Origin of the sequence: Paenibacillus albidus (assembly GCF_014644435.1) — a bacterium.
GTDB classification, from domain to species: domain Bacteria; phylum Bacillota; class Bacilli; order Paenibacillales; family Paenibacillaceae; genus Paenibacillus_AQ; species Paenibacillus_AQ albidus.
In genome coordinates this window covers 1-57671 of record NZ_BMKR01000044.1, presented here as the reverse complement: position 1 = coordinate 57671, position 57671 = coordinate 1, and the positions used below count along the sequence as shown (strand labels likewise).

The following is a 57671-nucleotide window of genomic DNA, read 5'->3' as shown; positions in this document are numbered from 1 at the left end:
ATTCAGAAGGGCGGAGAAGGATAAGTGGCACAAGAAGGGTTGTTTATCACACTGGAGGGAGGGGATGGCTCCGGCAAAACAACGGTAATGGGCAGAGTAGCGGCTTACTTGCAGAACCGCTCCATGCCCTACCGGATCACACGTGAACCAGGCGGAGTGGAGATCGCTGAGAAGATCCGTTCCATTATTCTCGATCCTGCGCATACTGCCATGGATGCACGAACAGAGGCGTTATTGTATGCGGCTGCCAGAAGCCAACATTTGGCCGAGGTTGTGGAACCCGCGCTGAAGGAGGGGCTGACGGTATTGTGTGACCGTTTTATCGACAGCAGCCTTGTCTATCAGGGGTATGCCAGAGGCCTGGGAATGGAGGAGGTCTATGCCATTAACCGTTTTGCAGTTGGAACACGGATGCCTGACCTTACTTTTTATCTGGATGTAGATCCGGAAGTCGGCCTGTCGCGGATAGCGGCCAATCAGAACCGGGAGATGAACCGGCTTGATATGGAAAGTCTGGACTTTCACCAGAAAGTCCGGGAGGGATACCAACAGGTCATACACGCTTATCCGGACCGCATTGTGGTTTTGGATGCCAACCGTCCCGTTCATATGGTGGAGCAAGATATCGTAAGAACGCTGGAAGAGAGAGTTTTAAAGGGTTTTTAGCTAGTTTTGTCTAATATACTAAGAGAAGACGTTAGACCATGCGTTAATGGCCTGAATATCAGGTAGATGCCAGGCTTCATATAATTTGAAGGAGGAATGCGAAGATGAAGTTGATCATTGCAATTATCCAGGATAAGGACAGCAACCGATTATCAAGTGAACTGGTCAAAGCCAATTTCCGTGCGACCAAGTTGGCGAGTACCGGCGGGTTCTTGCGGGCTGGAAATACCACGTTTATGATCGGGGTGGAAGACGGTCAGGTGGAAGCTGTATTAACTGTCATCCGCAACAGCTGTAAAGTACGTGAACAGCTGGTGACTCCAGTGACACCTATGAGTGGTACGACCGATTCCTATTTACCGCTACCTGTCGAAGTCCAAGTTGGCGGGGCAACGGTATTCGTTCTCCCTGTTGACCGTTTTGAGCATTATTAAGAAATATACTGGAATGTACAGAAACGGTTAGATATCAGCGGAAGCTGGAATAGCCGTTTCTGTTATAGGAAAGGTTATTTTATAACCTATAAAAGGCGGTAGAATTCCTTTGAAAATAAATCCGGGCTACAGGCCCCTAAAAAGCGAGTTGTCAACTGCGGAAGGTGCCAATAAGCCCATTCAGCCCAAAACGTTCTCTGATGTATTTCAGCAACAGGGTGAACAAAAAACGAGAGATGAACTGAACCGTCAGATCAAGGAGATTCATCTGCAGGGTGAACGGTTATCCAAATCCATGACCGTCCGCGAACTGACCATCTACCGGACGTTGATTAAAAGGTTCCTGGAGGAGACCGCCCGGAGAGGTGTAATCCTCAAGGAGACCCGCGGCTGGGATCGGCGGGGACGGGGAAAACGTTACAAGCTGCTGGAAGAAATAGATGAAGCTTTGCTGTCGATGGCCGATGAACTCCTGGAAAATGAACAGGGGCGGATTGATCTGCTCGGCCGGGTTGGAGAAATCCGCGGGATGCTGATCAACCTTTCTTTTTAACAGCGACCTATGGAGGGAATTATGCCTTTTCAGGATATAGTGGGCCAGGAGGATGCCAAACGGCTGCTCCAAAATGCCCTGCGCAAGGAAACCGTAAGCCATGCTTATTTATTCAGCGGACCGGCTGGCAGCGGACAGATGAAAACAGCCCTTACCTTTGCCCAAGCTATCTTTTGTACCCGATTGAAGGATGATGCTTGTGGTGAATGTCTGGAATGCCGCAAGGTGGAACATGGCAACCATCCCGACTTGACCTTAATGAAGCCGGAAGGGGCCAGCATCAAAATTGATCAGATCCGTGAACTGCAGCGTATCTTTTCATACAGATCCGAAGGAATCAATCCGAAGGTCTATATTATAGAGGGAGCGGACAAAATGACGGTACAAGCCGCCAACAGTCTGCTGAAATTTTTGGAAGAGCCCTCTGCCCCTGCAGTAGGAATCCTGATTTCGGAGAACAGCCGTTCCTTGCTGCCAACCATTCAGTCCCGGACCCAACGAATTCCATTCAGTCCTGTTCATCCCGAACTGATGCTGCAGGTATTGGCCGATGAGGGAGTCCCGCTTCCCATGGCACGCTGCGCAGTATCCCTGACATCCGGGATTGAGGGCTGTAGGGAACTTTTGGAGCAGAATTGGTTTGCAGAAATGAGAAATCTAGTGTTACAATTAGCTAAGGAGTCTTTGGGCAAAAGCAGCTCCGCGGTAGCAACCGCAGGGCAGAAGCTGTTCAAGACCGGCCTCGGTGAACATTTGGATACCCTTTTCAGCATGTTCCACCTCTGGTTCAAAGATATGCTTTACTTCCTGTACCGAAAGCACGAAAGTATCGTTTTTATAGATCAGTTAGATTTTATTTCCAGACATGCCCGGCAGCGAAATACGGAACAGTGGGTGTCTTATATGGAATATGCCGCAGAGAGCAAGCGGAAGCTGCGTTCCAATGCCAATGCCCAATTGTGTCTGGAGCAGTTTTTAATCCGTCTTGAAAATTAGCGGGCAATATATAATATATATCCTCCGGATGTCGCTTCTGGCCTGGAAGTATGGGTTAAATGGATGAGGAAGAACAAGTATGGATCATCAGGAGTGGACTTGCCCATAGGTTCCTTTTTTACCGGCAAACAAGGGGGTTAATTTTTGTACAGCGTAGTAGGTGTCCGCTTCAAAAAAGCGGGTAAAATATATTACTTCGATCCGCTTGATTTTCCGATTGAACGGGATCAATGCGTTATTGTGGAGACAGCGCGCGGGGTCGAATATGGTAAGGTTGTCGTTGGCAAAAAGGAAGTGCAGGAGTCTGATGTGGTCTTGCCTCTCAAGAAGGTCATGCGTATTGCGGGAGATACCGATGCACGTGTGGTTGAGGAGAACAAAGGTGCCGCTAAGGAAGCTTTCACGACCTGTTTAAATAAAATCCGCGATCACGGCCTCAAAATGAAGCTTGTGGATGTGGAGTTTACGTTTGACCGCAATAAGATTATCTTTTATTTCACGGCTGAAGGACGCGTTGACTTCCGTGAACTGGTAAAGGATTTGGCCAGCATCTTCCGTACGCGTATTGAGCTTCGGCAAATTGGTGTACGTGATGAGGCAAAAATGTTGGGCGGACTTGGACCTTGTGGACGAGTACTATGCTGCTCTTCATGGCTTGGCGATTTTGAGCCTGTATCCATAAAGATGGCCAAAGACCAGAATCTTTCACTAAATCCAACGAAGATCTCCGGATTATGCGGCCGGCTGATGTGTTGTCTGAAATTTGAGCATGATAATTATGAAAGCACAAAGGAAGAAATGCCAGCGGTAGGCAAAATTGTCGTAACCTCACTTGGTGACGGCAAGGTTGTAGGCATTAATGCCGGAATCCGTACGGTTCATGTGCAGCTGTTTGAAGTGGGCAAAGTTAAGGAACTTCCAATGGATGATGTTGTCGTCAAGTAAACCATATAAGGTTACTTTCGGGGTGGAAACTTGGAGAAGAAAAATATATTTGCACACATGCAGGATATGGAAGCGCAGATGGAAACGATGCGCGCCAATCTTGGCGATTGGAAACAGACGGTAAAAGAACTGATGGAAACCAATCAAAGGCTCAGTCTGGAGAATGAACAGCTGCGCAAAATACTAAAGAGGGAAGCCCCTCTAGACCCTAATGTAGATTCTGCAGAGGCAGAGGCTCTTTTAGCGGCCAGTGAGGGTACGGAAGAGGTTGTCGGGGAAGGTTATGACAATCTGGCCCGCCTGTATCATGAAGGCTTTCACATCTGCAATGTTTATTTCGGGCATTTGCGTACTGAGGGTGATTGTCTGTTCTGTCTTTCTTTTCTTAATAAATGAGGATATCCAGCCGTAGGAGCTTCACGCCTACGGTTTTTTTGAATTTAAGCATACATTTAGGAGAATATAATGACAAATCCATTAGACGAAATATCCGTACCATTGCTCCCCACGGAGAGGGTAGATGATTTATTAACTCATGAGTTGCGCATTATCCAAAGCGATGAGGTATTCAGCTTCTCGATGGATGCTGTATTGCTGGCCCGTTTTGCCAGTATTCCCCCGCGGGGCAGGGTGCTTGATCTGTGCACGGGGAACGGTGTTATTCCCATCCTGATGACTACCCGGACGAATGCTTCTCTAGAAGGTATCGAGATCCAGCCCCGGCTCGCCGACATGGCCCGCCGCAGCGTAGCTTTAAACGGCCTGGGAGAGCGTATTACCATTCATGAAGGTGATCTGCGTGAATTGTACACGGTGGCAGGACACGGCGTTTATGACGCTATAACGGTCAATCCGCCGTATATGCCGCTTAACGGCAGTGATTTGAAGCTGAACACCCATCAGGCCATGGCCCGCCACGAGCTTGGTTGTACACTGGAGGAGGTCATACAGGCTTGTGTCCGGCTTGTCCGCACCGGAGGAAAAGTGAGCATGGTGCATAAGCCGCAACGGCTTGTCGATATCATCAGTCTGATGAGGAAATATCGGCTGGAACCGAAGATCATCCGCTTTGTACATCCGCGGGCGCATCTCGAAGCCAATATGGTATTAATTGAAGCGGCACGGGACGGAAAGCCTGAGGTCCGCCTGCAACCGCCTCTTATCGTCTATAATGAAGACAATCAATATTGTCCGGAGATTATGGACATCTACTATGGAGCAAAAGAGGGTAAATTATGACCATATCATGTCAAAGCAGCTTTCAGCGCACAAATAAGGAAATTGGTTCATTATATTTGGTGGCAACGCCTATCGGGAATCTGGAGGATATGACGTATCGTGCGGTCAACACCTTGCGTGAATGCGATATTATCGCAGCTGAAGATACGAGACAGACCCGCAAGCTGCTCAGCCATTTTGAAATATCACCTTCGATGCTGTTCAGCTATCATGAGCATAATAAGGCTGCCAGTGGACCGGAACTGATCCGTTATATAATAGAAGGTAAAAATCTAGCGCTCGTTAGTGACGCCGGTCTGCCGGCCATTTCTGATCCTGGGGCTGACCTTGTGGCACTTGCCATCGCCCAAGGGATCCCGGTAATTCCTATCCCGGGTGCTAACGCGGCGTTGTCAGCTTTAATTGCATCGGGCCTGCCGACCACAACCTTCACCTTTGCAGGATTCCTGCCACGGGAACGTAAGGATATCCGGGTTGTGCTGGCTCCACTGCGGGCTGCTCAAGGAACATTGTTGTTCTATGAATCGCCGCATCGGGTGATTAAGACATTAGCGCATCTGCAGGAGAACTTCGGCAATCGCCGGATTGTGCTGGCTCGTGAGCTGACGAAGCGGTATGAAGAATTTCTGCGCGGAACAATTGAGGAGTGCAGCGCCTGGCTTGCGGAACACCCGCCGATTGGCGAATATGTCATAGTCCTTGAAGGGGAGAGCAGAGAGGAAGCAGAGGAAGCCAGTTCGGCTTGGTGGCGGGAGCTGACCATTGAACAGCATGTCGCTCATTACGAAGCAGCGGATCTCTCCCGCAAGGATGCGATGAAAAAAGCCGCAGCTGACCGCGGCGTGGCCAAGCGGGACATTTATAATGCCCTGCTCAGCCAGGATGAGGAATAAACAAAAGGTTAGGTGCCACGCCGCCGTCAAGCGTATCCCGAAGGGACAGCGATCTAATCTAATGCTCCATTCGTTGCTCCCAGGCCGCGCAGCCGCCATAATAGCGGAGCATGGCGCCCCCTTCGAATGACAAGGCCCTGAGGGCACCCAGAGGGAAGCCCGATCAGGGGCCGGTCCTGCGCCAAACCTCACACCCTTCCGCGCTCTCACCCAGCTAGACAAAATTCCGGGTGTCCAGAGGGCCGGGGCCCTTGGGGCCCTCCCTGTAGGGAGGGTTTGGGAGGGTGTCCCCGACAAAAAATACCCTCCGCATACGCGGAGGGTCAAGGAGATATTAAAAAGGTTAGAATTAACAATTAGATTAGTTCTTATTATAACTGATTTGTTCTAGTTTGTCACAGGGGTAGGAATAGAAGAAATACATTCATGACAAACAATTTTACCCTTGAAGTACGTTACGTTCTCGGCATTGCCACAGAAGATACAAGCAGGCTCATATTTCTTAAGCATGATCCGCTCACCGTCCACGTAGATTTCGAGCGCATCTTTTTCACCGATACCGAGGGTACGACGCAATTCAATAGGGATAACAACCCGTCCAAGTTCATCGACTTTTCTTACAATTCCTGTTGATTTCATCATTATAAATCGTTGCTCCTCTCAATTATCAAAAGTGTCATTATTCGACATTGTTCACTGTTTTATGATATTCATAATACCAACGATTCCCAAAACAGTCAACCTTTTTTCAGGCGAATTTTAAGGATTTTTTTTAAATTATCTCTATACAGCCTACGCTTAAAGGATGATCTCTCTAAACAGTCAAAATAAAATTTGTCGATTATAGCGGACTTAAAATGTCATTATTCGACAAAGTGCGACATAATTACTTATTATACCCTGTTGTTAGCGAAATGAATACAAAAATTGTATGAAGGAGCTGATATCATGAAACGTCCGCTTACGGAGGAAAAGGTATTCAAAGATCCGGTTCATAACTACATTCATGTACAGGACACCATTATCTGGCGATTAATCAATACAGAAGAATTTCAGCGTTTACGCAGAATTCGCCAGTTAGGAACATCCTATTTGACTTTTCACGGGGCAGAGCACAGCCGGTTCTCACACTCTCTTGGTGTCTATGAAATCACCCGCCGCATTATTTCACAGTTTGAAAGAAGCGGTTACAAGGACTGGATTTCGGAAGAAAGACTGCTCACGTTATGTGCTGCGCTGCTGCATGATTTGGGACATGGCCCGTTTTCCCATTCTATAGAAGAAGCTTTTGCGATGAACCATGAGGATTGGACCTGCCGGATCATATTGGAGAACACTGAAATCACCCGGATTCTGCAGGATGTAGAAGCGGATTTTCCGCGTAAGGTGGCTTCGGTCATTGCCAAAACCTACGAGCATGAAATTGTTGTCAATTTGGTCTCCAGTCCCCTGGATGCGGACCGCATGGATTATTTGCTCCGGGATGCCTACTATACCGGTGTGAATTATGGAACGATCGATATTGACCGCATTCTGAGAATGCTTCGTCCTTATAATGGACGGGTGGTTGTGAAAGAGTCCGGTATGCATGCTATTGAAGATTATCTGATGTCCCGGTATCAGATGTATTGGCAGGTGTATTTTCATCCCGTCACCCGCAGTTCGGAAATTATATTGCGCCAGATCTTCCGCAGGGCCAAAGAGCTGTTGCTGCAGGATTATCCTTTTCGCTTCATGATTGAACCCTTGCCGGATTTATTCCGGGGAGAAGTGACGGTTGAACAGTATTTGCTGCTTGATGAAGCGCTGGTGCAGACTGCTTTTATGCAGTGGACGCTGGAGGAGGATGAACTCCTCAGTGACTTGTGCAGTCGTTTTATTCATCGTAAACTGTATAAATATGTAGAGATAGAGAACCTGGATGCCGACACCATTGGCGAAATCCGCCGCAGCTTTGCAGCGGCCGGGCTGAATGCGGAATATGATCTGGAAATTGATTTTCCGAGCGATCTTCCTTACGATGTGTTTCGTCCGGGGGAAGGCTTTGACAACAAGCAAATATTACTTCTTGACCGGGAGGATAACCTGCGGGAAATCTCGGAAGTATCGGATATTGTCCGCTCGATCAGCGGCATACACCGTGGAAGATATCACCTCTATTTTCCACAGGACAAGCTCCAAAAGGCACTCCCGCAGCTCCCGCCTTCGATAGCCCGAATTTTTGCGAAATAATACAAAAAGGTTCGGCAAACATTCTAAAAATTGAGACTGGAAGTGAATATTGTATGCATCTATTCGACACCCATACCCATCTTGATGCTCCGCAATTCGACGAAGACCGCGAACAAGTGATTGCACGTGCTGTCGAAGGCGGGGTCAGCAAGATGATCAATATTGGATTTAACCGGGAGACCATTCCAACGACGATGAAGCTGGCGGAATCGTATGATTTTATCTATGCCGCTGTAGGCTGGCATCCCCAGGATGCCATCAACATGAAGGATGGAGATCTGGACTGGATCGCCTCTTTGTGCAGCCACAAGAAGGTGGTTGCCATCGGAGAGATCGGTCTGGATTATTACTGGGATACGTCTCCCAAAGATGTACAGCATGAAGTGTTCCGCAAACAAATTGGACTGGCCCGGGAGCTGAAGATGCCGATCTGCATCCATAACCGGGATGCCCATGAGGATGTGGTACGTATTTTGCGCGAGGAAAAAGCAAACGAAATTGGAGGCGTCATGCACTCCTTTTCAGGCAGCTGGGAGACGGCCAAAATGTGCCTCGATTTGGGATTCCATCTGTCCTTTGGAGGACCTGTCACGTTCAAGAACGCAAAGGTGCCCAAAGAGGTGCTGGCCCAGACTCCACTGGATCGTTTACTCATCGAGACGGACTCTCCATACCTTACTCCGCACCCCTTTCGCGGCAAGCGGAATGAGAGTGCCCATGTGAAGCTGGTGGCCGAGGCAGCGGCGGAAATTAAAGGGATTAAATGGGAAGAATTAGCTGAAATCACGTATGCGAACGCACTGGAACGATTTGGAATTGTGTGAAAACAGGAGAAATAAGCATGAAAGATTGAGTATGGCCGACATATTAAATCTTTTTAATGAGAAAACGGCCGAATATTACAATATTTTAACCATATTTTTGCGTAAACGTGGTTGAATCGTCCTTTACAACATGCATCAAAACAGGATATCATCTTTTCAGTGCAGTGAGCTGTTGTTACAGTGACAGCCACGCTATCATGAATCGTCTCGCTGAGTCTCCGTATGGAGAACGGGGGAACCAATATTGTTCTTGCCGCATGCACGTACATAGAGTACAGCATAGAAGTGCCGCAGACATTATTTGATTTCTTCACGTGGTCTTTGGGGTGAATTTGAGGGCAACCGCCGTGAGCGGGTGACCTGAGATAGGGCGTCTCTCTTTCGTCCGAACCCGACAGCTAACCCCGTAAGCGTAAGTAAGAGAGGAAACCTCGTGCATGAGCCGCGTATTCAGACATCCGGAGAAGCCACGAAAGAGTCCTCTGTGAACTCTTTTTAGGCTTTTTTTGTTTTGAATAAAGCGAAACTTCCCGGCATACTGTTATATAACAGGTGTGGGAGGTGCTGTGCCGGGCAGGCGATCCATGAGCAGGAGACGCTAAAGCAGTGTGAGCGAATCCTGTGATAATCTCAAACTAGTTTCGTCAAAGTGATTCAGTCATCTTGAAATTACGGGCAGACGACGGGGCTATGTAAGGAGGATGGAGAGAATGGGCGTATTCCAACCAGAAGTATCCCATGATTCGCAATCATCCAGCAGGTCATACTCATTACGGTGGGAACAGGTGAATTTCCGCGTACTTTCACTTGCAGGCGTGGTTTCTATTGCAATTGCGCTGCTTGTTCTGCTGTACGTACACGGTCAGAGCAGCAAACAAATCGTTTTGGTCATAGACGGGACAGTGCATACCTTTGAAACACGCGATTCACTTCTCAGTGATGTACTCACAAAAGAACAAATTTCGCTGCAGCCGAATGATGAAATATCCGCCGGTTTAAGTGATGAGATACAAGACGGGGACCGTGTTATAATTACCCGTGCGCGGCCATTGGTCCTGACTGCAGACGGAAAGACCCGGACACTGCACACGACTGAAAAAACAGTTGGTCAGGCAATCAGCAAACAGGGGATCACCCTGAAAGGTTCTGATAAAGTTTTCCCTTCGCTCAACACCCCGGTTTCTGCTAACATGGAGGTTAAAGTTGTCCGCATCAACAAACAGACAGTGCAGCGGACGCAAAACTTGCCCTTCCGGGTGATCAAGACAGCAGACCCCTCTCTTACCAAGGGAACAGTTAGAGTCGCACAAGCAGGCAAGCCAGGCGTAATGATACAGCATATTGAGAAGATCTACCAAGACGGTAAGCTTTCCTCTATGCGTATGATTGGGAAGGAAGTACAGAAGGTTACCAAAGACAAGATCATTGCCGTAGGTATCAAACCCAAACCCATTCCTAAGCCGGTTGCTGTTGTCGCAACAACGACTTCCAAATCCACAACAACCAAAACAACTGCCAAATCATCCAAAGTCAGTGCAAGCAGCAACAATGTTGCCAGCAAAGCGGGCGTAGACTTTGAATACAAAAAAGTAATTAAGAATGTTTCGATGACGGCCTATTCCTCGGAAGAGCCAGGTATTGGAACCCGTACGGCTTCCGGCACACGTGTAACGGAAGGGCGCACGATTGCTGTGGACCCGAATGTGATACCTATGGGCTGGTGGGTGTACATTGAAGGACTGGGATTCCGCCGTGCAGAGGATACAGGCGGTGCCATTAAAGGCAATAAGGTGGATATCTATTATGATTCACTGAGCCATGCCCGTAATTTCGGACGCAAGTCACGGACCATATATGTGATTGGACCTGTAAAGCCGGAGCTGAATTAATCGTTTCGTTTTTTGCAAAATAATTGTGAATAGGATATAGTGAGGGAAGCAGTTATGAAACGGCCCCGGTCAGCAATGATCGCAGAGCTACCGCTCATCACTTATACATTCTTTAGCCAATAAGAAGGGGAGCGAATCCTCTTCTTTTTGCGTTTTGCGAGAAGGAGTCAAGACCTATGATCAAGGAACTGATTGTCGTGGAGGGCAAAAGCGATACGGTTGCCGTGAAGCGAGCAGTAGAGGCAGATACCATTGAAACGGGTGGTTCCGCTGTGAACCGAATGGTGATTCAAAAGATTGCTCTGGCCATGGAGCGCAGAGGCGTCATTATCCTGACGGATCCCGACCATGCCGGTGAGCGCATACGCAAGATTGTCTCCTCCAAAGTACCGGGGTGCAAGCATGCGTTTATTCCGGAAAAGGAGGCGACCCGCAAGGGCGATATCGGTGTGGAGAATGCTTCGCCTGAGGCGATCCGCCATGCCCTGGAGCATGTACATACCTCGTTTGAAGGTGCACCAGCCCTTATCGGAATGGATGATCTGCTGGCTGCGGGGATGCTTGTACACTCCCGTGCGGCCGAGAGGCGAATGGCGCTTGGCAATCTGCTGGGTATCGGGTATTGCAACGGCAAACAGCTGTACAAGCGGCTGGCTATGTTTGGCATCACGCGGGAGGAGTTTGCCGGCGCTCTCGCCCAAATTGATCAGGGAGGCATTACGTCATGAGTGGCATGGAGAGTATTTCAACCCCAAAACGGACGAAGGAAATTATCCAGCGTTACGGGTTTTCGTTCAAGAAAAGTCTGGGACAGAATTTTCTGATTGATCAAAATATATTGGACAAGATCGTAGAGGCTGCGGAACTGGACAAGGCCGGAGGGGCGCTTGAGATCGGTCCGGGAATCGGAGCGTTGACTGAACGTTTGGCCATGGCTGCCGGAGCTGTGACCGCAGTGGAGATTGACCGGAGGCTGATTCCGATTCTCCGGGACGTGCTATCCCCGTATCCTCATGTGAAGGTTCGCAATGATGATGTGCTGAACGTGGATCTGAAGGCGTTGTTTGCCGATGATTTTGCGTCCGTGGATAAAGTCAGTGTGGTTGCCAATCTCCCGTATTATGTAACGACACCGATACTCATGAAGCTGCTTGAAGAGAAGCTGCCGCTCGACAACATCGTGGTGATGATCCAAAAGGAGGTTGCCGAGCGCATGGCAGCCTCCCCGGGAGGCAAGGAATACGGAAGCCTGAGTATCGCCGTGCAGTATTACAGCGAGCCTGAGCTGGTCTGTATTGTACCCCGTACTGTGTTCATTCCGCAGCCGAATGTGGAATCGGCTGTCATTCGCTTGAAGGTCAGAGAACATCCCCCCGTGGAGGTGGCTGATGAGAAGCACTTCTTTGAGGTGGTTCAGGCCTCCTTTACGCAGCGCCGCAAGACGATAGCGAATAATCTGAAGGCCCGTTACTTTGCCGAAGAGGGACGCGAGCGCCTGGAGGCGCTGCTGGCCGAGGCCGGCATTGAGCCAACTAGACGCGGCGAGACGCTGAGCCTTGCCGAATACGCCAAACTCAGCGATGTGCTGCTGGCTGCCGGAATCGTTTAGCATAAAAGCTGCCTGATTACGAACCAACATGGACCTTTGCCCATACGATGGGGATAGAGGTGGTGTTGTAATGAATTTAGGAGACTTGGTTGTTCGCAGATCATATGGCGGAGATGTGACCTTCCGTGTGGAGAATATCATGCAAAGCGGAGCCGTGATTAAAGGCACGGAGTTCCGTCTGCTGGCGGATGCTCCATTGGACGACTTGGTCCAGGTTCCTCCCAGCCGCGTGACAGAGCGGGGACAACAGGCGCAGATCAAAGCCAAGGAATCCTTAACGCTGCTGCACAAGGAGCGTCAGGAACAGAGCCGGCGCAATGGGGACAATCTTGCCGGGACATGGTCGCCGTCTGCTTCGGAAGCTGCTTATTTTGAAGTGCCGGGCAAGGTGCTGCATCTGGATGGAGATCCATCTTATTTGAGCAAAAGCCTCAGCCTATACGAGCAGCTGCGGATTCCGGCAGAGGGACATCATGTGCATGAAGCTTCGATGGCGGAAACGCTGCACCGGATCCTGCCCAGGGTGCGCCCGGACATTGTGGTAATTACCGGCCATGACGGAGTACTGAAGCAGCCCCATTCCTATGATCTGTACAATCTGAACAGCTACAAGAATTCACAGAATTTTATAGCCGCGATTCGGACGGCCCGGGAATACGAGCGCAATTTTGATGCTCTGACCATTGTTGCGGGCGCTTGCCAGTCGCATTTTGAAGCGCTGCTGGGTGCGGGGGCCAACTTTGCCAGTTCCCCCGGGCGGATTCTGATTCATGCCCTGGACCCGGTCTATGTAGCGGCAAAAGCTTCGTTTACGTCGATCCGGGACACGGTGAACCTGAGTGAGGTGCTGACCCATACAATCAGCGGGAGTCAAGGGATAGGCGGTGTAGAGACCCGGGGCAGCTTCCGGATCGGCATGCCGCGCCTGCAGAATCTCTCCAAGCTGAAAGTGACACCTTCAGCTATTTAAAGGGTACATCCGGCCCAGCAGCGGGCAGTACAGGAGGGCTCAGACCTTTAAGAAAGCCCTAATGAAGCGTAAACAAAAAGATGAGCCTCTACGGCTCATTTTTTTTATGATTTGTAAGTGGATTTACGGGCACACTATACGGATAACAAGGAAACTATTCCGCTGCTGTTCCTGTCTAAAAAAATTCCGTTGACAACCTTTTTGGCATGAATTATAATTATTTATTTGATTTGACAACTAATATAAAAAGCTGTATAATGGACAAGGAAAGAGGTGGTCGTCAGGTAATGGCTAATAACGCGCTGTTGGAAATTAAACGCAGTCTGGAAGCTCATGTCGGTCATAAGATCACGTTACGTGCAAACGGTGGCCGTCGTAAAACCGTTGAGCGCACCGGTGTCCTGGAAGAAACGTACCCTTCTGTATTTATTGTCAAACTGGATCAGGAGCAGCAAACCTTCAAGCGAGTCTCCTACAGCTATGCCGATATACTTACCGAATCTGTGGAAATCACAGTTAACGAAGATGATGGGCAGATGCGGATTATGTATATTAAAGCATAATGTTTTACAGGGCAGCCTTCCTGCGGGAGGGCTGTTTTTTTGTTGTCATCTTTAGCCCATGGCAAATATTCTTGAGTATGATAACCGTCTTCGGCAAGCATACTAGCCTTATGCAAGATGCACACATCATCTGACTATAGCGAAGGAGGTCGTCCATAATGAGCCGAAGAAGACGGGGCATGATGTCGGAAGAACTGAAGACGGAATTAGCTAAGGAGCTTGGATTCTACGAGACTGTGGAACGTGATGGCTGGGGTGGAATAAGGGCACAAGATGCGGGGAATATGGTCAAAAGAGCCATTCAGCTGGCAGAGCAGGCTGCCAAAAAGTCATAATCATTCTGACATTAGGGTCACAAATGTTATGGAGCGCTGCCCCTTGGGGGCGGTGCTCTTTTATTTCTGAATGGACTTCATTACAAGTTTCTCATATAATATGTTAAGTTGTTTTTACGGGAAAAGCTGAAGGTGGGTGAACGCCTTGAAAATGTATGAGAAAGCACCGGCCAAAATTAATTTGATGCTGGATGTGCTGCATAAACGGGCTGATGGTTTTCATGAGGTGGAAATGATTATGACTATGGTGGATCTGGCGGATCGTTTGGAGCTGTCGGAACTGCCGAGGGATACCATTATAATATCTAGCCAGGCCGGATATATTCCCCTGGACGAGAAGAACCTTGCTTTTCAGGCAGCGAGGCTTATTAAAGACCGCTACAATGTTAAGAGTGGGGTACATATCCATCTGGACAAAAGAATACCTGTGGCTGCCGGCCTTGCCGGAGGGAGCAGTGACGCCGCGGCCACCCTGCGCGGCCTGAACCGGCTCTGGCGCCTTCACATCCCGCTGCAGGAGCTGCAGGAGCTGGGGGCCGAGCTGGGCTCGGACGTCCCGTTCTGCGTCACCGGCGGCACCGCTCTGGCGACAGGCCGGGGGGAGAAGCTGACACCGATTGCCAATCCGCCGCAGTGCTGGGTGGTGCTGGCGAAGCCACCCATCAATGTGTCCACGGCCGAAGTGTACGGGCGTGTACGCAGCCAGAGCATTGCTGTGCATCCTTCGGCCAGCCGGATGCAGGAAGCGCTCGAAGCAGGCAGCTTCCAGGACGTATGCGACAGATTGGGCAACGTGCTGGAGGATGTAACCCTGAAGCTGCACCCTGAGGTTCAGCAGCTGAAGGAAGCGATGATTAAGCTGGGAGCGGATGGCGTACTGATGTCCGGCAGCGGGCCTACCGTATTCGGTCTGGTATCAAGGCCGTCCAAGGTAGCACGGATTTATAATGGTTTGCGCGGATTCTGCAAGGAAGTCTATGCGGTTCGTTCGTTGTCTTAGCAACCTTCCCTTGTATAAACCCGTACAAAAGTGATATATTTTTCTATAATATTCGGTTTTGGCGAGGAGTATTCCGTGAAGAAATTAAAAAGAAGTCAGCGTTTGGTCGATATGACCCAATTTTTGCTTGAGAAGCCGCATGACTTGTTACCTCTGTCTACATTTGCTGACCGTTATGGAGCAGCGAAGTCATCTATCAGTGAAGATCTGGCTATTATAAAAGAGGTATTTGAGGGAGAAGGAATGGGTGAGCTGCAGACCCTTGCCGGTGCTGCCGGCGGAGTCCGGTACATTCCAAGAATACCCAAGGAGATGGCACTCTCCTTCGTGCATAAGCTATGCGGGCAACTGGAGCATAGCGACCGCATTCTCCCCGGCGGTTATCTGTATATGTCCGACTTACTGGGGCTGCCCTCTTTGATGGAGCAGGCCGGTAAGATCATAGCGACGGCATTTTACGGACTGGAGATCGATGTGGTGATGACGGTGGAGACCAAGGGAATTCCTTTGGCGTATGCCACGGCTGCCCAACTGGGTCTGCCGGTAGTCCTGGTGCGGCGTGACCATCAGGTGACCGAAGGTTCCGCGGTAAGCATCAACTATGTATCCGGTTCCCACAAAAGCATCCACACCATGTCGCTGTCCAGACGGGCGCTCAAAGAGAAGTCGCGTGTGCTGATTGTCGATGACTTCATGAAAGCGGGAGGAACTGTGCGCGGGATGGTCGATCTGCTGGGTGAGTTCAATGCCGAGGTGGCCGGTGTAGGCGTGCTGGTGGAGTCCGGTGCTGTGGAGTCCGAAGAGCGGCTGTTGCATGACTATGTTTCTCTGGTGAAGCTGAGCGAGGTGGACTCCAAGGAACGGAGAATTTCAGCACATCCGGGAAACTACTTCTCTACCTAAGGGTAAAAGCTTTATAACGTGGAGAATGTCGAATCTGTGAAGAATCCTCAGAGAAGCGCACGAAATGTGTCGGAATCAATGGGTCCTTAAAAATATTCTTCTTAATCAGGTATTTTATGGAATGAAAAAGAAGGATTTCGCCTTGCTGTGTGGAATTATACACCAAGTCTCTGATGGAAAAAGGTGGTGAACACACACATGGAAATTACGGATGTCAGACTCCGCCGCGTCAACTCTGAGGGGAGAATGAAAGCAATTGCATCCATTACCATCGACAACGAGTTTGTTGTTCATGACATTCGGGTCATCGACGGGAATAACGGGATGTTTGTTGCTATGCCTAGTAAGCGTACACCGGATGGAGAATTCCGCGATATCGCACACCCGATCTCTTCGGGAACACGCGAGAAGATTCAATCCGCTGTTCTGGCCGAGTATGAACGCGCGGCCAGCGAAGAAGAAGAGGTCATCGAAGAGGGTGCATAAACGCGCTTTCTCTGCAGGCCGGCTGCCCCTTTGGGCGGAGTAAGGGCATGCTGTTTTTTGATCGCTTTTCTTATTGGGGTTCGAAGAAAAGGGAACCATGGCTTCATGGTTCTCTTTTCTTTTTGCGCGGAATGAGATATATTCAGTAGTGAGTTCAAGAGTAGGGGGTTGGCATTCTTGAAAAGAATGGCTGTGGTACTTGCTGCAGGACAGGGCAAGCGAATGAAATCAAAATTATACAAGGTGCTGCATCCCGTTTGCGGAAAGCCAATGGTTGGGCACGTGCTTGATACAGTAAAAGCGACCGGATGTGAACGAAGTATTGTCATCGTCGGACATGGCGCTGAAGCGGTTCAGGCTTATTTGGGCGGGCAGGCAGAATATGTGCTGCAGGAAGTGCAGCTGGGCACCGGCCATGCCGTAAAACAGGCAAAGGGCCTGCTGGGCAGCGAAGAAGGCACAACCATTGTTATTTGCGGAGATACGCCGCTCGTAACGACGGGGACGCTTGAAGGGCTTATGGCACTTCATGAGGAACGCGGGGCTGCTGCGACGGTATTGACAGCTGTGATGGAACAGCCTGCAGGCTACGGACGCATTATCCGCGGCGAAGACGGCGGTGTGCTGAAGATCGTAGAACAGAAGGACTGTACGCCGGAGGAAGATGCCGTTACCGAAATTAATACGGGAACGTATTGTTTTGACAATGCCAAATTGTTTGCAGCGCTGGAGAAGGTCACGAACAGCAATAATCAACAGGAATATTATTTGACTGATGTCATTGGCATTCTCAAAGCCCAGGGAGAGACTGTACTGGGTTATCAGGCGAACGATTCAGCCGAATCCATCGGTGTGAACGACCGTTTGGCCTTGTCGGAAGCCGAAGGTCATATGCGTCAGCGCATCAATCGTTACCATATGCTGAATGGGGTAACCATTATCGACCCTGCTTCGACCTATATCGGCGCAGAGGTGATCATCGGTCCAGACACAACGCTGTATCCAGGAACCACCCTTAAGGGCAAGACGGTGATTGGGGACAATTGTGTGATCGGACCTGCGAGTGAAATCGAAGACTGCCAGATCATGGACGGAGCCACTATCAAGCAATCCGTGCTGAACGGCGCACAAGTCGGCGCACGGACTTCCGTTGGGCCTTTTGCCTATTTGCGCCCAGGGAGTGTGCTTGGCGAAGAAGTTAAGGTCGGCGATTTCGTGGAAATTAAGAATGCCACCATCGGTGACGGTTCCAAAGTGTCCCATTTAAGCTACATTGGGGATGCTACTGTCGGCAGAAATGTGAATGTTGGCTGCGGTGCTATTACCGTCAATTACGATGGATATAATAAATCAAAGACGGAAATTGAAGATGATGCCTTTATCGGCAGCAACGTCAACCTGGTGGCTCCGGTTACCGTTGGCAAAGGCGCTTTTGTTGTCGCCGGTTCCACCATTACCCGTTCCGTTTCCGAGAATGAGCTTGCCATTGCCAGAGTGCGGCAGGAGAATAAGCCGGGTTATGCAGAGAAGATACGTGCCCGTGCCAAAGCAAAAAAAGATCAGTCAAGTCCATCGTAGAGGCTGTTAGGAGGCGCCGGACGGACTTCAAATTCCGCGCGGCGCATTTGGATAGTTAAATTCCGTCACGGAGGGTTTATATTTTATGACTTATTGTGATTCCAAATTAAAAATCTTCACCTGCAACTCCAACCCTAAACTCGCCAGTCAAATTGCTGATTACATCGGAATTCCGATGGGCGAGTCGCATACCACAAGCTTTAGTGACGGAGAAATTCAAGTGAAGCTGTCTGAAAGTGTCCGCGGCTGTCATGTATATATTGTGCAGTCTACCTGTGGGCCCGTGAATGACAATCTCATGGAGCTTCTGGTAATGGTGGATGCGCTCAAACGTGCCTCAGCGAAGAGCATCAATGTGGTTATCCCGTATTATGGTTATGCCCGTCAAGACCGCAAGGCGCGTTCCCGTGATCCGATTACGGCCAAGCTGGTAGCCAATCTGATTGAGAAGGCAGGAGCCCACCGGGTTATTACGATGGACCTTCATGCGATGCAAATCCAGGGTTTCTTCGATATTCCAGTAGATCATCTGCTCGGCGTTCCGATTCTGGCCCAATATTTCCGTTCCATGCAAATCCAGAATCCGGTAGTGGTATCGCCCGATCATGGGGGTGTGGTAAGAGCCAGAAAGCTCGCCGATTTCCTGAATGCTCCACTGGCGATTATCGACAAGCGCCGTCCGGAACCGAATGTCAGCGAAGTCATGAACATTATCGGGAACATTGAAGGCAAAACTGCCATCTTGATTGACGATATCATCGATACGGCCGGCACGATTGTGCTCGGAGCGAATGCTTTGATGGAAGGCGGCGTGAAAGAAGTATACGCCTGCTGTACGCACCCGGTCTTGTCCGGCCCTGCCCATGAGCGTCTGGAGAACTCTCCCATTAAGGAGATTATTGTGACGGATACAATCCCGATCCGCAGCGCAAATCCGACCTCCAAGCTCAAAGTGCTGTCCGTGGCTCCTCTGATGGGTGAGGCGATCATCCGCGTCCATGAAGAACTGTCGATCAGCAAATTGTTCGAGATCGAGTAACTTGCCCGTGATAGAATTGATTATAGAACCCAATCAGCCATGAATAGCACAAAAGGGTTACACCTTCCGCTTAGGAAGTTGTAACCCTTGTCGGCGTGTTGCCCGTGGACGCCAGAAGCTCTAATAACCGGGGCGGGAGATAAAAGTGTACCGGCTGCGGTTATACAATGTTCCTTGCAGTTCGGCAAAGCTCTCATCCGCAGCTGTCAATATGCCGATATCCACATGAACGTTGCCCAAGTAGATTTCAACAGGCACAGCGTGCTGGATATGGTAATGGAAATGGCGCTCCAATGTCAGAATTTCGCCCTGGTGTAGCATGAGTTCATCACCTGTCTTCATGAGTGTGATACGTAGATAAGACTTATTGTACCAAAAACGGACTTCTCCTGCCGGAGAGCCGGATGGAAAGGAAAGGTTCGTTCATGAAATGGATTGTCGGATTGGGAAATCCCGGGCCGCAGTACGCCAAAACCAAACATAATGTGGGCTTTATGGCCCTGGACGAACTTGCGGCCAGACATGGAATTTCCTTTAACCAGAATAAATGCAAATCGGTCATCGGTGAAGGGATTATAGATGGCATCAAAACGGTATTGATTAAGCCGATGACCTTTATGAACCTTTCGGGTGAAGCGGTTCGCGCCTATATGGATTACTACAAAGTCCAGCTTGAGGATATGATCGTTGTATATGATGATCTGGACACCGAATTCGGTAAAATCCGGCTGCGGTATCAGGGCAGCGCCGGAGGCCATAACGGAATCAAATCGATCATACAGCATACAGGTACACAAAGTTTCAACCGGGTACGGATGGGGATTTCGCGGCCGGAGCCAGGTTACGCCATTGTGGATTATGTCTTGTCCACCTTTGCCAAGAAGGACGCAGAGAAACTCAAGACCATGACGCTTGACACGTGTGATGCCCTGGAATTCAGTCTGAAGCATTCGTTTGAGCAGACGATGGCCAAATTCAACGGATGATCTTAAGTCCTGGCTCCCCTCAGGCTAAATACGGCGGGAGCCGGGCATACTGAAGGTATATACTACCTTCAGGAGGCATATAGATGGCAATAAACTATGTTTGCAGGCACTGTCGTACATTTCTTGGAAGTATTAATCAAAATGATGCTACCGAAATGCAGTTGGGCCTTCATTCCTTGACCCCTGCGGAGCGCAGAGATATAATAGCGTATGATTCAGACGGCGAGACTACGGTAAAGGTTACCTGCGATTACTGCAAGGAAGCCTTGGATAATAATCCGGAGCTCAGCCTGCTGGCCAGTCCGCTTCAGTAAGGTGGAAGCGCCTGTCTCTATCGTCATCCGCAAGCCTTGGCGTTACAGCTGAGGCTTGTTTTCGATTCCAATTATAATAGGTGAGGGCAGCTGTACAGCCGTCCTCAGCCTGTTCAGTAAGAGAGGTGCGCCTGTTGTTACAAGGTCTTATAGAAGCTTTTTCCAAAGATCCAGATTTTCAGTCTGTCACCCGTGGTGTCGCTGCAGGTATGAAGGAGCAGCTTATATCGGGTTTATCCGGCTCTGCCAGACAGATCATGCTGGCGGCGCTGCATGAAGAGACCGCGCGTCCGTTGCTGGTCGTTACCCATAATATGTTTTCGGCCCAGAAGATGGCCGATGATCTGCAGGAAGCGCTTTCTCCGGAACGTGTTCTGCTGTACCCGGCCAATGAGCTTGTGGCTGCGGAGGCTGCCGTGTCCAGTCCGGAAACGCTCGCTCAGCGGATCGACGTTCTGACCAAATGTGCGCAAGGTTTCCGGGGCATAGTGGTAGTGCCTTATTCGGGTGTCCGGCGGCTTCTGCCCTCCCCGCATGTGATGGCACAGGCACAGCTCACTGTTACCCAGGACGGGACGCTTGCCCTCGACGAATTCCTGATGTCCATGATTGAGATGGGCTATGAACGGGTGGAACGTGTCGAGAATCGTGGTGAGCTCAGCGTTCGGGGCGGTATTATCGACTTTTATCCGATGACTTCTCCCCTTGCTTACAGGGTGGAGCTGTTCGATGATGAAGTGGACTCCATCCGAACCTTTGATCCGGCGGATCAGAGGTCCATTGATAAGGTGCGCGTTGTAAAGATCTCACCGGCCAAGGAAATCATTGCAGACAGGTCCCGGCTGGAATCGGCTGCGTCCGAAGCAGCGGCCATGCTGGAACGCCAGCTGGAGAAAATGACGGACCGCCAAGCCAAGCTTCGCCTCCGGGAAGAAATGGGCCGTGAGCTGGAGATGCTCCGTGAAGGGACATATTTCACGGAAATCTATAAATATATAAGTCTTCTGTATCCCGAGCGTTCCCATCTGTATGATTACATGCTGGAGGATACGCTGCTTATTCTAGACGAGCCGGCCCGGCTTCTGGAGACGGCGAAGCAGCTTGAACGCGACGAGACGGAATGGAATCTGCATCTGCTGCAGAACGGGAAGAATCTGCCCGATCTGCATCTTTCTGTAGAGAGTGACACCATCATGTACCAGCGTCCGTTTCAAAGCCTCTTTATGTCTATTTTTCTGCGTCAGGTTCCGCATATTCAGCCCCAGAACATTCTGGGCTTTATCAGCCGCGGCATGCAGGATTTCCATGGGCAGATGAATGTGCTGAAGTCGGAGATGGAGCGCTGGCAGAAATCCGGTGTAAAGGTCCTGATGCTTGCCAATGGCGAGGAGCGGATTGAACGGGTCCGCCGTGTTCTGTATGATTACGGCATTGATGAGCCTACGATCCTCCAGGGAAACCTCGGGTCCGGGTTTGAGCTGCCGTCCATTCATCTGGCTGTAATTACCGAGGGAGAAATGTTCTCGCAGAAGCAGCGGAAGGCGCGCAAGCTGTCCAAAAGCGTTGATAACGCGGAGCGGATCAAGAGCTACACGGAGCTTAAGATTGGTGACTACGTCGTTCATCAGAATCATGGGATCGGCAAATATATGGGCATTGGTACGCTTGAGGTCAGCGGCATTCACAGGGATTACATGCATATCCTGTATGCGGGCGGCGACAAGCTTTCGGTACCCATCGAGCAGATTGATCTAATCCAGAAATATGTCGGTTCGGAAGACAAGGAGCCCAAGGTCTATAAGCTCGGCGGCAACGAATGGACAAGAGTGACCAACAAGGTCCGCTCTTCGGTGCAGGATATTGCGGATGATCTGATTAAGCTGTATGCCGAACGCCAGAGTGCGCAAGGTTACGGCTTTGACAAGGATACACAGGAGCAGCGTGAATTCGAAGAGATTTTCCCTTATGAGGAAACCCGGGACCAGCTGCGGGCCATTGAAGAGATCAAGAAGGATATGGAGCAGAACCGCCCGATGGACCGGCTGCTCTGCGGAGACGTCGGTTATGGCAAGACAGAGGTTGCCATTCGTGCTGCGTTCAAGGCGGCTATCGAGGGTAAGCAGGTGGCAGTGCTGGTGCCGACTACGATTCTGGCTCAGCAGCATTACGAGACCTTCAGGGAACGTTTTTCCAATTATCCGCTAAATATTCAGGTACTCAGCCGCTTCCGCAGCCGCAAGGAGCAGAACGAGGCGATTAAAGGCGTCCGGCAAGGTACGGTCGATGTTGTCATCGGGACACACCGGCTGTTGTCGCAGGACTTGGTCTTCAAGGACCTGGGGCTGCTCATTGTCGATGAAGAACAGCGGTTTGGCGTTACCCATAAAGAAAAGCTGAAGAAGCTGAAGACCAACGTTGATGTGCTAACCCTTACAGCGACGCCGATTCCCCGTACTCTGCATATGTCAATGCTGGGCGTACGCGATCTTTCGGTTATCGAGACCCCGCCGGAGAATCGGTTTCCTGTGCAGACTTATGTGGTTGAGCACAGCCATACCCTGACCCGTGAAGCGGTGGAGCGCGAGCTGGCCCGCGGCGGGCAAGTCTACTATCTCTACAATAGAGTCCAGGGGATTCAGGAAATGGCCGCACAAATCTCAATGCTGGTACCGGAAGCCCGGGTAGGCATTGGGCATGGGCAAATGTCGGAATCTGAGCTGGAGAAGACAATACTTGATTTCCTGGATGGAGAATATGATGTGCTGGTCAGCACAAGTATTATAGAGACCGGTGTGGATATTCCCAATGTAAATACGCTAATCGTACATGATGCTGACAAAATGGGGTTGTCTCAGCTCTATCAGCTGCGTGGACGTGTAGGGCGCTCCAACCGGATTGCCTACGCATACTTTACTTATCAGCGGGACAAGGTGCTGACAGAAGTAGCGGAGAAACGTCTTCAATCGATCAAAGAATTTACGGAGCTGGGTTCGGGCTTCAAAATAGCTATGCGCGACCTCTCCATCCGCGGAGCGGGTAATTTGCTCGGCGCGGAGCAGCACGGATTTATTGCTTCGGTCGGTTTTGACCTCTATTCGCAAATGCTGGCCGAGGAAATCCGCAAGCGGAAGGTAACGGTACTGGGGGAAGAAGATACTTCGCTTCAAGAAGGCAATACAGTCATTGATCTGTCGATCGATGCCTACCTGCCTTCGGAATATATTTATGACAGTATCCAGAAGATTGAGATCTATAAAAAGGTGGCGGCGGTATCCTCCTTCGAGGATGCCTCAGAGCTGGAGGATGAGCTGCTTGACCGGTTCGGCGAGCTGCCGGAGGCGGTCATTAATCTGTTGTCCGTAGCCCGTCTGAAAGTATACGGGAAAATGTACGGAATTGACTCCATGATCCGGCGCGGAGATGAGGCTACGCTTAATTTCCATGAAGGGCGCATGGCGGCATTGGATACAGCCAAACTCGCCAAGATTGGAAATGGCTTCGAAAGACGTGTACAATTTGACAGGGATGCCAAAGCGGCAATCCGGGTGAAAACGAAAGGCCTGGAAGATAAAGAACTGCTTGGCTTGCTTGAGCAATTTCTGGAAGCCATCAAAGCAGCGTTTAAAACGAAGGGAGAACTACACAATGTCGTTAAATAAACCAAAAACCTGGAAGGTGCTGCTTGTTTCATTGGCAGCAGCCCTTTCCTTCTCCATACTGTCCGCATGCAGCGGCAAGGCTGAGAATGCAGAAGACACCGGTACAGCTGTAGCTACCTATGAAGGCGGCACAATCACCGCGAAAGAATTTGAGCTGGATCAAAAAATCATGAAATTCCTGAATCCGCAGCAGGCGCAATATCTGGAAATTGAAGCTTTTCGGGAACCTGTCCTGAAGCAGGAGGTAGCATTTGAGTATCTGTCCGGCAAAGCCAGCCCCGAAGCCAAAAAGGAAGCCGAAAAAGAAGTCGATATCGAAATTGAAAAGATGAAGAAGGAACTTGGCGAAGGCTATGAGAGCATCCTTAAAGAGCAAGGGATTACAGAAGCTGAAATCAGGGCTTACATGGTGCGTATATTAACTGTGTACCAGGATATGATGCTGAAAGTAACGGACGAGCAGGTAAAAACGGAGTTTGAGGCTACCAAAGGAGACTTTACCGTAGCTACGCTCCGCCATGTGCTGATTGGCTTGACCGACGCAAGCAACAAGGAACGCAGCAAGGAAGATGCGCTGAAGCTGGCCAATGAAGTCAAGACGAAGCTGGAGGGCGGAGCGGATTTTGCAGCCACCGTCAAGGAATACTCCGATGATACCGTTTCTAAGGAAACCGGCGGTGAATATAAGGATAAGAACCTCGGAACATTTGTAGAGGAGGAATTTAAAAAAACAGCCCAGACGCTGCCGCTGAATAAGATCAGTGACCCTGTAGAGACTTCACTCGGGTATCACATCCTTAAGGTGGAATCACGCACGGAGAGAACGTTTGATCAATTGAAAGCTGAGGAAAAAGAAGCCATCAAGAGTTCCCTGGCTACCAAAAGCCTGGAGAGCTTCATGGAGAAGGAGCTTGAAGGCATTGTAAAGAGCATTAATCTGCCGAAGAGCTCCGCCGCTCCGGAGGAACAGGGCGGCGCCAATAACGGCGCAGCGGCTACTCCTGCGCCCACAGCAGCAGCTACTCAAGAAGCACCTGCAGCTACAGCCGCCGCTGAATAAAGGTACCCCCTTTGGACAAGCCTTGGCCTTTGGTGAGTGAGCCGCTCTGTTTGTTCCCGTACCGCCCCTGCCCGGGCGGTATTTTTGTGTATGCAAGACCGCCGAAACGGCTGTGAAAAACGGTACTTGACCGGCCTGAGGTCTAAAAGGATAAGTGATTTGGGCAAGATATTTTATACCTGTAACCTTATGTATAAGGAACTGGGAAGAGATGAATACTATGGTCAGATATTACGATAAATCACTGGGATTATCCTTTCCCATAATGGACAGTAGTTGGACCATACTTCTTAAGAAAGCGGGGCAACATGTGAAATGAAAGCTACTGGAATTGTACGCCGTATTGACGACCTCGGTCGAGTGGTTATCCCCAAAGAAATTAGACGCACACTGCGTATCCGGGAAGGAGACCCCCTGGAGATATTCGTCGATCGTGACGGTGAAGTCATACTGAAGAAATATTCGCCAATTGGCGAGCTCGGTGATTTTGCCAAAGAATATGCCGAATCTTTGTTTGAAAGCACGGGACATATCACCATGATTGCCGACAGGGATACCTTTATTGCGTTGGCCGGCGGCTCCAAAAAGGAATATCTGGAGAAGCAGGTTGGCGTCCTTCTGGAAAAAGTGATGGATGGCCGAAAAACGGTACTTGAAACAAGCGGAGGCAGTTACGAAATCAGCAAGGATCATGCGGAAACGGTCTCTTCTTATGTCGCTGCACCGATCATTTCCGGAGGAGATCCCATTGGCTGCGTGGTCATGCTGAACAAAGACGACTCGGTCAAGATGTCGCAAATGGAAGTGAAAATGTCTGAAACTGCTGCGGCGTTCCTTGGAAAGCAGATGGAGCAGTAATCTCTTTTGTACACCCCGCTTTTCTTTGGGCAAGCTCCCGAAGGGAGCGGGGTTTTGTTGTCTGGGGCCTACATACGTTATAATATAGAAATTCATCCCATTCTAGTTGTAGAAGCAGGTATAATTTATGAAATCGACGACACCGGCTTCGCGGCTGTTGCAGGGCGCTTTTATCCTGAGTGCTGCAGCCATTATTTCGAAGCTCTTAGGGACTTTGCAAAAGATCCCGCTGCAAAATTTGGGCGGAGATGCTGTATTTGGTATTTACAACACGGTGTATCCTCTCTATACGATGATTGTAACAATAGCCATGCTGGGGCTGCCTGCGGCCGTATCCAAGTTCGTGGCCGAATCCTCGGCGGGACAGGAGGAAGGCCAAGGGCGTCGGGTATTGCTGGTATCCGTTGCTCTTACGGGAATCAGCGGCCTGGTTATCGGAATACTGACCTATACGGGTGCACCCGCTATTGCCGGATGGGTCGGGAACTCCCATGTGATTGCCGCGCTGCGGGCGAGCGCCTTCGGGCTGGCATTTGTACCGCTGATGGCTGCGCTGCGCGGCTACTTTCAAGGGCTGCACGATATGGTGCCCACCGCCGTCTCCCAAGTCGTGGAGCAGTCCATCCGGGTCGCTGTCATGATCGCCCTGCTGCTGTATCTTAGCCGGCAAGGTGCGGGGGCCGAGAGCATCGCTGCGGGAGCCTTGCTGGGCTCGGCCGGGGGCGGCCTGGCCGGCCTGGTGGTTATGCTGCTGTATTGGCGACGTCACCGCCGGCGCAGCCAGCAGGGTTTGGCCGCCCGGGGAGCAGATACCCGGCCAGCTCCCGGCAAGGCCGTGAAAGCGGGCAGTCTGCTGGCCTACGGGATTCCGGTGATGCTGGGAGCGCTGGCTGTGCCGCTGATCAGTCTTGTGGACGTGTTCACTGTTCCGCGCCTGCTGTCTTGGGCCGGAAGCGAGACGAATGCCATGTCGCAGTTCGGCATCTATAACCGCGGGGTGCCTCTGGTGCAGATTGTAACGATGCTTGCTACCTCCTTGTCCGTGGTGTTCATTCCCGCGCTCGCTGAAGCGCAGTACAAAGGAGATCTGAAGCTGATTGAGCTCCGCTGCAGCCTGTCGCTGCGCTGGTTCTGGCTGCTCGGGCTTGCAGCCTCGGCAGGGCTTGCAGTGCTGGCGGAGCCGATCAACATCGCGCTGTACGGCGATGCCGCCGGCACTGCCACGATGATGTGGCTGGCCTTCACAGCCGCCGGGGGCACGGTCAGCATTATCTCGGCCGCGCTGCTGCAAGGCCTGGGCACGGTGCGCGCCCCGGCGCTGCACCTCCTGGCCGCCGCGGCCCTCAAGGCGGCCCTGAACCTGCTGCTGGTCCCGCAGCTGGGCATTACCGGCGCAGCCATCTCCGGCGTGGCTGCGCATCTGTTCGCGGCAGCGCTGAACGTGCTGCTGCTGCACCGGATGGGCCATCTGCGGCTGCGCTTCGCAGATGCCCTCGGCCGGCCCGCGCTGCTGCTCGCGGGCCTGGCCTTGGCCGCCGCGGCCGTCAGCCAGGGGGCTGGCGGGCTGCTCGCGGCGGCGGGGCTGGCGGGCGGGCGCACCGCCAGCCTGGCGCAGGCCCTGCTCGGCGTGGGCGCGGGCTGCGCCGTCTTTGCCCTGGGCGCTGTGCTCCTGCGGCTGCTCAGCGAGAGCGAGCTGCGCCAGCTTCCGGGCTTCGGACCGTCCCTGGCCGACAAGCTGAAGAAGCTGCGCCTGTTCCCCTAAGGTGCAGCTACAGTAACTTTGCGGCTTGATTCCTGGATAACCGCCGGTCTGACGGCAAACCCATAAACAGGCCGCTTGCCTGTACAAGCTGCAGGGAGCGGCTGGAGGAGAGAAAAAGCATGAGTGCAATATTAACGGTGGTCGGTCTCGGGTCCGGCAATCCGGACCGGCTGACGCTGGGCATTGTCAACAAGCTGAAGGCGGCATCTGCCGTCTACGTGCGTACCCGGGAGCATCCTGTCATGACGGCGTTATCGGAGCTTGGGATTGTCTCACAGTCCTTTGACGGACTGTATGAAGCGCTGGCGTCATTCCCGGAGGTGTATGAAGCCATTGCTTCCAGACTGATCGAGGAGGCGGGATCGGCACCACAAGGCACAGAAATCGTCTATGCGGTTCCCGGACATCCAATGGTAGCGGAATCTGCGGTATCCCTGCTGCGCGAGCGTTGTCCGCAAGCGGGCATTGAACTGAACATTCTGGGCGGCGAGAGCTTTCTGGATGAAGCCTTTGTACGCCTCGGCTTTGACCCGATTGAAGGTTTTCAGCTCCTTGATGCTTCCGGCATCCGCAGTTCCCAGCTCCAGCCGGAGCTGCATACCCTGATTGGGCAGGTGTACGATACCTTTACGGCTTCGGAAACCAAACTTTGTCTGATGGAGATATACCCCCCGGAATACGAGGTGGTGGTCGGCCATGCGCTGGGTGTGGAGGCCGAGGAGTCCATTGTAAAGGTTCCGCTTTACGAACTTGACCGGCTGAGTGGGTTCGGCAATTTGTCGCTTGTCTATATTCCGGCCAACCGCTCTGCCGACTTACGGCAACGCACCTTTGCACGGCTGCATGAAATTGTCGATATTCTGCGCAGCCCCGAAGGATGTCCTTGGGACCGTGAGCAGACACACGAATCCTTGCGCAAGAATCTCATTGAAGAGACCTATGAGGTCCTGGAGACGATTGATGAGGACGATCCTGACCATATGAAAGAAGAGCTGGGGGATCTCCTGCTCCAGATTATGCTTCATTCGCAGATGGAAGAGGAACTTGGTACATTTAATGTATATGATGTGATTGAAGGCTTAAACGACAAGCTGATTTTCCGCCATCCCCATGTATTTGGTGACAAAAGTGCCGGAGATGCGGAAGAAGCGCTGCAGAACTGGGAAGGGATGAAAGCGGAAGAGAAGCGGCGCAAAGGCGTAAAGCCGGAGGAGCTGTCGGTACTGAGCGGCATTCCCCGCGATTTGCCGGCGCTGATGAAGGCGTACAAGCTGCAGAAGAAAGCGTCCAAGGTGGGCTTTGACTGGGATGATCCCCGGGAGGTGCTGGCCAAAATCCGTGAGGAAGTAGATGAACTGGAGGAGGCTATCGACACCGGAGCCTCAGCCGAAGAGCAGATGCTGGAGCTGGGTGATTTGCTGTTTGCGGCGACCAATGCGGCCCGGTTTATCGGAGCCGATCCCGAAGAGGCCTTAACCCGTACCAACCGCAAATTTGTTCAGCGGTTTCAATACATTGAACAAAGTCTGCAGCGCCAAGGAACTACGGTACAGGACAGCAGTCTGGAAGTGATGGAAGCGTTATGGCAGGAGGCCAAAGTCCTGGAACGTGAATCCTAGGCATGGCGGCCTTTGAATTACGGCTTTGGACAGACTGCTTTAGTATATACCGGCTGGAATGGGGCAATGCTGGGAAGATGCCCCGCCTGGCGGTGATTTGAACCCGGCACGGTGGTTTATTATAATGTAATAGTCACGTTGCTTGGCTATTGTGGCGGCTTCGGAAACCAATGGCTCCTTTTTTTAAAAAAACGGCAGGCCATGGCAGGATTTCAAGACGTTATCCAGAATATCATAAAGACGAAATGACAATTTGCGGCATGTTATGGCAGCAATACTCGTTTCATTTATTTTTTTGTATCCTAGGAGGAACTTTAAATTATGAACAAGACAGATCTGGTAAACAACATTTCCGAGAAAAACGGATTGGCCAAAAAGGATGTAGAAGCAGTTCTGAACGGATTCTTGGGTGAAATTACAGAAGCTCTCGCCAAAGGCGATAAAGTTCAACTCATCGGATTCGGTACCTTCGAAACCCGCAAACGTTCCGGCCGTACCGGCCGCAACCCGCAAACCGGCGAGACCATTAATATTGCTGAATCGACTGTACCTGCATTCAAAGCCGGCAACAAGCTTAAAGAAGCTGTCAACTAATGCGTCTGGACAAATTTTTGAAAGTGTCCCGTTTAATTAAACGGCGCACGGTGGCCAAAGATGTGTCCGAACAAGGCCGGGTAATGATTAACGGACGTGAATCCAAACCGAGCAGTACAGTCAAGATCGGCGATGAGATTACTGTGCAATTCGGCCAGAAGCTAGTGACCGTCAAGGTAGAGAAGCTGGTCGAGACGACCCGCAAGGATGAGGCGGCGGGTATGTACACTCTTGTGCGGGAAGAGCCTGTAGCCAAAACTGGCGGCCTGGACTGGTAAGCGTTGATTTGTAAAAAAGCCAAACAAGCAGCACAGCTCTGTAGAGCTGTGCTTTTTTATGCTGCCTTGAACTCTCTCCCTTTCTCCTTGGCAGAACTTGTTCTATAACCGGACTCCCCGCCATAGATTAGAGGTAAGAAGGAGGGGTACATGCTATGATCGAGCCAGGAAAGGTTAACAAACAGCACGATCTGCACATGCGCAGTCGTAAACAGCTGGAGCTTACAGGCGTGCAAAATGTGGAGAGTTTCGACAGCGAGGAGTTTCTGCTCCGTACAGAACTTGGCCATCTCACCATTCGCGGAAGTCATTTACATATCAAAAATCTAAGTCTGGAGAACGGAATTCTCTCGCTGGAGGGTAATGTCCATTCCCTGATTTATCTTGATCCCGGGACGCAGGCCAAAAACAAGGGATTCCTCGGCAAAATATTTAAATGAACCCCTCGGTCCAGTGGATAACACTGCTCTATATGATTCTGGCCGGCGCGGCTATGGGACTGGCCTATGACAGCTACCGGGTGCTGTCGCTGAGACTGCGGTTTCCCAAATGGCTGAACGCCGCGCTGGATGTGCTTTATTGGTTGTGGGCAGCTTTGCTTGTGTTCCGTATGTTGTATGCCGGCAATCAGGGGCAGCTGCGTTTTTACGCTTTTCTCGGTTTATTTCTGGGTGTATGGATTTATTTTTTGATCTTCAGTGTCACGGTAAGGCGTTTTGTGGTAATGTTAATTCATTCGGTTCAGTATGTAGGCAGACTGCTGTTACGACTCGCAGGCATTCTCATAGGCACTCCGCTGTTGTGGCTCTGGAGTCTTCTCAGAGGAACGCTGGTGCTAATTGGACGAATTCTTGTATTCATACTGAAACTGCTGCTGCGTCTAACGAAACCTATTTGGGTACTACCTGTAAGATGGATCTCTCCATGGTGGATGCGGCTGGCCCAAAACACATGGGTTGTGAAGTTTAAGGAATGGATTACCAAACGGTGGAAACGCTGACCTTGAAGTGGAGGTACGCAACATGAACAGATTCTCTGCGGAAGAGAAAGAGAAAGCCGGCAACAATGCTTTGGCCGCAGGCGCGAAGCGAAGACGATTTATATGGGTGTTCTCAGTAGTGGTGTTTTTTGCCTGGGCGGGGTATACATTTATCGCTCAGAATACTCTGATAACGGACAAGAGTCAGCTGCTGGCCGAGAAACAGGAAAGCCAGAAAAATGTGACGGCATCCTTAAATCAACTGAAATATGAAGTCACACGGCTCAACAATGATGAGTATATCGGGCAATTGGCACGGAAATGGTACAATATGTATCCAAAGGGAGAAACTGCTATCCGAACAGAGCAAACAGAATGAATAAAAGGCCAAAAACAGGCTTTTCGCTCTGTTGCCTTGCTCTGCTCTTTACTGTATAATCAAATCACCGCAGACAGGATAACCTTAATATTCGTCTGTATATTTTTAAGGGAGGATCATTTTATTCTATGGCAATTGAAGTGGGCACCAAGTTAGAGGGCAAAGTGACAGGCATCACGCATTTCGGAGCATTTGTGGATCTGTCAGGAGGTGTCACAGGACTCGTTCACATCTCGGAAATCGCCGATAATTACGTCAAGGATGTTAACGATCATCTGAAGATCAGTGATGTAGTAACAGTCAAGGTGATCAATGTTGACAAGGATGGCAAGATCGGACTTTCCATTAAGCAGGCTGTAGATAAGCCGGCATCGGAAGTACGTCCGCCCAGAGCTCCAAGACCTGAACGTCCAAGCGGTGGAGACCGTTTCGGCGGCGGTGGCGGCAGTGGTGGAGGCGGCGGTGGTTACAATCGTGAACGGGGTGGGCGTCCATTCAAGCCTGCAGCCGGTAAACCTTCATTCGAGGATAAAATGTCACGCTTCCTGAAAGATAGCGAAGAACGGATATCTTCGATCAAGAAGAACACAGAAGGAAAGCGCGGCGGCCGTGGTGCCAAGCGCGTATAACCGAATATCTGTAGATCATAAATAACCGCAGGGGCGTTTCTCGCCTTTCGCGGTTTTTTTGTCGGGTTCATAATGAATTGCCGACAGCATCCATGACATTCCCACACAACATGGGGGCAATCGCTGACGAAAGACAGACGGGCCATGTCCTGAACGAGAACGTCCCTCCTGCTCCAATCCTTATGAACCTGCTGTCCCGCAAGGCTTCGGCAGGCCTCTCCGCCGATTGTCGGCTCAGGCTTTTTTGTCGGAAATTTCTTAGAAACTACCCTCCGTTTCTGACAAACTTTCTCAATACGCCCAATATATAATGAGAACCATAAATTTAAACGGGTGGTGTAGAGGAATGAGTAAAAGCAATGTGGTGAATTTGCCGGAGTGGACAAGAGCAGGAAGCAAAGAGACAAGCCAAAAAGAAACTTGGGGAGCACGCTTCAAAATGTGGAGTCAGAATCAGCGCTTTCTCCAACTGCTTGCCGCGAAGAAATGGATGATTCTGCTGAGCTTCATGGGATTCCTGCTGGGACGAGCCATGATCCTTGACGAGCTTTCTCCTTTTGCCGCCGCCTTCTTCGCCGTTGTTGTGTTTTTGCGCAGAGACTCTATTCTTCCGGTTGCCGTAGCCCTTGTGGCTGGAGCCCTCTTCACTCCGTTTCCCGGTGCACTGGTTGTTGCCGCCGAGCTGGTTATTTTTTTCCTGATCTACAGGGGGATGGAGAGCTTTCAGCGAATTGATCTGTCCTACGCACCTTTGATGGTATTCGTGTCTGCTTTTATGGTGGGACTGTTCCAAATGGTGATTGGCCCATCCTTTGCCTGGTATTCGATGATGATGATGACCCTGGACGCCTTGCTGGGATTTGTACTTACCCTTGTATTCTTGCAGGCGCTTCCCTTACTTACCTATAAGCAAAAAAGCCGTGTGCTGCGCAACGAGGAAATTCTCTGCCTCATTATTCTGCTGGCTTCAGTCATGACTGGTCTCGTCGGTTGGACGGTAAGCGGTTACTCGCTCGAACATATATTGTCGCGGTATCTGATCCTGCTGTTTGCTATGGCGGGTGGCGCGCCTCTTGGGGCTGCCGTCGGTGTTGTAACCGGGCTGATCCTGAGCCTGGCTGACATTGGCGCCATCTATCAGATGAGTCTGCTGGCTTTCTCCGGCATGCTGGCCGGAATGATGCAAGGAGGAAAAAAAGGAGCGGTTGCTATCGGCATGCTGCTGGGTTCGAGCATACTTTCCGTCTATTTTACCGGTCCGGGTGATATGCTGGCTTCGACCTGGGAGACTTGCGCTGCTATATTAATATTTTTGCTGACTCCGAAGGGGCTGATTACAGCCATTGCCAAATACGTGCCGGGCACTGCGGACCACAGCCGTTCCCAGCATGAGTATGCCCGCAGGGTCAGGGATATTACGGCAGAAAGGGTGACACAATTCTCACAGGTGTTTCAGCAGCTCTCCAGCAGCTTTGGGCAGATTCCCCGGGCCGCCGAGGCAGGGAAGTCAGACCGTGAGATGGAGGATTTCATGAATACGGTCACGGAAGGCGCCTGCTCGGGCTGCATCCGGCGAACACATTGCTGGGATGCGAAGTTCTATCAAACGTACCGATATATGACGGATATGATGACCACTGTTGAAGAATGCCCCGACATTACGGCGGCCCAGCTGCCCCCTGAGTGGAGCCGTATTTGCGGCAAGACGGGGGAGGTGCTCGAGGTGATGAAAGGGCAATATGACCTTTACCAGCATGATATGCGGTGGAAAAGACAAATATACGACAGCCGCCAATTTGTTGCGGAACAGTTGTCCGGGGTGTCCCAGGTCATGGAGGATCTGGCCCGGGAGATTAAACGGGAGGGACAGGCGATGTACCGCCAGGAGAGCCAGATTCGTGAAGCTTTGGAGAAGCTGGGACTCTCCATTCATGCCATTGAGATTCTCAGCCTGGACCCCGGACGTGTTGAAATTGAGGTCGTGCACGCCTATACCCGTGGATTTGACGAATGCCGCAAAATGATTGCGCCGCTCCTCTCCGACATTCTTGATGAGAACATTGCTGTCATCAGCGAGACTGCTGTACATCCCCGGGAGGGTTTGTCGATGGTCACCTTTGGTTCAGCCAAGGCCTATGAGGTGAACACAGGCGTAGCCGGTGCGGCCAAAGGAGGCGATATGCTGTCGGGGGACAGCTTCAGTACGGTAGAACTGGGCAACGGAACCTTTGCGGTGGCCATCAGTGATGGAATGGGCAATGGGGAACGGGCAAGAATGGAGAGCAGTGCGGCGCTCTCGATGCTGGAGAAGCTGCTGCAATCCGGCATGGATGAGAAGCTGGCCGTGAAATCGGTCAACTCGATTCTGCTGCTGCGTTCTCCAGATGAATTCTACGCCACGGTGGATATGGCGCTTATCGACCAGTATTCGGCGCAGACTACCTTTATGAAGATTGCTTCGGCTCCAAGCTTTATCCGCCGGGGCAGCGAGGTGATTCCGATAACGTCCAGCAATCTGCCCATAGGGATCATTAAAGATATTGATGTCGACCTGATCAGCATGCAGCTGCACCCGGGGGACATTCTGATTATGATGACCGATGGTATTTACGATGCACCCGGTTATGCCGTTAATAAAGAAATATGGATGAAGCGGATGATTCAGGAGCTGGAGGGGGACGATCCGCAGGACCTGGCCGACAACCTGCTGGAGAAGGTTATCCGCTATCAGGGCAACGACATCCATGATGATATGACCATAGTTGTCAGCCGCCTCGATCATTTCCATCCGGAATGGTCCAGTCTGCATCTGCCCGGTGTCGGCCGGATGGAGCGCCCGCGTACGGTGAGCTAGTCTGGACATGCATCACCCGTTCTCCATCTGAGTTTGGAATCTCTCATTTCTGGACATGCTAGAAATAGAGCTTTCAAACCAAGGGGAGGGATAGGCCGTGAAACAAATATTGCTGATTACTGACGGATGTTCGAATGTAGGGGAGAGTCCGGTGATGGCGGCGGCGCATGCCCTGCAGGAAGGAATTACGGTCAATGTGGTCGGCGTTGTTGATTATGGAACGATCGGGGAGCTGGGCAGCCGCGAAATTGCGGATATTGCCAAGGCGGGTGGCGGAATCAGCAGGATTGTCGGAACGCCGCAGCTGGCCCAGACCATGCAGATGATGACACGCAAAACCGTGGTTCAGACGATTCAACTGGCGGTTAATAAAGAGGTAAAAAAGATATTGGGCGAGGGCTCCCTGGAAGAACTGCCGCCGCTGCAGCGCTCCCAGGTCGTGACCGTTGTGGATGAGCTTACGGAAACGTCGGACCTGCGCATTGCGCTGCTGATCGATACGAGTGCAAGCATGAAACCGAAGCTCAGTGCCGTTGAAGATGCAATCCGGGATTTGGCTCTTAGTCTGGAAGCCCGTGAAGGCAAAAGCGAAATTGCTGTATTTCATTTCCCGGGGCGCTTAAGCGACGGGGCGGATCTGGATATGGACTGGACAAATGATGTATCCGGTGTCCGCTCGCTTTTCTCCCGGCTGCGGATGAAAGGGGCCACACCGACGGGACCGGCCATTTTCAGGGTGCTTGAACACTATCGTTATGATACACTGGATGGATATCGTGACCGCCGCCCGGCGGAAGATCAAGGTGAAGGGGAAGGGATGATTGGTGGGTATGTCGTCTAATCCGCCCTATCCTGCCGGTACCGTTGTTGCAGGCAAATGGCGGGGGAACCGCTATGTTGTGGAACGGCTGCTGGGAAGGGGCGCTAACGGAACCGTATATCTCGTAAAGAGAGAGGGAAGACGGGAATGGTATGCGCTAAAAGTCGGATACGATACACTGGATCTGCAATCGGAGATTAATGTGCTGACTTCTCTGCAATCTTGCCGCAAGCGCAATGAACACCGCGCCCGCCGTGAGAATCCCCTATCGTCCTTTTTACTGGAGGCCGATGATTTTGTAGACGGGAATAATGTTCCTTTTTACGTGATGCGTTATGTGCAGGGCAAGCCGCTGCATCTTTTTTTATCCAAGAACGGCCCTTCCTGGCTGGGGCTGGTGGGGCTAAAGCTGCTGAACAATATACGGAAGCTGCATGAATGCGGGTTTGTCTTCGGGGATTTAAAGCCGGAGAATGTAATGGTATCGGATTACGGGGAAGCTGAATTGATTGATTTTGGCGGGGCAAGCCCGATTGGCCGCAGTGTGAAGCAGTTCACCGAGTGGCATGACCGCGGCTTCTGGAATGCCGGCAGCCGGACGGGGGATGAGGGCTATGATTTATTTGCCTTCGCCATTTTATGCCTGCGATTGCTCAATGAGCAGGGGCTGAAGACAGCGGCCACCCAGCTGCCGCAGACCAGAAATGTGGAAGAACTCCTGAGGCTGGCCCGGACTCTGCCGGATAAGAAACTGGCCTCCTGGCTGATATTAGCCATAAAGGGCGGATTTTCAGGATCAGAGCAGGCCATGCAGACCTGGAAGGAGCATATTTACACCCCGCGAACGGCTAAGCAGGAGAACATAGCAACACCCCGCTGGCTGAAGAGTGCTTTTGCGCTATCCTTATTTGTACTTGCCATTACGATGTTTTGGTTATTCCGTTTGTAACAAAATACATACAGCTGGATGCTGACCCTGCCCGGGCAAGCCATGTAAACCACCGGTCAAGAAAAGGAGCCGCTTATGGAGCAATTGAATGGACTGGTAGAGTCTGTATTGGAATCTGCGGCCGAACATGAGCTGTGGTCCCCTCATGACACCATAGTAGTCGCAGTCTCCGGAGGGCCGGACTCTGTGGCTCTTTTGCATGTTCTGCATGAAATTTCGCTTACCCGGACACCGCTGTCCTTAATATGTGCCCATGTCAATCACGGGTTTCGGGAAGAATCACGGCAGGAAGCCGAGCTTGTCCGGAGTTTGGCTGCGGAGCTTGGGATTCCCTTTGAGCTGGCGGAATTCGATATTCCGTCTGTGATGAAAGAAAGCGGCCTTGGACCCGAAGGGACCGCCCGGGAGAAACGATACGAGTTTCTTATTGAGACTGCCCGCCGTTACGGTGCCCGCAGTGTTGCGCTGGCCCATCATGCCGACGACCAGGCTGAAACTGTAGTCATGCGGCTCTTGCGCGGCAGCGGTCTTGCGGGCCTTGCCGGTATCCGGTGGAAACGAATCGAAAAAAAGGTGGAACTCATCCGCCCCTTTCTCCGTATTAACAAAACGGCTCTTGTCGGGCTTTGCAAGGAGCAGGGTTATACGTACGCCGAGGATGCCAGCAATCTTCTGACCCACTATACACGTAATGCCATTCGGCTGGAGGTATTGCCTTTTCTGGAGAGCTATAATGGAAAGGTGAGGCAATCGCTGCTCCAGCTTGCGGATATAGCCGGAACGGAAGACGAATTCATGGAGACGGAGACGGCAAAATGCTTTGCAGGAATCGTTTCGGCCAATCACGGCAAATATACCTTTGAAAGAGCAGCGTTTGCGGCCGTACCCGCCGCTTTACAACGGCGTTTGATTAAACTAATATTAAATTATCTGTCGGCCGGTTCATCGTCCGCGGATTTCCCCAAGATTGAATCCGTACGCCGGGGAACGCTGCAAGAGCAACCGACTACTTGGATACTGGATCTGGGCGGAGGTCTGACTTGTGTGCGGCAATACAATACCATTTTGTTCTCGTCCAAGCCTCCGAAGCGGCAGGTAAGCTATACATATCAGCTTTCTTTACCCGATTCCAGGTTATGGCTTACGGAAATAGGGAAAGTAATGACGATGACGTTGCTGGAACGAGTAGACTTTTTTACACAGGGGGAGGACTCCGGGAAGTTGTTGGCATGGTTTGATGGCGATGAGCTGATCCTGCCGCTCACCATTCGTTCCCGATTGCCTGGAGATACCATAAAGGTTATGGGATTAAACGGAAGCAAAAAGGTAAAGGATATTTATATTGATGACAAAATACCCGCTTCCGAACGCTCAGTCATCCCCCTGGTTTGTGATGGTTTGGGCAATATCGTCTGGATTCCGGGCGTAAGACGCTCGATGCATGCCGCGGTAGGGCGGCACACGACCTCCGTAGTTTTGCTGTTCCTGGAAGAGGCGGGGAAGAGCGAAGTAACGTAATGGTCGAAGTAAGTCTTTCATAGTATATCTTAGGAGGTTCGCAAGTTGCAGAACGATATTCAGGAGATTTTGATCAGCGAAGAGGAAATCCAGCAGAGAATCCGGGAGCTTGGCGCTCAGCTGAGCATAGAGTATGCCGGGCGCACCCCGCTGGTGATCTGTGTTCTAAAAGGTGCGTTTATATTTATGGCAGATCTGGTTAAAGTCATCACAGTACCTGTTGAGATGGATTTCATGGCTGTATCCAGTTATGGAGCATCAACGAAATCGTCCGGTGTGGTCAAAATCATCAAGGATTTGGATGTGCCGGTGGAAGGACGCGATGTCCTGATTGTTGAAGACATCATTGACAGTGGCCTTACGCTCAGTTATTTGATTGAGCTGCTGCAAGCCCGTAATTCGAAGTCTATCTCTGTTGTTACCCTGTTCGACAAACCGGCAGGACGCACCGTTAATCTGGAAGCCGGATATACAGGCTTTGTATTGCCTGATGAATTCGTAGTTGGCTACGGATTGGATTATGCCGAGCGGTATCGCAACCTCCCTTACGTCGGAGTGCTGAAGCCTGAGATATATTCCAATTGACCTATTGACAGCTGCAGATCATTCCGATCAAGCCCAGGACCTTACAAATTTGAGGTGTCCCGGCAGGCTATGGTACAATAACTTGAGTGTTGTGAGAGGAGGTAGGGGATGAATCGGTTCATCCGGAATTCTGGTTTTTATTTGATTTTATTTTTAGTTGTGGTGGGCATTGTCCAGTTTGTGAGCAATGGAAATGAAGCCGCCGATTTCCCTAGATACGACCAATTAAGGCAGCAACTCGAAGCAGATAATGTGAAGGAAGTGACAGTGCAATTCGAGGACAATGCCTTTTTGGTAACCGGTAAATACAAAACGGTTCCGCAAGGTGTGAAATCGGAAAGCTTCTCCACATACATTCCTCCTACAGATTCAGCTATCGATGAACTGGTCAAGTTGAGCGAGAGCAACAAGATTCAATACACACAAAAGAAGATGGAGGGCAACAGCATCTGGCTGACGTTCCTCTCTTCCATTATTCCGCTGGTTATTATGTTCCTCCTGTTCTTCTTCCTGTTTAACCAGGCTCAGGGCGGCGGCGGAAAAGTGATGAATTTCGGCAAGAGCAAGGCCCGGTTATATAATGAAGAGAAGAAGAAGATCAGCTTCGAGGATGTTGCAGGGGCTGATGAAGAGAAGCAAGAGCTTGTCGAGGTCGTGGAATTCCTCAAGGATCCCCGCAAGTTCGCTGCTGTAGGTGCACGGATTCCTAAGGGCGTACTGCTTGTCGGTCCTCCCGGAACCGGTAAAACCTTGCTGGCCCGTGCGGTGGCGGGAGAAGCCGGAGTTCCGTTCTTCAGCATTTCCGGTTCCGACTTTGTGGAAATGTTCGTCGGTGTCGGGGCTTCCCGTGTCCGTGACTTGTTCGAGAACGCCAAGAAGAATGCCCCTTGTATCATCTTTATTGATGAGATTGATGCTGTTGGCCGTCAACGCGGCGCCGGACTCGGCGGCGGACATGATGAACGTGAACAAACACTCAACCAGTTGCTCGTTGAAATGGATGGTTTCGGCGGCAACGAAGGAATCATTATTGTTGCGGCTACCAACCGTGCGGACATTCTCGACCCTGCCTTGCTTCGTCCGGGACGTTTTGACCGTCAAATTACGGTTGACCGCCCTGACGTGAGGGGCCGTGAAGCTGTACTGAAGGTTCACTCCCGCAATAAGCCATTGACCAAAGACGTGAGAATGGATGTAATCGCTAAGCGTACTACAGGCTTCTCCGGTGCAGATCTGGAGAACTTGCTGAACGAAGCTGCGCTCCTCGCAGCACGCCGCAACCGCAAAGATATCTCAATGCGTGAAGTGGATGAAGCGATTGACCGTGTAATCGTAGGTACTGAGAAACGCAGCCGCGTGATCAGTGACCGCGAGAAACGCATCGTTGCGTATCATGAAGCGGGTCATACCATTGTTGGTTACTTCCTGGAACATGCTGATATGGTACACAAGGTAACTATCATCCCGCGCGGTCGCGCAGGCGGATATGTCATTATGCTTCCTAAAGAGGACCGGATGCTTGTGACCAAGCAGGAACTGCTGGATAAAGTAACCGGGCTGCTTGGCGGCCGTGTAGCTGAGGAACTGTTCATCGGTGAAATAGGTACGGGTGCTTACAGTGACTTCCAGCAAGCTACGCGTATTGTACGCAGCATGATTATGGAGTACGGTATGAGTGATAAGCTTGGACCTTTGCAGTTCGGATCAACCCAAGGCCAGGTTTTCCTGGGCCGTGATATTGGGCATGAGCAGAACTACAGTGATTCCATTGCTTATGAAATTGATCAGGAAATGCAGAACTTTATCCGCAGCTGTTATGAACGCTGCAGAGAGTTGCTGACCAAACATTCCAAGGAAATGCACCTGATTGCCAATACGCTGCTTGAGAAGGAAACACTTGAGCTGGATCAGATTAAAGAACTGATCGAACAGGGTTACCTGAGCGAGGATGGCAAGAAGGAAGGACACGACGATACAATCAATGAAGCCGGGGAACCCGTAATTGATTCGATCGGTGATGTACGTGTCCGCATCCAAGGCAAGACGGAGGATGAGCAGTCAACAACTCCGGATTTGTCCAAGGATATTCCGAATAATCCGAATCCGGAAGGTGACGGTACGGATAATGGCAGCAATAACAACAATGGCGGCGGCGGAAGCCTCTCCTAGCAGTCCAGGAATTTCATGAACTAAAGATATCCGGAGAACGCAACTGTTCTCCGGATTTTTTGTATCCTTTTGCAGCGGTTAGCAGGGCTATATCACGCACGGGTTACATTGACAGGGGCTGGAACGTTGTGTACATTAGTGATTAATATTACTTAGGTGAAAAGGTATAAGGGGGAGAACATCCGTGGAAGCTCTGGCGCTCCAGCATAAGCAGGAACAGAATCGCGAACTTCGTGTACGTCTCGAACAGCTTAAGAAAGAACGGAATGCTATCATTCTGGCACATTATTATCAACGTGATGAAATTCAGGAGGTTGCTGATTTTCGGGGCGACTCTTTTTTATTGGCTCAAAAAGCTGCTGAGACTGATGCGGAAGTTATTGTATTCTGCGGAGTTCATTTCATGGGAGAAAGCGCCAAAATTCTGGCTCCGGGCAAAACGGTAATTATTCCCGATGAACGTGCGGGCTGCCCGATGGCCGACATGGTAAATGTAGAGGGTCTGCGTAAGCTTAAGGCTGAGCATCCCAACGCCAAAGTAGTTACCTATATCAACTCGTCTGCAGAGATTAAAGCAGAGACAGATATTTGCTGTACTTCTGCCAATGCGGTCAGAGTTATAGAATCACTGGACGCTGAGGAAATCATCTGGGTGCCGGACAAAAACCTGGGCCAATATGTTCAGGATCAAACCGGCAAAAAGATGATTATCTGGGAAGGCTATTGCAACACTCATGATATGCTCACCGTCAAGGATGTAGTAGAAATGAGAGCCAAATATCCGGAGGCTGAGTTTGTCGTTCATCCCGAATGCCGCCCGGAGGTTGTGGCCATGGGTGATTTTGTGGGAAGCACCACAGCCATCCTTGAGTATTGCCGTAAATCGGACCGCAAGCAGTTCATTGTTGGAACTGAAGATGGAACCGGGTATCAGCTCCGTAAGGACAGCCCGGATAAAGAATTCTTTTTTGCTACAAAGTTTCTTGTATGTCCCAATATGAAAGTGAATAATCTCAAAAAACTGGTGAAATGCCTGGAGACGATGAAGCCGCAAATTTACGTACCGCCCGCTGTCGCCGACAAAGCCAGAACATCCCTAGAGCGCATGCTACAAGTCCGGTAGCATGCGCTACTCTTTCGTTGAAACAGGTGAACAGCGGTCATGATACCCCAATATTTGGTTGATTTTGATCTTCAGGAAATTCCCAGAGTACAGACGGATTGTATTGTTATCGGTTCAGGCATTGCCGGGTTGTTCACAGCGATCCAAGCCAGTAAAGACCGCCGTGTCGTAATGATAACCAAAAAATCGGTTATGGAGAGCAACACACGTTATGCACAAGGGGGAATTGCCGCCGTCATCGCAGAAGATGATTCTCCGGCATACCACCGTCAGGATACTTTAATGGCTGGAGCTGGACTGTGCTCTTCTGCTGCAGTTGACGTATTGGTTAATGAAGGCCCCGAAGGTGTACATGAGCTGATTCGGCTCGGGACCTTGTTCGACAAGGAGGATGGGGTTCTGGCCCTCACCCAGGAAGGAGCGCATAGTCATCGCCGCATTCTTCACGCCAATGGGGATGCTACAGGCTATGAAATTGTGCGCGCTCTGGCTGAGCAGGTAGCCGAACACGAGAATATCGAGGTGTGGGACGATCATTATGTAATAGACCTCATTACGGAGAATGGGGAATGTGTAGGCGTGCTGTTACAGCGGTCGGGTGGTGGGCGTCTTTTCCTGCAGGGAGACGCCACTATCCTCTGTTCGGGGGGCGCAGGCCAATTATACCGTTACACTACCAACCCTGAAGTAGCAACTGGAGACGGAGTGGCCATCGCCTACCGGGCCGGCGCTCAGATACGGGACATGGAATTTATCCAGTTCCATCCGACCGCACTCAGTTATCCCGGAGCGCCCCGGTTTCTGATTTCCGAGGCTTTGCGTGGAGAAGGTGCGGTGCTGCGCAATATTAAAGGGGAGCGGTTTATGGACCGCTATCACGAGCTGTTGGAGCTCGCGCCCCGTGATATTGTAGCCCGGGCTATTGTCAGTGAGATGGAACTGACCAAATCGACCTTCGTCTATCTGGATATTACGCATGAATCCTCAGACCTGGTGAAACACCGGTTTCCGACGATATATGAGACATGTATGGGCTATGGTCTGGATATTACAACGGATTGGATTCCTGTAGCCCCGGCTGCGCATTATATGATGGGGGGCATCAAGACTGACCTGTACGGTGAGAGCAGCCTCTCCCGGCTGTTCGCCTGCGGCGAGGTCTCCTCTACAGGATTGCACGGTGCTAATCGTCTGGCGAGCAATTCCTTGTCGGAAGCTGTTGTATTTGGACGGAGGATTATTGAACGCATCCGTGAGCTTGCGCCGCTGGGGCGGGAGGTGCTCTCGGTCAGCAGCCGGCTCGGACGCTTAGAGTCGCCTACACAGGCCATCGTGGAACGCAGGCTGAAGCTCCAGAAGGTTATGGTCCGTTATGCCGGATTACGGCGCAATCAGGAAATGCTGCTCAAAGGGCTGGAAGAATTGAAACGGCAGCTGCCGATCTTCGGGTCCATGCTGTCCAAACGTGAAGAATACGAGTTCGCCAATATGTTGACCTGCAGTTTGCTGGTAACAGAATCGGCACTGGCCAGGGAGGAGAGCCGCGGAGCACATTACCGTGAGGATTATCCGCAGCGGGATGATGCACAGTGGCAGAAGCATCTGCTCCAGATTCGCGAACTTGGAATAGTGGAGGAATTAAGTGATGATGTTTAACGGCTATAATGAAGAGTTAGTGCAATCGATCAAATACTGGCTGCAGGAGGATGTTGGCTCAGGGGATATAACTACCCGGACCACCATTCCCGCTGGCCATGAGTCCAAAGGCATTATCCATGCCAAAGAAGATGGCATCATCTGTGGCGTGCCTGTAGCAGAACTGGTATTTGAGATTGTTGATCCGTCATTGACCTTTAAAGCCCTTGTAAAGGAGGGTCAAGCGGTCAGTAAAGGAACCGTGATTGCCGAGGTGGAAGGCAGCACTCATGCCATCCTGACCGGTGAGCGTCTGGCGCTTAATCTGATGCAGCGTCTGTCCGGTGTGGCTACCCGGACGTCTTCATTTGTGCAGGCCCTGGAGGGACTGCCAACAAGGCTTGTGGACACCCGCAAAACGACACCCGGGCACCGGATGCTGGAGAAATATGCGGTTCGCATCGGGGGGGGAGCCAATCACCGGTTCGGCCTGTATGATGCGGTGATGATTAAGGATAATCATATTAAAGGGGCAGGCGGGATTCGGCAGGCTGTAAGCCGTGCCCGGGCCAATATCCCCCATACCATGACTATTGAAGTAGAGACTGAAAGTCTGGAGCAAGTGGACGAAGCCATCGCTGCCGGAGCGGATATTATTATGCTCGACAATATGTCGGCCGAAATGATGAAGACTGCAGTCAGCAGGATTCATTCGAAGGCGCCGCATGTCAAGACTGAAGCCTCAGGCAACGTGTCGCTGGAAACCGTGCGTGAAATGGCAGAATCCGGCGTTGATGTGATATCGGTGGGCCGCCTGACGTATTCCTTCTCCAGTCTGGACATCAGCCTGGATCTGAATGGAAAAAAGGAGGGCACACAATCATGATGCTCGCCGTAGATATCGGAAATACGAACATTGTCCTTGGAGTATATAAACAGCGTGAGCTGCTGCACCATTTTCGGCTGAGCACAGCGCGGCAAAATACTGTTGACGAATATGGTGTACTGATTCACAACTTGTTTCATATGGCGGATATCTCTGTGAAGGATGTGGAAGGAGTTATTATTTCTTCCGTAGTGCCGCCGCTGGTTCAGGTTATTGTAGATATGTGCGAGAAATATATTGGCAAAGAGCCGTTGCTGGTGGGGCCCGGGATTAAGACCGGGCTCAATCTGCGCTATGAGAACCCGCGCGAAGTGGGTGCTGATCGCATTGTTAACGCCGTTGCGGCCATTGAACAATACAAATGCCCGCTTGTGGTCGTTGATTTTGGCACGGCAACTACCTTTGACTGTATTGATGCCGATGCCAATTACCTTGGCGGAGCCATTGTTCCGGGCCTCGGAATTTCAACGGAAGCCCTGTATCAACGGGCTTCCAAGCTGCCGCGGATTGAGCTGGAGAAACCGAAAAAAGTAATTGGACGCAACACGGTCCATGCCATGCAGGCCGGGATTATTTTTGGCTATGCGGGTCAGGTTGAAGGGATTGTAAGACGGATCAAGGTTGAGATGAATGCGCCCCAGCTCAAGGTCATTGCCACCGGGGGGCTGGCTTCGCTGATAGCAGGGGAAACAGACTGTATTGACGAAGTTAATCCGATGCTTACACTGGAAGGTCTGCGCATTATTTACGACCGTAATAAATAATATACTAAGCCGGAACAGGCGAAAGGGCAGGAGGAGTATGCACACAATGGAAATAAAGAAGGATCGCCTGATCCGCGGAACTGCGATGAACGGCAGGGTCAGAGCCTTTGCTGTCCGTACGACGGGACTGGTGGAAGAGCTGCGCCGCAGACATGATACGTATCCGACAGCTACAGCCGCACTGGGGCGTACGCTTACCGCTGCAGCCATGATGGGTGCCATGCTCAAAGGTCAGGAGAAGCTGAGCATTAGAGTGAAAGGCAATGGCCCGCTGGGTCAGGTTGTCGCTGAATCCAATGCACTTGGAGAAGTTCGGGGTTATGTGCATCATCCTCACGTACATTTACCAAGCAACAGTGCAGGCAAGCTTGATGTCGCGGGAGCTGTGGGTACAGAAGGATTTATAGATGTCATTAAGGATTTAGGCATGAAGGAGCCCTACCGGGGCAGTATCCCCATTGTATCGGGAGAGCTTGGTGAAGATTTTACGTATTATTTCGCGGTTTCTGAGCAGACACCTGCTGCGGTAGGTCTGGGGGTGCTGGTCGACACCGATAATTCGGTTCTGGTGGCCGGAGGTTTTATCGTACAACTGCTGCCGGGACTGTCCGATGCCGAAATTACCGAGATTGAAAAAGCGGTAGGCGCAATGCCTTCCGTCACCTCACTCCTCGACCAGGGGCTGGAGCCGGAGGAGATGCTGCATTTGCTTTTGCCGGATGTCATAGTCATGGATGAACTGGAAATCAGGTTTGCATGCCAATGTTCACGTGAACGGGTAGAGCAGACATTGGTCAGTCTGGGCCAGCATGAACTGGAGCGTCTCATTGAAGAGGATGATAAAGCGGAAGTGGTCTGCCATTATTGCAATGAGGCGTACGTGTTTGATAAAGAAGAGTTGCAGGTAATCCTGGATCAAGCGAAATCCTAGGGCAATGAGATGATGACCAGACAAGAACGCGCGCTGCGTAATGCCGTAATTTTACTTGCTGTGGTGACAATCATGCTGGGTGGGCTCCTGTTCTGGAGCCTGCGTGTTATGGCTGCGCTAAAGGGAGATGTATCCGAAACGGAATCACCCGATGTTGCCTCTGCGGGAGGACAGCCGATAACGGATCAGCAATGGGTGGATGAGTTGAAAAAAAAGCATGGTGATGAAGTGCTGATTGCCATGCTTAATCATATCGTGGTGAGCAAGGAAGCCGAAGCCTTTGATATCACCGTGACTGATGCTGAGGTGGAGAAGGAGCTGGAGCTTACGATGGCCGGCTATGGGTCGGAAGAGCAGTATTATGCCCAAATGGAGACCGAGTTGGGTCTCTCCCGTAAGCAAGTGCGTGAAGAAATTGTCTATCGTCTTACCTTACAAGCAGTAGCAACCGCCGGAATTACGATCAGTGATTCAGAGATTGATGATTATTTAGCGAGCAATGCAGAGCGGTTCCTTCCTAAAAAAGAGATGCAGCTCTCCATGATTACTGTCTCCGCCTATAAAGAGGCAGAACGGGTGATGGATCGTCTGGAGCAGGGAGAAGAATTTGCCGCTTTGGCCAGAGAAGTCTCTATTGATGAAGAAAGTGCCGTGAATGGCGGGAGTATAGGAATGGTGGAAGAAAATGATCCTTTCTGGCCGGAGGAGCTGCTGGAGACAGCGGCGGGCCTGAACACAGGGGACATTGCAGGACCGCTTGTGAACGGGGATAACTATGCAATCATCCGCTTAGAGAAGATCACCATGCCGAAGCAGCCCTCTGAGAAGGAGCTTCGGGCCCAGGTTCGGCAGGAACTGGCATTGGAGCAAGCGGCGCCTCTGCAGCAGCTCGAGAGTGATTTGCGCGCCAAGTATGACACTTCAATAAATATTGACAACAGCTTGCAAGATTGATAATATGAAATTATTGAAATACCTACTGATTTAGTCGGAAATAATTCGTTTACCATCCCAAGGAGGTCTTTTCTCATGGCTAAAGTCGTCAATAACGTAACAGAACTGATCGGGGGCACTCCGCTCGTTCGTCTGAACCGCACTGCTCCTGAAGGTGCTGCTGATATTTATCTGAAGCTGGAATACCAGAACCCGGGTGCGAGCGTCAAGGACCGGATTGCCATCAGCATTGTGGAAGAAGCGGAGAAAGAGGGACTCCTCAAACCGGGCGGCACCATTGTTGAGGCGACCAGCGGCAACACAGGTATCGGTCTTGCACTGGTAGCGGCAGCCAAAGGGTATAAAGCGGTTATCGTTATGCCGGAAACCATGAGCCTTGAGCGCCGTAACCTGCTGCGCGCCTATGGAGCGGAGCTGGTATTGACTCCAGGATCGGAAGGCATGAACGGAGCGGTTAAGAAAGCAGAGCAAATTCTCAGTGAGAACCCTGATTATTTCCTCGCTGAGCAATTTAAGAATAAAGCGAACGTGAAGATTCACCGTGAAACCACCGGACCGGAAATTGTAGAAGCCATTGAATCCATTGGCGGACCCCTCGATGCTTTTGTGGCCGGTATTGGTACAGGCGGAACCATCACGGGTGCTGGCGAAGTGCTGAAGAGCAAATACCCTGATGTGAAGATCTATGCCGTTGAGCCTGCGGCATCTCCTATTCTGGCCGGCGGCAAGCCGGGCCCTCACAAGATTCAGGGGATTGGCGCCAACTTCATTCCCGATATCCTGAATCAGGATATCTATGATGAAATTATTCACGTGGAGAATGACGAAGCCTTTGAAACGGCACGCCGTGTTGCCAAGGAAGAAGGCGTTCTGTCCGGCATTTCCTCAGGCGCAGCGGTATTTGCCGCCATTAAAGTGGCTAAGGAACTGGGTGCCGGCAAAAAAGTGGTAGTTGTTATCCCAAGTAATGGCGAACGTTACCTGAGCACTCCACTATACAACTTTGAAGTGTAATTTATAAGATTTTCCCTATAGGGGGCCTTCCTTTCGCGGCGTGATTGCGGATGAAGGCCTTTTTTTAGTGCCCGGGCTTTTCAAAAGTGCCTGCAGTACAGTATACTGACAGGCAATATACAAAAGGATGCTTACGAAGCCCTTTGGTTACGAAGACTAATCAGGGAGCTAAGCTTCACAAAACTTTAGGGGGATGGATGTGAACATCTTAACGGCTTGGCAGGAATGGGAACGCTGGGCGAAAGAAGACTGGAGCATGTTCCCTATGCTTATACAATCACCCCTGAAAGGCGGGCTGCCCTCTTCCTGGATGAAGGCCTGGGAGATGGCCTCTCCTTATTCGGTGGTCCTGGAGAGCGGCAAATCCGGTCGCTATACGTATTTGGGTCTGCGCCCCGTTTCGGTTTTGCAGGGAAAGGAAGGCACTGCCGAGGTGCTTAGTCTTTCCGCCGAAGCAGGCGGCAGTCTGGCGGATGATATAAGGTACGAGCGGCAAACGCTGCATGGGTTACCTTTACAGCTGCTGCAGGAGTGGATGGCGGAATTTCGTTCACCGCCATTATCTGCAGGGGAGCTGCCACCGTTTACCGGAGGCGCCATCGGCTTTCTCGGCTACGATGTAGTCCGTTCGCTGGAGCGGCTGCCTCTTCTGGCCCAGGACGATCCCGGTTTTCCCGATTATCTGTTCATGCAGCTGGAGGAGGTATGGATTTACGATCATGAAGAGGAACTGCTCTATTGCGCGGTCCATACGCCAATTCAAGCTTCTTTTGCCGTAGAGGATTTGAGACAGCTCTATAGTCAGGCTGTGGAGCGGGCAGAGGGCATGATGGAACAGTGGCGTAGCCTGTCAACGGCAGCAGCCTATTGCATGGAAGAGGCCGAAGAAGCTGATGAGAGCCGGGCGGCTTCGGGCGAATGGCCCGGCATGACTTCGGGCTTCTCGCCCGGGCAGTTCCAGCAGGCCGTGCTGGACGTGCAGGAATACATCCGCAAGGGGGATGTATTCCAGGTGAACCTCTCGCTGCGCCAGGAAGCGCAGCTGAAATCTGCGCCGGAGGCGGTATACGAATGGCTGCGCAAGCTCAACCCGTCCCCGTACATGGGGCTGCTGCGGTCGCCCGGCTTTGCGCTGTCCAGCGCCTCGCCGGAGCTGCTGGTCAAGCTGCATGGGGACAGGGTAAGCGCGCGGCCCATCGCCGGCACCCGGCGCAGGGGGCGGACTCCCGCTGAGGATGCCGCCATGGAGGCGGAGCTGCGCGGGAGTGACAAAGAGATTGCCGAGCATATTATGCTCGTCGATCTGGAACGCAACGACATCGGCCGTGTCGCTGCCTATGGCACGGTCAGCGTGCCGGAGCTGATGACCGTGGAACGTTATTCTCACGTCATGCATCTCGTTTCGCAGGTGGAGGGCCGTCTGGCTCCCGGCAAAGATGCCTATGATGTAACGGCGGCCTTATTCCCGGGAGGCACCATTACCGGAGCGCCTAAGGTAAGAACCATGGAGATCATTGAAGAGCTGGAGCCGGTCCGGCGGGGTCCCTATACGGGATCGCTGGGCTGGATTGACTATAACGGCAATATGGAATTAAATATTATTATACGAACGCTGGCCGTGAAGGACGGGATCGGATATATACAGACGGGAGCCGGCATTGTGATCGATTCCGATCCGTACCGGGAGTACCGGGAATGCCATAATAAAGCCAAAGCGGTAGTGAAGGCGGTGCTGTGCAGTGAAAGACAGCAGGAGGCCCAAACCACCAAAGGCGCCGAAGGGGAGGCAACACTATGATTTTGGTCATCGATAATTATGATTCCTTTACGTATAACCTCGTGCAGTACTTAGGTGAGCTGGGGGAGGAAGTGAAGGTGTACCGCAACGACGAAATCACTATCCAGGGAATTGAAGAGCTGGCCCCGGATCATATCCTGATCTCTCCTGGGCCTTGCACGCCGACAGAAGCCGGCATTAGCCTGGAAGTGCTGCACCATTTCAAGGGCGTGATTCCAATTTTCGGGGTTTGCCTGGGGCACCAGGCCATTGGACAAGCCTTTGGCGGGAAAGTGATCCGTGCCGAACGTCTGATGCATGGCAAGACCTCGCCGATTCACCATCAGGGGACATCGGTATTTGAAGGGCTGGAATCTCCGTTCACAGCCACACGTTATCATTCTTTGATCGTGGAACGGGAAAGTCTGCCTGATTGTCTGGAGATTACAGCCGAGACAGCTGAAGGCGAGATCATGGCACTGCGCCATAAGGACTATCCGATAGAAGGTGTACAATTCCATCCGGAATCGATTATTACCAATCATGGTCACACGATGCTGCGCAACTTCCTGAAACGGAGTGCCGGAGAGCCGGCATGAACTATATAGGTTTGAACGGGGGCGTGGTGGACGCCCGGACTCCTGTAGTTTCCGCCCTGGATCACGGCTTTTTGTATGGCATGGGTTTGTTTGAAACCTTTCGTACCTACAAAGGATCGCCGTTCCTGCTGGAACGGCATGTTAAAAGGCTCGCGGACGGCTGCCGGCAGCTCGGTATTCCGTTTGTGCCTGATCTGGAGTACCTAAAGAGCTGGATCACAGCGGTTATGGAGGCCAACCGGCTTGAGGAAGCTTATGTACGCTATACCGTAACGGCTGGTGAGGATATCCTGGGGCTGCCTGCGGGAGACTACCATACACCGACTCATTTGCTCTATATCAAGGCGCTGCCGGTTGTGCCGGATACGCTTTACACGCAGGGCAGGCCGCTCCAGCTTCTGTTGACCAGACGCAATACGCCGGAGGGGCCGTTACGTCTGAAGTCCCTCCACTACATGAATAATATTCTCGCCAAGCGTGAGCTTAGCGGATATGCCTCTGCCGCCTACGGAGCGGAGGGGTTAATGCTGACCGCAGGGGAGGCGATTGCTGAGGGGATTGTCAGCAATATCTTTTTTGTAAAAGATGCTGTGCTCTGCACCCCCGATTTAAGCACAGGGATTCTTCCTGGAATTACCCGGGAAATGGTGCTGGAACTGGCCCTTGCTGCCGGGATAAGAGTGGAAGAAGGGATTTATGGCTGGGAACAGCTAAAGCATGCGGACGAAGTATTCATGACGAACTCCGTACAAGAGATCGTTCCAGTGACAACGTTGTGGCAAGAGGATCATCAATGGCTGGTGAGTGAAGGCCGCTGCGGCCCGTTAACCGGACAGCTAATCCATCTATACAGAGAAAAGGCGGGGCTGTAATTATGAAGCCAATCCTCTACAAGCGGACCTACCGCTGCGGAGAAACAGAACTGACACTGGGAACACGAACGTTAATTATGGGTATTCTGAATGTGACTCCGGACTCTTTTTCGGATGGCGGATTGTGGGATGAACCGAAGAGGGCTGCCGAACATGCGCTGCAAATGGCTGCAGACGGTGCAGATATCATTGATATTGGCGGAGAATCGACAAGACCCGGCCACGAGCCGGTCAGCCTGGAGGAGGAGCTCGCCCGTGTGCTGCCTGTCATTGAGAGCATTCACCGTGCCGCTCCCCACTTACCCTTGTCTGTAGATACCTACAAAGCGGAAGTAGCACGCCAAGCTCTGGCTGCCGGTGCACATATCATTAATGATGTATGGGGCTGCAAAGCCGACCCCTTAATGGCCGCGGTGGCTGCAGAAGCGGAATGCCCGATTATTGTTATGCACAATCGCCACGACCGCCGCTATACGGATCTGATCCCCGATATGATTGCGGATTTGCAGGGAAGCGTGAACCTTGCGTTGGAGGCGGGAGTGAAGCCTTACAATATAATTTTGGACCCCGGTATCGGATTCGCCAAGGATTACCATGAGAATCTGCAAGCCATGATGTCGCTGGACAGTCTGCATGCACTGGATTATCCTCTGCTGCTCGGAACGTCCCGCAAAAAATTCATCCGCACCGTACTGGATTTGCCGCCGAATGATGTTGTAGAGGGAACGGCTGCTACGGTGGCCTTCGGTATTGCCCAAGGCTGCCAGATTGTCCGTGTGCACGACGTAGCCAAGATCAAACGGACTGTCGCGATGTGTGACGCTATGCTCTATACCGCTGCACCGCGGGTCCAGGGATAAATAATCAGTTGGACAAATTATATTCGCACCCAAAAGGCGGTTTGGCAAATGGATAAAATGATGCTGCATAGAATGGAATATTACGGTTATCACGGAGTATTTGAAGAAGAACGCAAGCTGGGACAGCGTTACTATATTGATTTGGAGCTGGAATTGGATTTGCAGGGCGCAGGACTGAACGATGACCTGGATCAGACCGTCAACTATGCCGAAGTGCATACGCTGGTCAAGAACATTGTCGAAACAAAGTCCTTTAAATTAATTGAAGCTTTGGGAGAACATATTGCATCCGCGTTACTGGACACTTATACTATTATCAATGCAGTAACGGTCAAAGTGACCAAACCGCATCCGCCGTTCGACATTCATTTTCAGGGAGTGACCGTAGAACTGCGAAGAACGAGGAAGTGAGACCCAATTGATGAATAACCATTCCACCTCTGAGGAATCAGAGGCTTATATTGCTTTAGGGGCTAATCTGGGGGACCGTGAGGGGACCCTGGTTGAAGCCTTACACCAACTGGAAGATTCCGAAGGTGTTCAAGTCGTTCGTTGTTCGGGAGTATATGAGACTGAGCCTGTGGGTTATTTGGACCAGCCGCAGTTTCTGAATATGGCAGCATTGCTGCGAACTACACTCACACCGGAAGCCTTGCTGAATGTCATGCTGGAGATTGAGAACCGGCTGGGCCGCACACGAGATGTCCGCTTTGGGCCGAGGACAGTAGACCTTGATTTATTATGGGTAGAAGGCCGGTCACTGGATGTTCCGGAATTAACCCTGCCGCATCCGCGTATGTTTGAGCGTGCCTTTGTCCTGGTGCCTCTTAACGATATCGTTCCACAGAATGAACATTCCGGACTTCGAGGTCTGATCACCAAAGCGCTGGAGGACATCGATGGAAAGGAAGGAATTCGGCTGTGGACAACAAGCGTATGGGACGGCGGGTCCGGGCATTCCGTAAGCTAAAGGGATATACCCAGCAGGAGCTGGCGGATCACGCCGGGATTTCCTTGGCTGTACTTGGTGCAGTTGAGAGGGGTAATAGACGTTTAGAGGATCAAATTTTAAATAAAATTGCGGATGTTCTCGGGGTTTCCACCGAAGAACTCGCAAATCCATCTTAGATATAAAAGTAGAGGAAGTGAACCGAATGCTGAAGATTGGCGGCATTGAAATGAAGAACCAGGTCGTTCTGGCCCCTATGGCTGGCGTATGCAATCCGGCATTTCGTTTGATTGCCAAAGAGTTCGGCACAGGTTTGGTCTGTGCGGAAATGGTGAGTGATAAAGCGATCCTGCACGGCAATACGCGGACCCGCGAGATGTTGTTCGTGGACGAACGGGAGAAACCGCTGAGTCTGCAGATTTTTGGAGGGGACCGCACGTCGCTGGTGGAAGCCGCCAAAGTGGTGGATAAAGAGACAAACGCTGATATTATTGACATTAATATGGGCTGTCCCGTGCCGAAAGTGACCAAATGCGATGCGGGTGCACGCTGGCTGCTGAATCCGGATAAAATATATGAAATGGTCTCTGCGGTTGTTGATGTCGTGGATAAGCCCGTAACAGTCAAAATGCGGATCGGCTGGGACAGCGAGCATATCTTCGTCGAAGACAACGCGCGTGCAGTCGAGCGGGCCGGCGGTCAGGCAGTCAGCGTACATGGTCGGACACGGGAACAGCTGTACACCGGCCACGCCGACTGGAATTATATCAAAATGGCCAAAGAAGCGGTATCCATTCCGGTTATCGGCAACGGGGATGTGAATACCCCTGAAGATGCCCGGGCTATGCTGGATCAGACCGGATGTGACGGTGTCATGATCGGCCGGGGAGCGCTTGGCAACCCGTGGATGCTGTATCGCACGATTCAGTACTTGAGCACGGGGGAATTGCTGCCGGAACCGGGTGTCGAAGAGAAGATCAAGGTTGCAATTCTGCATATGGATCGTCTGATTGCGCTTAAGGGCGAAGCTGTTGCTGTACGCGAGATGCGCAAGCACTTGGCTTGGTACCTGAAAGGTATGAAAGCTGCGGCACGGGTTAAGGATGTCATTATGGAAAAAACCCGGCGCGACGAAATGGTGAACATTTTGAATGAGTTTGTCGAACAGATTAAGAACGAAGAATCCGGCGGCAATAAGGGCGTTGAGGCATCGCTCTCAGCGGTTTAAGGGTAATTTACGTGACATTTCCTGATTACACGGAGCATTATATGTGGCATCATTGACATTTTGTAGCGGTTCCAATATAATTTCTCAGTATAAAATCGCCGTTACAGTTAAGTAAGGTGCAGCAAGGAGGGTTCTTATCCCTCCAGATTCGCATATAGTTATGGTGTTTTCAATAAATGTATACGACAGGAGAATCGGTTGAGATGAGCGATAAAGAAGTCATCCTTACCCCAGACGGGCTAAAGCGCCTGGAAGAAGAACTGGAGATCCTCAAATCCGTGAAGCGCCGTGAGGTTGCCGAGCGGATTAAGGTAGCGATTGGTTACGGAGATATCAGTGAGAACTCCGAATATGAAGACGCGAAGAATGAACAGGCCTTTATAGAGGGACGCGTAATCACTTTGGAGAAGATGCTCCGCAACGCGCGGATTATCAATAGCGACGAAATCGTTACTGACGTGGTGAGTATTGGCGTTACTGTAAGTGTTGAGGATATGGAATATGGCGATATCATGGAATATACCATTGTCGGCACGGCCGAATCCGACCCGCTTAATAACAAGATTTCCAACGAGAGCCCTGTAGGCAAAGCCATTATCGGCAAGAAAAAGGGCACCATTGTTGACGTAAGCGTTCCTGCCGGCGTTATTCAATATAAAATCCTCGATATTCGCATGAAGTAACAGACAGACTTTGCGTCTGCCAATAGAGTGGCTGCCACTGTATACCGCTTAGGGTATGCAAGGCAGAACAAGGGAACATGTTTGGGAAAGCTTCCTTAGGGAAGCTTTTTCAACATTATCAATACCCTTCATTGAAAAATACGGGTGAACACATACTGCTTGTATTTGGAGCTGGAACGGGACTGTCTTCTGCTACGTTGACGGAGCCGTTTCTTCTTGTGTATATGACATTACTTGAGTGAATAGGGGATGAAGAGCATGACCGAAGAAATGAACAATGCGGACAATGTGGAGATGCCAGAGAATGAACTGAGTGAGCTGCTGCAGATCCGCCGTGCCAAATTGGACGAGCTGCGTGGACTAGGAATTGACCCGTTCGGCAAAAAATATGAGCGTACAGCTAACGCAGGAGATCTCATCGCGAAGTATGACGGAATGACTAAAGAGGAACTGGATGAGCTGGCCGTAGAAGTTAGTATTGCAGGCCGTATTATGGCTAAACGTGTTATGGGTAAAGCCAGCTTTTCACATGTGCAGGACCTTAGCGGCAAAATTCAGCTTTATGTGCGGCAGGACAGTATTCCTGAAGCCCAATATGCAGCCTTTAATGTTCTGGACCTGGGCGACATCATCGGTGTTCGCGGAACGGTCTTCAAGACCAAGACGGGTGAAACCTCCATTAAAGTAGACAATCTCGAAGTTTTGTCGAAATCCCTGCTGCCGCTTCCTGAGAAATACCATGGTCTAAAGGACGTGGAGCTCCGTTATCGCCAGCGTTATGTCGACCTGATTATTAATCCGGAAGTTCAACAGACCTTTATTGCCCGTTCCCGGATCATTCAGTCGATGCGTCGCTACTTGGATTCTCTTGGCTACCTTGAGGTGGAGACGCCAACCCTTCATGCAATTGCCGGGGGAGCCGCTGCCCGTCCGTTCATCACACATCATAATACGCTGGATATGCAGCTGTACATGCGGATTGCCATTGAGCTCCACCTGAAACGCCTGATTGTAGGCGGACTCGAAAAAGTGTACGAAATCGGACGGGTTTACCGCAATGAGGGGATTTCCACGCGTCATAATCCGGAGTTCACCATGATAGAGCTGTACGAAGCTTATGCCGACTATAAGGATATTATGCATCTCACCGAAAGCATGATTGCCCATATTGCCCAAGAGGTGCTCGGCACACAAAAGATTAACTACCAAGGTCATGAGATAGATTTAACGCCACAATGGCGCCGGGTTTCAATGGTTGATGCCGTTAGGGAAGTGACCGGTGTGGATTTCAGCGTTCATATGAGCAATGAAGAAGCACAACGCCTGGCTAAAGAACATCGTGTGCCGGTTGAGAAGCACATGACCTTCGGACATATTCTTAATGCTTTCTTTGAACAGTTTGTGGAAGAAACGCTAATTCAGCCTACCTTTGTAACAGGTCATCCGGTTGAGATCTCACCGTTGGCCAAGAAGAATGATCAGGACCCGCGCTTTACTGACCGTTTTGAGCTGTTTATCGTAGCACGCGAGCATGCCAATGCTTTCAGCGAGCTGAACGATCCAATCGATCAGCGTCAGCGTTTTGAAGCTCAGATTTCGGAAAAAGAACAAGGCAACGATGAAGCTCATGAGATGGACGACGATTTCATCCGAGCTTTGGAGTATGGCATGCCGCCTACCGGCGGGTTGGGCATCGGTGTAGACCGTCTCATTATGCTGCTGACCAATGCTGCTTCGATCCGTGACGTCTTGCTGTTCCCGCATATGCGCAACCGTACTGAATAAGCAGGCTGCCCTGTTAATACAACCCCTGCCAGAGAAGACTGCAGCGCTGCAGTCTTCTCTGGCAGGGGTTGGCTATTAGGGTAGTGACCAGTATAAGCAGTACTAGTTAAAATTCATAGAGTGATATATTGAAAAAAGTCTTGCAATAGTATGTCGATCCATGATATATTATATTTCTGGCCGCGAGACACCAAGTTGAAGCTCAGAAAGAAATTAAAAAAAGAGCTTGCATTAATCGGCCGGACATGATATATTATAAGAGTTGCTGGTGACGAGATAATCGCCGCTAACAACGAGCTTGATCTTTGAAAACTGAACAACGAGTGAGTGGGAATTCACGAAAGTGAAATCCAAACAAAGAGGATTCTCACAGCATGCAAATGCGGGAGATGAATCGGTAGAGAATGCAAATTCTCGTCAGATGTTTCAAAATGAGCAATCGCTC

60 protein-coding genes and 1 riboswitch (1 of these 61 running past the window's edge) are annotated in these 57671 nt (G+C 51.1%); of the genes, 58 read left to right on the top strand and 2 right to left on the bottom strand.

Going from position 1 to position 57671, the window contains the following annotated elements:
- From IEY53_RS30280 to rsmI, 9 genes are all read left to right on the top strand, one after another.
- Positions 1–24, top strand: the 3' portion of a protein-coding gene (locus tag IEY53_RS30280) for an aminotransferase class I/II-fold pyridoxal phosphate-dependent enzyme (RefSeq protein ID WP_189031492.1). It extends 1536 nt beyond the left edge of the window; only the last 24 of its 1560 coding nucleotides appear in the window; its start codon lies beyond the left edge, outside the window; it ends in the stop codon at positions 22–24.
- Positions 25–666, top strand: coding sequence for a dTMP kinase (gene tmk / locus IEY53_RS30275; RefSeq protein ID WP_189031490.1), 642 nt, complete (start codon positions 25–27; stop codon positions 664–666). It abuts the gene before it with no gap.
- A 104-nt stretch (positions 667–770) separates the two neighbouring features.
- On the top strand, positions 771–1100 hold the full coding sequence (darA, locus tag IEY53_RS30270) for a cyclic di-AMP receptor DarA (RefSeq protein ID WP_189031488.1): 330 nt from the start codon (positions 771–773) through the stop codon (positions 1098–1100).
- 109 nt (positions 1101–1209) lie between these two features.
- On the top strand, positions 1210–1653 hold the full coding sequence (locus IEY53_RS30265; protein WP_189031486.1) for a YaaR family protein: 444 nt from the start codon (positions 1210–1212) through the stop codon (positions 1651–1653).
- Between the two features lie 21 nt (positions 1654–1674).
- Positions 1675–2649 carry a DNA polymerase III subunit delta' gene (gene holB, locus IEY53_RS30260; RefSeq protein WP_189031485.1) on the top strand — a complete coding sequence of 325 codons (975 nt, stop codon included), beginning with the start codon at positions 1675–1677 and terminating at the stop codon, positions 2647–2649.
- A 144-nt stretch (positions 2650–2793) separates the two neighbouring features.
- The gene (locus IEY53_RS30255; RefSeq protein WP_189031484.1) at positions 2794–3594 is read left to right on the top strand and encodes a PSP1 domain-containing protein; all 801 of its coding nucleotides are present in this window, start codon (positions 2794–2796) and stop codon (positions 3592–3594) included.
- Positions 3595–3624: 30 nt separating this feature from the next.
- Entirely contained in the window at positions 3625–3990 is a 366-nt protein-coding gene (yabA, locus tag IEY53_RS30250) for a DNA replication initiation control protein YabA (protein ID WP_189031483.1), read from the top strand.
- A gap of 69 nt (positions 3991–4059) precedes the next feature.
- The gene (locus IEY53_RS30245; RefSeq protein ID WP_189031482.1) at positions 4060–4833 is read left to right on the top strand and encodes a tRNA1(Val) (adenine(37)-N6)-methyltransferase; all 774 of its coding nucleotides are present in this window, start codon (positions 4060–4062) and stop codon (positions 4831–4833) included.
- A complete protein-coding gene (gene rsmI, locus IEY53_RS30240; protein ID WP_189031481.1) occupies positions 4830–5726 on the top strand; it encodes a 16S rRNA (cytidine(1402)-2'-O)-methyltransferase in 897 nt (298 codons plus the stop codon). The genes IEY53_RS30245 and rsmI overlap by 4 nt, the downstream gene beginning before the upstream one ends.
- A 387-nt stretch (positions 5727–6113) precedes the next feature.
- On the opposite strand, the gene IEY53_RS30235 is transcribed toward rsmI, so the two are convergent.
- Positions 6114–6368 carry an AbrB/MazE/SpoVT family DNA-binding domain-containing protein gene (locus IEY53_RS30235; protein ID WP_036678829.1) on the bottom strand — a complete coding sequence of 85 codons (255 nt, stop codon included), beginning with the start codon at positions 6366–6368 and terminating at the stop codon, positions 6114–6116.
- A gap of 306 nt (positions 6369–6674) precedes the next feature.
- Here IEY53_RS30235 and IEY53_RS30230 point away from each other — a divergent pair, with 306 nt between their 5' ends.
- The 13 genes from IEY53_RS30230 (at position 6675) to IEY53_RS30170 (ending at position 19154) form a co-directional block, all read left to right on the top strand.
- Positions 6675–7958: an HD domain-containing protein gene (locus IEY53_RS30230; protein ID WP_189031480.1), complete on the top strand. Its 1284-nt coding sequence runs from the start codon at positions 6675–6677 to the stop codon at positions 7956–7958.
- A gap of 53 nt (positions 7959–8011) precedes the next feature.
- Entirely contained in the window at positions 8012–8782 is a 771-nt protein-coding gene (locus IEY53_RS30225) for a TatD family hydrolase (protein ID WP_189031478.1), read from the top strand.
- A 198-nt stretch (positions 8783–8980) separates the two neighbouring features.
- Positions 8981–9210: riboswitch (cyclic di-AMP (ydaO/yuaA leader) on the top strand.
- Between the two features lie 282 nt (positions 9211–9492).
- Positions 9493–10671 (top strand): resuscitation-promoting factor, encoded by a 1179-nt coding sequence (locus IEY53_RS30220; RefSeq protein WP_189031476.1) that lies wholly within the window; start codon positions 9493–9495, stop codon positions 10669–10671.
- Between the two features lie 176 nt (positions 10672–10847).
- Positions 10848–11399, top strand: a complete 552-nt coding sequence (rnmV, locus tag IEY53_RS30215) for a ribonuclease M5 (protein ID WP_189031474.1) — start codon at positions 10848–10850, stop codon at positions 11397–11399.
- A complete protein-coding gene (gene rsmA, locus IEY53_RS30210) occupies positions 11396–12280 on the top strand; it encodes a 16S rRNA (adenine(1518)-N(6)/adenine(1519)-N(6))-dimethyltransferase RsmA (RefSeq protein WP_285229576.1) in 885 nt (294 codons plus the stop codon). Before rnmV ends, rsmA begins: the two co-directional genes overlap by 4 nt.
- A 70-nt stretch (positions 12281–12350) precedes the next feature.
- Positions 12351–13250, top strand: coding sequence for a sporulation peptidase YabG (gene yabG / locus IEY53_RS30205; protein WP_189031472.1), 900 nt, complete (start codon positions 12351–12353; stop codon positions 13248–13250).
- Between the two features lie 287 nt (positions 13251–13537).
- Positions 13538–13813 carry a biofilm formation stimulator Veg gene (gene veg / locus IEY53_RS30200; RefSeq protein WP_189031470.1) on the top strand — a complete coding sequence of 92 codons (276 nt, stop codon included), beginning with the start codon at positions 13538–13540 and terminating at the stop codon, positions 13811–13813.
- Between the two features lie 158 nt (positions 13814–13971).
- Positions 13972–14148 carry a small, acid-soluble spore protein, alpha/beta type gene (locus IEY53_RS30195; RefSeq protein WP_189031468.1) on the top strand — a complete coding sequence of 59 codons (177 nt, stop codon included), beginning with the start codon at positions 13972–13974 and terminating at the stop codon, positions 14146–14148.
- A gap of 145 nt (positions 14149–14293) precedes the next feature.
- Positions 14294–15148: a 4-(cytidine 5'-diphospho)-2-C-methyl-D-erythritol kinase gene (gene ispE, locus IEY53_RS30190; RefSeq protein WP_189031467.1), complete on the top strand. Its 855-nt coding sequence runs from the start codon at positions 14294–14296 to the stop codon at positions 15146–15148.
- A 75-nt stretch (positions 15149–15223) separates the two neighbouring features.
- Positions 15224–16051, top strand: a complete 828-nt coding sequence (gene purR, locus IEY53_RS30185; RefSeq protein WP_189031465.1) for a pur operon repressor — start codon at positions 15224–15226, stop codon at positions 16049–16051.
- Between the two features lie 198 nt (positions 16052–16249).
- Complete coding sequence (gene spoVG, locus IEY53_RS30180; protein ID WP_189031464.1) at positions 16250–16537, top strand: septation regulator SpoVG; 288 nt, start codon at positions 16250–16252, stop codon at positions 16535–16537.
- Between the two features lie 177 nt (positions 16538–16714).
- Entirely contained in the window at positions 16715–18115 is a 1401-nt protein-coding gene (gene glmU, locus IEY53_RS30175) for a bifunctional UDP-N-acetylglucosamine diphosphorylase/glucosamine-1-phosphate N-acetyltransferase GlmU (RefSeq protein ID WP_308424269.1), read from the top strand.
- A gap of 85 nt (positions 18116–18200) precedes the next feature.
- Positions 18201–19154 carry a ribose-phosphate diphosphokinase gene (locus tag IEY53_RS30170; RefSeq protein WP_189031463.1) on the top strand — a complete coding sequence of 318 codons (954 nt, stop codon included), beginning with the start codon at positions 18201–18203 and terminating at the stop codon, positions 19152–19154.
- A gap of 120 nt (positions 19155–19274) precedes the next feature.
- Here the strand turns inward: IEY53_RS30170 and IEY53_RS30165 are convergent, their stop codons facing one another.
- Positions 19275–19475, bottom strand: coding sequence for a hypothetical protein (locus IEY53_RS30165; RefSeq protein ID WP_189031462.1), 201 nt, complete (start codon positions 19473–19475; stop codon positions 19275–19277).
- Between the two features lie 104 nt (positions 19476–19579).
- On the opposite strand from IEY53_RS30165, the gene pth reads away from it, so the two are divergent.
- The 36 genes from pth (at position 19580) to lysS (ending at position 57226) form a co-directional block, all read left to right on the top strand.
- The gene (gene pth / locus IEY53_RS30160) at positions 19580–20140 is read left to right on the top strand and encodes an aminoacyl-tRNA hydrolase (protein ID WP_189031461.1); all 561 of its coding nucleotides are present in this window, start codon (positions 19580–19582) and stop codon (positions 20138–20140) included.
- A gap of 83 nt (positions 20141–20223) precedes the next feature.
- Positions 20224–20454, top strand: coding sequence for an anti-sigma-F factor Fin family protein (locus IEY53_RS30155; RefSeq protein WP_189031460.1), 231 nt, complete (start codon positions 20224–20226; stop codon positions 20452–20454).
- Positions 20455–20588: 134 nt separating this feature from the next.
- The gene (gene mfd / locus IEY53_RS30150) at positions 20589–24113 is read left to right on the top strand and encodes a transcription-repair coupling factor (RefSeq protein ID WP_189031459.1); all 3525 of its coding nucleotides are present in this window, start codon (positions 20589–20591) and stop codon (positions 24111–24113) included.
- Positions 24100–25173 carry a peptidylprolyl isomerase gene (locus IEY53_RS30145; protein ID WP_189031458.1) on the top strand — a complete coding sequence of 358 codons (1074 nt, stop codon included), beginning with the start codon at positions 24100–24102 and terminating at the stop codon, positions 25171–25173. The genes mfd and IEY53_RS30145 overlap by 14 nt, the downstream gene beginning before the upstream one ends.
- Positions 25174–25488: 315 nt before the next feature.
- Entirely contained in the window at positions 25489–26031 is a 543-nt protein-coding gene (spoVT, locus tag IEY53_RS30140) for a stage V sporulation protein T (protein WP_189031457.1), read from the top strand.
- A 127-nt stretch (positions 26032–26158) separates the two neighbouring features.
- The gene (locus tag IEY53_RS30135) at positions 26159–27793 is read left to right on the top strand and encodes a putative polysaccharide biosynthesis protein (protein WP_189031455.1); all 1635 of its coding nucleotides are present in this window, start codon (positions 26159–26161) and stop codon (positions 27791–27793) included.
- 119 nt (positions 27794–27912) lie between these two features.
- Positions 27913–29412: a bifunctional methyltransferase/pyrophosphohydrolase YabN gene (yabN, locus tag IEY53_RS30130; protein ID WP_189031453.1), complete on the top strand. Its 1500-nt coding sequence runs from the start codon at positions 27913–27915 to the stop codon at positions 29410–29412.
- 321 nt (positions 29413–29733) lie between these two features.
- Complete coding sequence (locus IEY53_RS30125; protein WP_189031452.1) at positions 29734–30006, top strand: HU family DNA-binding protein; 273 nt, start codon at positions 29734–29736, stop codon at positions 30004–30006.
- A complete protein-coding gene (locus tag IEY53_RS30120) occupies positions 30006–30284 on the top strand; it encodes an RNA-binding S4 domain-containing protein (RefSeq protein ID WP_189031451.1) in 279 nt (92 codons plus the stop codon). Before IEY53_RS30125 ends, IEY53_RS30120 begins: the two co-directional genes overlap by 1 nt.
- Positions 30285–30439: 155 nt before the next feature.
- On the top strand, positions 30440–30724 hold the full coding sequence (yabP, locus tag IEY53_RS30115; protein WP_189031450.1) for a sporulation protein YabP: 285 nt from the start codon (positions 30440–30442) through the stop codon (positions 30722–30724).
- Positions 30721–31284: a spore cortex biosynthesis protein YabQ gene (gene yabQ, locus IEY53_RS30110; protein WP_189031449.1), complete on the top strand. Its 564-nt coding sequence runs from the start codon at positions 30721–30723 to the stop codon at positions 31282–31284. The genes yabP and yabQ overlap by 4 nt, the downstream gene beginning before the upstream one ends.
- A 22-nt stretch (positions 31285–31306) precedes the next feature.
- The gene (locus tag IEY53_RS30105; RefSeq protein ID WP_189031448.1) at positions 31307–31642 is read left to right on the top strand and encodes an FtsB family cell division protein; all 336 of its coding nucleotides are present in this window, start codon (positions 31307–31309) and stop codon (positions 31640–31642) included.
- A gap of 128 nt (positions 31643–31770) precedes the next feature.
- Positions 31771–32271, top strand: a complete 501-nt coding sequence (locus IEY53_RS30100; protein ID WP_189031447.1) for a S1 domain-containing RNA-binding protein — start codon at positions 31771–31773, stop codon at positions 32269–32271.
- A 346-nt stretch (positions 32272–32617) separates the two neighbouring features.
- Entirely contained in the window at positions 32618–35125 is a 2508-nt protein-coding gene (gene spoIIE, locus IEY53_RS30095; RefSeq protein WP_189031446.1) for a stage II sporulation protein E, read from the top strand.
- A 97-nt stretch (positions 35126–35222) separates the two neighbouring features.
- Positions 35223–35966: a vWA domain-containing protein gene (locus IEY53_RS30090; RefSeq protein ID WP_189031445.1), complete on the top strand. Its 744-nt coding sequence runs from the start codon at positions 35223–35225 to the stop codon at positions 35964–35966.
- The gene (locus IEY53_RS30085; RefSeq protein WP_373293959.1) at positions 35956–36894 is read left to right on the top strand and encodes a serine/threonine protein kinase; all 939 of its coding nucleotides are present in this window, start codon (positions 35956–35958) and stop codon (positions 36892–36894) included. Before IEY53_RS30090 ends, IEY53_RS30085 begins: the two co-directional genes overlap by 11 nt.
- Before the next feature lie 75 nt (positions 36895–36969).
- The gene (gene tilS / locus IEY53_RS30080; protein WP_189031444.1) at positions 36970–38412 is read left to right on the top strand and encodes a tRNA lysidine(34) synthetase TilS; all 1443 of its coding nucleotides are present in this window, start codon (positions 36970–36972) and stop codon (positions 38410–38412) included.
- A 45-nt stretch (positions 38413–38457) separates the two neighbouring features.
- Complete coding sequence (gene hpt, locus IEY53_RS30075; protein ID WP_189031442.1) at positions 38458–38997, top strand: hypoxanthine phosphoribosyltransferase; 540 nt, start codon at positions 38458–38460, stop codon at positions 38995–38997.
- 108 nt (positions 38998–39105) lie between these two features.
- On the top strand, positions 39106–41166 hold the full coding sequence (ftsH, locus tag IEY53_RS30070) for an ATP-dependent zinc metalloprotease FtsH (protein WP_189031440.1): 2061 nt from the start codon (positions 39106–39108) through the stop codon (positions 41164–41166).
- 184 nt (positions 41167–41350) lie between these two features.
- Positions 41351–42289: a quinolinate synthase NadA gene (gene nadA, locus IEY53_RS30065; protein WP_189031438.1), complete on the top strand. Its 939-nt coding sequence runs from the start codon at positions 41351–41353 to the stop codon at positions 42287–42289.
- Positions 42290–42328: 39 nt separating this feature from the next.
- Positions 42329–43945, top strand: a complete 1617-nt coding sequence (nadB, locus tag IEY53_RS30060) for an L-aspartate oxidase (RefSeq protein ID WP_189031436.1) — start codon at positions 42329–42331, stop codon at positions 43943–43945.
- The gene (nadC, locus tag IEY53_RS30055) at positions 43935–44810 is read left to right on the top strand and encodes a carboxylating nicotinate-nucleotide diphosphorylase (RefSeq protein ID WP_189031434.1); all 876 of its coding nucleotides are present in this window, start codon (positions 43935–43937) and stop codon (positions 44808–44810) included. The genes nadB and nadC overlap by 11 nt, the downstream gene beginning before the upstream one ends.
- Positions 44807–45574 carry a type III pantothenate kinase gene (locus tag IEY53_RS30050; RefSeq protein WP_189031432.1) on the top strand — a complete coding sequence of 256 codons (768 nt, stop codon included), beginning with the start codon at positions 44807–44809 and terminating at the stop codon, positions 45572–45574. Before nadC ends, IEY53_RS30050 begins: the two co-directional genes overlap by 4 nt.
- A gap of 46 nt (positions 45575–45620) precedes the next feature.
- Positions 45621–46505, top strand: coding sequence for an Hsp33 family molecular chaperone HslO (gene hslO, locus IEY53_RS30045; protein ID WP_189031430.1), 885 nt, complete (start codon positions 45621–45623; stop codon positions 46503–46505).
- A gap of 9 nt (positions 46506–46514) precedes the next feature.
- On the top strand, positions 46515–47459 hold the full coding sequence (locus IEY53_RS30040; protein WP_189031429.1) for a peptidylprolyl isomerase: 945 nt from the start codon (positions 46515–46517) through the stop codon (positions 47457–47459).
- Between the two features lie 75 nt (positions 47460–47534).
- Positions 47535–48473: a cysteine synthase A gene (cysK, locus tag IEY53_RS30035; protein ID WP_189031428.1), complete on the top strand. Its 939-nt coding sequence runs from the start codon at positions 47535–47537 to the stop codon at positions 48471–48473.
- A gap of 256 nt (positions 48474–48729) precedes the next feature.
- Positions 48730–50271 carry an anthranilate synthase component I family protein gene (locus IEY53_RS30030; protein WP_373293960.1) on the top strand — a complete coding sequence of 514 codons (1542 nt, stop codon included), beginning with the start codon at positions 48730–48732 and terminating at the stop codon, positions 50269–50271.
- Positions 50268–50849: an aminodeoxychorismate/anthranilate synthase component II gene (gene pabA / locus IEY53_RS30025; protein WP_189031426.1), complete on the top strand. Its 582-nt coding sequence runs from the start codon at positions 50268–50270 to the stop codon at positions 50847–50849. Before IEY53_RS30030 ends, pabA begins: the two co-directional genes overlap by 4 nt.
- A complete protein-coding gene (locus tag IEY53_RS30020) occupies positions 50846–51721 on the top strand; it encodes an aminotransferase class IV (RefSeq protein WP_189031425.1) in 876 nt (291 codons plus the stop codon). Before pabA ends, IEY53_RS30020 begins: the two co-directional genes overlap by 4 nt.
- Positions 51722–51723: 2 nt before the next feature.
- The gene (gene folP, locus IEY53_RS30015; protein WP_373293958.1) at positions 51724–52581 is read left to right on the top strand and encodes a dihydropteroate synthase; all 858 of its coding nucleotides are present in this window, start codon (positions 51724–51726) and stop codon (positions 52579–52581) included.
- A 48-nt stretch (positions 52582–52629) separates the two neighbouring features.
- Complete coding sequence (gene folB / locus IEY53_RS30010) at positions 52630–52992, top strand: dihydroneopterin aldolase (protein ID WP_189031424.1); 363 nt, start codon at positions 52630–52632, stop codon at positions 52990–52992.
- Positions 52993–53002: 10 nt separating this feature from the next.
- A complete protein-coding gene (gene folK / locus IEY53_RS30005; protein WP_189031499.1) occupies positions 53003–53551 on the top strand; it encodes a 2-amino-4-hydroxy-6-hydroxymethyldihydropteridine diphosphokinase in 549 nt (182 codons plus the stop codon).
- Positions 53503–53709, top strand: coding sequence for a helix-turn-helix domain-containing protein (locus IEY53_RS30000; RefSeq protein WP_189031423.1), 207 nt, complete (start codon positions 53503–53505; stop codon positions 53707–53709). The genes folK and IEY53_RS30000 overlap by 49 nt, the downstream gene beginning before the upstream one ends.
- A gap of 26 nt (positions 53710–53735) precedes the next feature.
- Positions 53736–54758, top strand: coding sequence for a tRNA dihydrouridine synthase DusB (gene dusB / locus IEY53_RS29995; RefSeq protein ID WP_189031421.1), 1023 nt, complete (start codon positions 53736–53738; stop codon positions 54756–54758).
- Between the two features lie 203 nt (positions 54759–54961).
- The gene (greA, locus tag IEY53_RS29990; RefSeq protein ID WP_189031419.1) at positions 54962–55441 is read left to right on the top strand and encodes a transcription elongation factor GreA; all 480 of its coding nucleotides are present in this window, start codon (positions 54962–54964) and stop codon (positions 55439–55441) included.
- Between the two features lie 258 nt (positions 55442–55699).
- Positions 55700–57226, top strand: a complete 1527-nt coding sequence (gene lysS / locus IEY53_RS29985) for a lysine--tRNA ligase (RefSeq protein WP_189031417.1) — start codon at positions 55700–55702, stop codon at positions 57224–57226.
- Positions 57227–57671: the final 445 nt, after the last annotated feature.

Coding starts and splice junctions, on each gene's coding strand:
- IEY53_RS30100 (WP_189031447.1), top strand. CDS start 31,771: ATGGCAATTGAAGTGGGCACCAAGTTAGAGGGCAAAGTGACAGGCATC.
- IEY53_RS30165 (WP_189031462.1), bottom strand. CDS start 19,475: ATGCTACACCAGGGCGAAATTCTGACATTGGAGCGCCATTTCCATTAC.
- spoVG (WP_189031464.1), top strand. CDS start 16,250: ATGGAAATTACGGATGTCAGACTCCGCCGCGTCAACTCTGAGGGGAGA.
- IEY53_RS30135 (WP_189031455.1), top strand. CDS start 26,159: ATGAAATCGACGACACCGGCTTCGCGGCTGTTGCAGGGCGCTTTTATC.
- rnmV (WP_189031474.1), top strand. CDS start 10,848: ATGATCAAGGAACTGATTGTCGTGGAGGGCAAAAGCGATACGGTTGCC.
- IEY53_RS30125 (WP_189031452.1), top strand. CDS start 29,734: ATGAACAAGACAGATCTGGTAAACAACATTTCCGAGAAAAACGGATTG.
- nadC (WP_189031434.1), top strand. CDS start 43,935: ATGATGTTTAACGGCTATAATGAAGAGTTAGTGCAATCGATCAAATAC.
- dusB (WP_189031421.1), top strand. CDS start 53,736: ATGCTGAAGATTGGCGGCATTGAAATGAAGAACCAGGTCGTTCTGGCC.
- tilS (WP_189031444.1), top strand. CDS start 36,970: ATGGAGCAATTGAATGGACTGGTAGAGTCTGTATTGGAATCTGCGGCC.
- IEY53_RS30245 (WP_189031482.1), top strand. CDS start 4,060: ATGACAAATCCATTAGACGAAATATCCGTACCATTGCTCCCCACGGAG.
- folB (WP_189031424.1), top strand. CDS start 52,630: ATGGATAAAATGATGCTGCATAGAATGGAATATTACGGTTATCACGGA.
- folK (WP_189031499.1), top strand. CDS start 53,003: ATGAATAACCATTCCACCTCTGAGGAATCAGAGGCTTATATTGCTTTA.
- yabN (WP_189031453.1), top strand. CDS start 27,913: ATGAGTGCAATATTAACGGTGGTCGGTCTCGGGTCCGGCAATCCGGAC.
- IEY53_RS30235 (WP_036678829.1), bottom strand. CDS start 6,368: ATGATGAAATCAACAGGAATTGTAAGAAAAGTCGATGAACTTGGACGG.
- spoIIE (WP_189031446.1), top strand. CDS start 32,618: ATGAGTAAAAGCAATGTGGTGAATTTGCCGGAGTGGACAAGAGCAGGA.
- spoVT (WP_189031457.1), top strand. CDS start 25,489: ATGAAAGCTACTGGAATTGTACGCCGTATTGACGACCTCGGTCGAGTG.
- IEY53_RS30120 (WP_189031451.1), top strand. CDS start 30,006: ATGCGTCTGGACAAATTTTTGAAAGTGTCCCGTTTAATTAAACGGCGC.
- IEY53_RS30230 (WP_189031480.1), top strand. CDS start 6,675: ATGAAACGTCCGCTTACGGAGGAAAAGGTATTCAAAGATCCGGTTCAT.
- IEY53_RS30225 (WP_189031478.1), top strand. CDS start 8,012: ATGCATCTATTCGACACCCATACCCATCTTGATGCTCCGCAATTCGAC.
- rsmA (WP_285229576.1), top strand. CDS start 11,396: ATGAGTGGCATGGAGAGTATTTCAACCCCAAAACGGACGAAGGAAATT.
- IEY53_RS30105 (WP_189031448.1), top strand. CDS start 31,307: ATGAACAGATTCTCTGCGGAAGAGAAAGAGAAAGCCGGCAACAATGCT.
- IEY53_RS30170 (WP_189031463.1), top strand. CDS start 18,201: ATGACTTATTGTGATTCCAAATTAAAAATCTTCACCTGCAACTCCAAC.
- yabP (WP_189031450.1), top strand. CDS start 30,440: ATGATCGAGCCAGGAAAGGTTAACAAACAGCACGATCTGCACATGCGC.
- yabQ (WP_189031449.1), top strand. CDS start 30,721: ATGAACCCCTCGGTCCAGTGGATAACACTGCTCTATATGATTCTGGCC.
- holB (WP_189031485.1), top strand. CDS start 1,675: ATGCCTTTTCAGGATATAGTGGGCCAGGAGGATGCCAAACGGCTGCTC.
- yabG (WP_189031472.1), top strand. CDS start 12,351: ATGAATTTAGGAGACTTGGTTGTTCGCAGATCATATGGCGGAGATGTG.
- darA (WP_189031488.1), top strand. CDS start 771: ATGAAGTTGATCATTGCAATTATCCAGGATAAGGACAGCAACCGATTA.
- nadB (WP_189031436.1), top strand. CDS start 42,329: ATGATACCCCAATATTTGGTTGATTTTGATCTTCAGGAAATTCCCAGA.
- IEY53_RS30040 (WP_189031429.1), top strand. CDS start 46,515: ATGATGACCAGACAAGAACGCGCGCTGCGTAATGCCGTAATTTTACTT.
- IEY53_RS30220 (WP_189031476.1), top strand. CDS start 9,493: ATGGGCGTATTCCAACCAGAAGTATCCCATGATTCGCAATCATCCAGC.
- cysK (WP_189031428.1), top strand. CDS start 47,535: ATGGCTAAAGTCGTCAATAACGTAACAGAACTGATCGGGGGCACTCCG.
- IEY53_RS30155 (WP_189031460.1), top strand. CDS start 20,224: ATGGCAATAAACTATGTTTGCAGGCACTGTCGTACATTTCTTGGAAGT.
- IEY53_RS30030 (WP_373293960.1), top strand. CDS start 48,730: ATGTTCCCTATGCTTATACAATCACCCCTGAAAGGCGGGCTGCCCTCT.
- folP (WP_373293958.1), top strand. CDS start 51,724: ATGAAGCCAATCCTCTACAAGCGGACCTACCGCTGCGGAGAAACAGAA.
- IEY53_RS30050 (WP_189031432.1), top strand. CDS start 44,807: ATGATGCTCGCCGTAGATATCGGAAATACGAACATTGTCCTTGGAGTA.
- veg (WP_189031470.1), top strand. CDS start 13,538: ATGGCTAATAACGCGCTGTTGGAAATTAAACGCAGTCTGGAAGCTCAT.
- IEY53_RS30195 (WP_189031468.1), top strand. CDS start 13,972: ATGAGCCGAAGAAGACGGGGCATGATGTCGGAAGAACTGAAGACGGAA.
- rsmI (WP_189031481.1), top strand. CDS start 4,830: ATGACCATATCATGTCAAAGCAGCTTTCAGCGCACAAATAAGGAAATT.
- ftsH (WP_189031440.1), top strand. CDS start 39,106: ATGAATCGGTTCATCCGGAATTCTGGTTTTTATTTGATTTTATTTTTA.
- lysS (WP_189031417.1), top strand. CDS start 55,700: ATGACCGAAGAAATGAACAATGCGGACAATGTGGAGATGCCAGAGAAT.
- greA (WP_189031419.1), top strand. CDS start 54,962: ATGAGCGATAAAGAAGTCATCCTTACCCCAGACGGGCTAAAGCGCCTG.
- IEY53_RS30145 (WP_189031458.1), top strand. CDS start 24,100: ATGTCGTTAAATAAACCAAAAACCTGGAAGGTGCTGCTTGTTTCATTG.
- pabA (WP_189031426.1), top strand. CDS start 50,268: ATGATTTTGGTCATCGATAATTATGATTCCTTTACGTATAACCTCGTG.
- pth (WP_189031461.1), top strand. CDS start 19,580: ATGAAATGGATTGTCGGATTGGGAAATCCCGGGCCGCAGTACGCCAAA.
- IEY53_RS30020 (WP_189031425.1), top strand. CDS start 50,846: ATGAACTATATAGGTTTGAACGGGGGCGTGGTGGACGCCCGGACTCCT.
- hslO (WP_189031430.1), top strand. CDS start 45,621: ATGGAAATAAAGAAGGATCGCCTGATCCGCGGAACTGCGATGAACGGC.
- IEY53_RS30085 (WP_373293959.1), top strand. CDS start 35,956: ATGTCGTCTAATCCGCCCTATCCTGCCGGTACCGTTGTTGCAGGCAAA.